We start from the raw sequence: 56,134 nt of genomic DNA, 5'->3' as shown, positions 1-56,134 counted from the left end.
GACCCTCCACCGCCCCGCCCACTTGCGCGGCTGACCCTCCACCGCCCCGCTTACCTGCGCGGCTGACGCTCCACCGCCCTGCCCACCTGCGCGGCTGATCCTCCGCACTCCTTCCTGGGCGCGGCTGTGGCCCCCGGCCCCTCCCCCTCTTTCGTAACGAAAACATAACAGGTCTAGCCCAAACGTGATAGGCAGTTCACCATCTGGATGCTGTGCGGTCTCTTCCGATTCCCCTCTTCCGAGGAGCGTTGCCGTGGTGAGAGTGATAGTCGTCGGAGCCGGAGTGGTGGGCACCCTGCATGCCTGGCACGCAGTGGAGCGCGGCCATGAGGTCGTGCAGATCGAGCGTGAGGCGGAGGCCCGCGGGGCCTCCCTGCGCAACTTCGGGCAGATCTGGGTCAGTGGCCGCGCGGGTGGGGAGGAGCTCGAAACCGCCTTGCGGGCACGGGAGTTGTGGGAGTCGATCGGGGCGCGCGTCCCGGGGATCGGCTTCCGGGCGAACGGGTCCCTGACCCCCCTGCGCGGCGAGCGCGAACTCGCCGTCGCCGAGGCGGCCGCGGCCCGCCCGGATGCCGCCGCCCGCGGCTACAAGCTGCTGACGGCGGGCGAGGCGCGCGCCGTGAACCCGGCGCTGCGCGGCGCGTACGACGCCGCGCTGTACTGCGAGCGTGACGCGGCCGTCGAGCCGCGCGTCGCCCAGTTCGCCCTCCGGGAGGAGCTGCGGAGGTCGCCGCGCTACACCTTCCTGCCGGGGCGTGAGGTCCGCGACGTGGTGGGTGAGCACGCGGTCCGTGACGACCACGGGGATGTCCACCGCGGTGACGCCGTGGTGCTGTGCACGGGGGCCTGGCTGGGCGGTCTCGTACGGGAGTTGGCCGGGCCTGAGCTGCCTGTACGGCGCGTGCGGTTGCAGATGATGCAGACCGAGCCGCTGGGCGAGCCGCTCACCACCTCGGTCGCCGACGCGGACAGCTTCCGCTACTACCCCGCCTACCGCGGCGAGGCGCTCGACCGGCTCAACTCCGGTCAGCCGCAGGCCGAGACCGCCGCCGCCCACCGTATGCAGCTGCTCATGGTGCAGCGCGCGGACGGCGGGCTGACCATCGGCGACACCCACGAGTACGAGCACCCCTTCGCCTTCGACACCGTCGAGGAGCCCTACGACCACCTGACCGGTGTGGTCGAGTCCTTCCTCGGACGGCCGTTGCCGAAGATCCGGCGGCGCTGGGCCGGGGTGTACGCGCAGTGCACCGACCCGAGCCGGGTGGTGCACCGGCAGCGGGTGCGGGACGGGGTGTGGCTGGTCACCGGGCCCGGCGGGCGTGGCATGACCTGCTCACCCGCGATCGCCGAGACGACCGCCAACGAACTGGGATGGTGAGGGAATTGACCCGGGACACAGCCATGGACATTCGACTCGTGGTGCTCGACATGGCCGGCACCACCGTCGCCGACGGCGGACTCGTCGAGCGGGCATTCGCCACGGCCGCGGGGGAGTTGGGCGTCGAGCCGGGTTCCGCCGACCACGCGGAGAAGCTCGCCTACGTCCGGGCCACCATGGGCGAGTCCAAGATCTCCGTCTTCCGGCACCTGTTCGGGGAGGAGACGCTCGCCCAGCAGGCCAACTCGGCCTTCGAGAAGGCGTACGGCGATCTCGTCGACGGCGGACTCATCGCACCGATCGGCGGTGCGCGCGAGGCGATCGAGGAGCTGGCGGACTCCGGGCGGACGGTCGTGCTGACCACCGGGTTCGCCAGGGTCACCCAGGACGCCATCCTCAACGCCCTGGGCTGGCGGGAGTTGGTGCCGCTCACGCTGTGCCCCGCCGACGCCGGGGGGCGCGGGCGGCCGTATCCCGACATGGTCCTTGAGGCGTTCCTGCGGACGCGGGCCGCGGAGAGCGTGCGACAGGTCGCGGTGCTGGGCGACACGTCGTACGACATGCTCAGCGGCGTACGCGCCGGGGCCGGGGTCGTCGCCGGAGTGCTCACCGGGGCGCACGGGGAGTCGGCGCTGCGGGCGGCAGGAGCCATGTTCGTCCTCGGGTCCGTCGCCGAACTGCCGTCCCTGCTCGGGGGATTCGGATCATGAGCGGCCGCATCCGGTTCGAGGACGTGTCCGTCGCGTACGGCGGGGCCACCGTCCTCGACTCGCTCGACCACCGTCGAGCCCGGCGAGGTTCACGGCGCTGCTCGGGCAACCAAGCTGATGGCCGACGTGGAGATCTTCGAACCGGGACTGGTCCCACAACGACAAAAACCTCACCTCCCACGACGAGGCCGAAGTCGGCGACCGGCGGCTGACCGGGATCGGCCAGTCGGCGTCCGGCAGCTGACCGAGGCTCGGAAGTCGGCGTCCGGCAGCTGATCGAGGGCGAGAGGTCCGCGTCCGGCGGCTGACCGGGATCGGCCAGTCGGCGTCCGGCAGCTGACCGAGGCTCGGAAGTCGGCGTCCGGCAGCTGATCGAGGGCGGGAGGTCCGTGACCGGCGGCTGACCGAGGGCGGGAGGTCCGCGTCCGGCGGCTGACCGAGGGCGGGAAGTCCGCGACCGCAGCTGATCGCAACGGCTCGCTAGGCTGGGGATACGCAGCACGGCACCGCGCAAGTCGCGCAGTACGGCGTACGTCAGGAGATCGGCACATGGCAGAGCGCAAGCCCACCGAATCGTGGCTCACCGACATGGACGGTGTGCTCATCCACGAGGGTGTGCCGATCCCCGGCGCCGACGCCTTCATCAAGAGGCTGCGGGAGTCCGGGAAGCCCTTTCTCGTCCTCACCAACAACTCGATCTACACCGCCCGTGACCTGCACGCCAGGCTCCAGCGCATGGGCCTGGACGTGCCGGTCGAGAACATCTGGACCTCCGCCCTCGCCACCGCCAAGTTCCTGGACGACCAGCGGCCCGGCGGCACCGCGTACGTCATCGGTGAGGCGGGCCTGACCACGGCGCTGCACGACATCGGGTACGTGCTCACCGACCACGAGCCCGATTACGTCGTTCTGGGCGAGACTCGTACGTACTCCTTCGAGGCCATGACCAAGGCGGTCCGGCTGATCAAGGGCGGCGCCCGTTTCATCGCCACCAATCCGGACGAGACCGGCCCGTCCACGGAGGGTCCGCTGCCCGCCACCGGCGCGGTCGCCGCGCTGATCACCAAGGCGACCGGCAAGAAGCCGTACTTCGCCGGGAAGCCGAATCCGCTGATGATGCGGACCGGCCTGAATGCCATCGGGGCGCACTCCGAGACCAGCGCGATGATCGGTGACCGGATGGACACCGACGTGCTGGCCGGTCTTGAGGCGGGCATGGAGACGTTCCTGGTGCTCACCGGGCTGACCACGCCCGCCGAGATCGAGCAGTACCCCTACCGCCCCTCGAAGATCGTGAACTCGATCGCGGACCTCATCGACCGCGTCTGAGGCGCTGCCCAGAGGATGAGCACACGGTGAGCACGTGGTGAGCGCACGGTGAGCACGCCGTGCTCTAAACCGGTCGGGACCCGGACAGGACCCGTACGGAGCAGTCGTACCCCTCTGAAGATGCGATCCCGCGCCCCTAGGAGGAGTCTCCAGGTATCTGGAGGTTCACGATGCGCTCACTGCGAATCACTCTCTGTGCCGGTGCGATGGTGGCGGCCGTGTTCACCCCCACCGCCCACGCGGCGGCCGACGCGGGCGTCCGGGTGACCCCCACCTCCCCGGCTCCCGGCAGCGACGTCCAGCTGCGGGCCACGGGCTGCGCGGGGCAGACGGGTACCGCGAAATCGGCCGCGTTCGTCGCGGATGCGCAGCTCACCGGCAAGGACGGGGCACTCGCCGGCGAGACCCGCGTGCCGACCTCGCTCCAGCCCGGCACCTATGACATCAAGGTGAGCTGCGACGGTCGCGACGACAAGATCAAGGGCTCGGTCACCGTCGCCGGCGGCAGCGCCGGTCCCTCCGCCCCCGCCTCGCCGGTCGCACCCGTGCACGCGGGCGGCGGCGGTGCCGCCACCCAGCTCGCCATGGTGGACGCCCGGCAGACCGGCCCCGGCACCTGGCACGCGGTGATCGGCCTCGTCCTGGCGAGCGTCGCCGCCGTGGCCGTGGCGGTACGCAGCGCCCGCCGGAGCCGGCACGGCGACGCCCGCGACTGACGTGTCCGGACAGGAACGCTCCTCCACCGCCGGGCGCCTGATGACGGGTGTCGCCTGGGCGGTACTGCTGCTCGGGCTGTGGCTGTGGGGGCGCGAGGTGACGGACGTACGGCCCGGGACATCGGCGCCGACCACGGGGGACATGGCGGCGGTCGGACGGCCGCCGGAGATACAACTCCCGCCCGCACGGCCGCCGTTGGGGGACGCGAAGCCGCAGCGGGTGGACATTCCCGCGATGGGGGTGCAGGCACCCGTCGTGGCCCGCGGGCTCGATCCGCAGGGCGCGATCGACCCGCCGCCCTTCGATCAGCCGGGAGTTGTCGGCTGGTACGGCGCCGGGGCGACACCGGGGGCGGCCGGGACCGCGCTGCTCGTGGGGCACGTCGACACCGAGACCAGGCCCGCGGTTTTCTACCAGCTCAGCACGGTACGGCCAGGCGAGATCGTCCGGGTGATCCGCGACGACGGGACCGTCGCCGAGTTCACCGTGGACGACGTACAGGTCCTCTCCCGTGACCACTTCGACGCCCAACAGGCCTACGGCACCCGGCAGTCGGGGCGGGCCGAGCTGCGGCTCATCACCTGCGGCGGCACCTTCGACGCGACGAGCCGCACCTATACGGCGAACGTGATCGTGTCGGCGTACCTCACGGGCAGTGGACTCTGACCGAGCAGGAGGCCTTCCCGCCCGAGCACGCGCCCGCCGCCGCTCCACCGGCTCACCTGGCCCGGTCGACGACCCGCTCCCCCCGGGGCCGTCGACCGGGCTGGTCCTCGACCGCGCGCGCTCGGGCTGCGGGAGAAACCCGGCGTCCTGCGCGGGAGGTAAAGGGACCAGTCCGCGGATGGCGCGGTCCGGCCGACCGGCCGGGGACCGGGGCCGTGTGAGGCAACTGTAGAGCGGATCAGCGTTCTGGCCTAGGGCCCTTTCTGCCGCCAAGTCGACCGCTCGTCACGCGTGTGGTTCGTGCAGGTGGAGCGCGCTTTACGGACTGGAGCCGGACCGGAGCCGGACCGGACCTGGACCGAAGCGGGCCCGTTCCCGGCCCGTTCCCGGCCCGTTCCCACAGTCTTACGACGGTTGATCGCCGGTCTTACGACGGTTGCCCGCCAGTCTTACGACGGTCGCCCGCCCGGCCCTCCGCCCAGTTCCTGCCGGTCCACCGAGCCGTCGATCACCCCCGTCGCGACCTCGTCGAGCGGCAACCGGTGCCGGCGTGCGTACTGCCGCAGCGTGAGGAACGCCTGATCGACCCCGGTGTTCCAGCGCTCGGCGAGCATGCCCTTCGCCTGCTCGATGCGCACGCGGCTGGACAGGGCACCCTGCAACTGCCCCGCCAGGCTGCGGTACTGCGCGTACACCCGGTGGTTCTGTAGCCCGACGGCCGCCGCGTCGGCCAGGGCCTGGGCCAGGTGCACGCTCCAGTGGTCCTCGGGCGGGGAGGCGTGCTCGGGCAGGGTGGGCACGAAGACGTTGAGCGCGCCGAGCAGCGTCTCGCGCCGGCGCAGCGGGACCGCGAAGGTCGCGGCGATGTCGTGGCGCAGCGCCCGTTCGGTGAAGTCGGGCCAGCGGGCGGCGGCATGGGCGACGCTGATCGAGACGGGCGCGACCGGGCGGCCGGTGCCGTAGCTGTCCAGGCAGGGTCCGCCGTGGTGCTGGACGGCCAGCAGATCGAGCGCGACCTCCTGCCGGTGGCTGCTCCCGGCAAGTGAAACCGCCTCGCCGCCGTCGATCAGCATGACCCCGGCGGCCCGCGCGCCCAGGATCTCCACGCAGTGGTCGGACAGGCGTTGCAGATAGCGCCCGGCGTCGAAACTGTCGGTCAGTGTGTCCGAGGCCTCCAACAGGGCTGATGCGAGCAGCGTCTCCCGGGTACTGAGGTGCATGTGACCTACCTCGATTCCGTTGTCCCCCGGCTCCCGGCTCAGCCCGCACCTACCCGGAGGCCCGGGGCTGTAACAGCTCTCCACCAAGGCTCGGGTGATCTCGTGGGTGAGGCGAGACGTATGTCAGGATTGACCTTTCGGACAGTGCACCCAAGGGGGAGTTGGATGTACGGCAGCATGCACGGGGTGCTTTTTCGCGCCGCCGGGGCGCTGAAGCCGGTGTCGAGAGCCCGATCGTGCTCAACCCTTCGGGCCTCCGCGCGTTCGGACTCTCGACACCGGCGCGCCCCTTTGGCGGTTGCACGGGCGTCCGTGGCGATGGCGGGGGCGGCACTGCTGCTCGCGGGGTGTTTCTCGTCGGGGGGCGACGGCGACGAGAACAACGGCTCCGGTGCCAGCGTCACACAACAGCCCAAGAACTCGGACCCGTTCTGGGTCAACCCGGACGGGAACGCGGCAGCGCAGGTCGCCGCGTACGTGAAGGCAGGCAAGGACGACGATGCCGAGCAGATCCGCAAGATCGCCCAGCAGCCGACGGGCGAGTGGATCGGCCCGGAGAACCCGGAGCAGGAGGCGCGCGGCTTCACCGAGGCCGCCGCGAAGGCCGACCGGGACGCGCTCCTGGTCCTCTACAACATCCCGCACCGCGACTGCGGCCAGTTTTCGCAGGGCGGCGCCGCCGACGGCAACGCCTACCGGGCCTGGATCGACGGGGTTGCCAAGGGCATCGCGGACCGGCCCGCCACGGTGATCCTGGAGCCGGACGCCGTCCTGCACCTGGTCAACCAGTGCACACCGGAGGAGTTCCACGAGGAGCGCTACGACCTCCTCAAGGGCGCCATCACCGCGCTCAAGGCCCTGAAGAACACGAAGGTGTACGTGGACGCGGGCAACGCGGGCTGGGGCCACCCCGACCAGATCTTCGAGCCCCTCCAATGGGCGGGCATCGAGGCGGCGGACGGCTTCTCGGTCAACGTCTCCAACTTCTACACGACCGCCGACTCCATCGCGTACGGCAAACAGCTCTCGGCGAAGGTCGGCGGCAAGCCCTTCGTCATCGACACCAGCCGCAACGGCAACGGTCCGTACACGGAGGGCGAGGCCGAGGAGAACTGGTGCAACCCGCCGGGCCGCGCACTGGGCGAGACACCGACGACCAAGACCGCCGATCCGCTCGTCGACGCGTATCTGTGGGTCAAGCGGCCGGGGGAGTCGGACGGCGAGTGCAAGGGCGGGCCCAAGGCCGGTGAGTGGTGGGTGGATTACGCACTGAAGCTCGCGAAGGCCTCGAGCTAGTCCGTACGTACTTGGGGGCGCCCTCCGCGATCAGCGGACGGCGCCCCCAAGTACGTACAAACTAAGGAACCTTCACCCACTGCGCCTTGCTGGGCGTCCCCTCGTCATCGGTGACGAACAGCATGTACCACCCGGATTCGACCAGGTTCCGGTTCTTGGGAACCGTCACCGTGATCCCGTCCGCCGTCTTCTTCAGATCCAGCGCGATGGAACGCTGGTCGGTGTCGGTGACATGGGTGGACGCGCTCGGCCGGATCAGCCGGGCCGTCTTGATGGACGAGGCGTGCTGCGTCTTGAAGGTGCCCGAGTCGCCGCGGGCGATCGTCTCCGGGCCGCCGGAGAGGGTGGGCTGCGAGCCGTGGAACAGGTACGGCGGCGTGTAGATCTCGATGCGCTGCTCGAACACGCCGGGCTTGGTGTCGGCCGCGTCGGCGTACAGCGAGTCGGAGCCGAAGAACATCACGCGGCCGTCGGGCAGCAGCAGCGAGCCCGAGTGGTAGTTGCGGCCCACCAGCGGGTCGGCGACCTGGTTCAGCGCGCCGGACTTCGCGTCGTAGATCCGCGCCTGGAGGATGTTGGAGTCGCCGCGCCCCCGGTAGTCCTCCGAGCCGCCCGAGATCAGCACGGTGTCGTCGGGAAGGATCGAGGACTGCGGGTAGCGGGTGCCCTTCTCCAGTGACGGCCCGTCCACGAACGCCGGGTCGTCGGCCAGCAGGTCGATGATCCGGGTCTTCTCGCTGGACTTGTCGGACTCGCCGACCCCGCCGCCGCCGATGACCATGTACTTCTCGTCCTGCGCTGGCGGCAGCAGCACCGTCCCGGAGGTCTCCAGCAGGTTCGGGTCGCTCATGCCGGGCAGCTTGGTGAACTTGTTGGTGTCCAGGTCCCAGATGCCGGGGTCGCGGCCGACGTCGTCGGGGCCGTAGCCCGCGTTCGAGCCGGAGTAGAAGAGCTCGCCGTCCTGCATCAGGGAGATCGCCGGGTAGGTCGGGAACTGACGGATGCCCTGGGTGTACGTCCACTTCTTGGTCTTCGGGTCGTAGACCTCGTTCTTGCCCGGGACCAGCTGGCCGATCTCGTCCAGACCGGAGAGGCTGAGGACCTTGCCGTCCGAGAGGGTGGTCAGCGTCGGGTACCAGCGGGCCTCGTTCATCGGGTCGACCTTGATGTACCGCTCGGCGACCGGATCGAACTCGTAGGCGTCCCTGATTCCCTGGAAGTCCTTCTTGTCCAGGGCGAGCTTCTCGGCGATGCCGTACGTGTTGCGGGCGTCGGTGCCGGTGAGGCCCTGGACGCGGTAGTTGTCCTGGGTGCCCGTCTCGTACTTGGTGCCGCTCTGCTGCGCCTCGACGTAGATACGGCCGAGGCCGGGGTCGTTGCGCAGGAACGCGCCGGTGTCCGGGTCGAAGACCTTCGTGGCGCGCGGGACGAGTACCGGGTCCTTCGACACGAAGGTCTTGCCGTTCTCCTTGCCGGTGAACTTGGTGCCCGCGGGCAGGGTGATCGGCTCGTCCGGGTTCTCGTTGTGCACCACCATCAGACCGCCGGCCTTGGTGACGTCACCCTTCATCTTCTCGTAGCGCTTGGTGCCGCCCGCGATCAGCAGATTGCCGTTGGCGAGCTGGGTGTGGCCCGTGCAGAAGAGGTCGGCCGGGGTGGGGACCTTCTTGATGGTGCCCTTGACCGGGTCCCAGATCCGGGTGTCGAACTTCTTCGCGTCGAAGTTGTCCTGGTCGTTGCCGGAGCCCGCGATCAGCAGGATCTTGCCGGTGTGCAGCAGGGCCGCGTGGATGGTGTTCTGGCGGAACTCCTCGGGGAAGTCGATGACGTCCCAGTGGCCGTTCTCCGCCTTGTACTCCGGCTTGTTGATCTTGTACTGGTGGTACTGCTCCGTCCCGAAGCGATAGAGCCACGGGCCGTTCATCCCGGCCAGCGCGAGGACCACCGCCGCGCCTATCGCAAGACGACGGGCACGGCGGCGGCTGGCACCGTCTTTCATTTCTGGTGTCCCCCAAGGGAAATCTGCATGGTCTGGTCGTTCCCACTCTTCGCGGCGGCCCACTGGGGCTTGTGCTGCGGTGCGTGCGGGGCGTGCTGTTCCTGCTGGGGCACCGAGGCCTGCGGTGGCAGCGGGGCCGCCTCGGCCTCTTCCGGCTTGGGCTTCTTCCTGTCCTGGCGCATCGTCCAGCGCCACGCGAAGATCGGCGAGGCGGTGATCAGCAGGGCGAAGGTGGCCCAGATGATCATCGCGGGGTGGGAGTGGCCGAGCAGGAAACCGGCGGTGATCGAGCCGGCGAAGACCAGAATGAAGAACAGGTGGATCCGGAAGGTCCCGAACAGCGTGTCGGGGCTCGCCGAATCGCCCTTGGGGGTCACCACGAACTTGCTCTTGCGGCGCAGCACGGCGTCCATGAGCGAGCGGGCGTAGATCGGTGCGGAGAGCGCCGACATCATCATGCCCGCCACCCCGCCGCTGCCCTCGGGCTCGTGCGGCGAGACGTTGTGGCGGCGGTTCCAGATGTAGAGCCCGATCTGTAGCGCCGACGCGTTGCCGTAGAGCATCAGCCAGACCGTCGGGTCGATGTTCACACCCGAGGCGCCCAGGCCCAGGAAGAGCGCGCAACTCAGGGCCGCGAGGATCCAGTTGAGGGCCGACATCGGGTAGAAGATGATCATCATCGTGTAGTTGAAGAGCCTGCTCGGCGGCAGCGAGTACCAGCCCTTCCAGTACTGCTTGAGGATCGTCTCGTACGTCCCCCGCGACCAGCGCAGCTGCTGGGTGAAGAAGTCCGTCCAGGCGTTGGGCCCTTCGCCGACCGCGAGCACGTCCGGCGTGTAGACCGAGCGCCACTTCCTGCCGGTGGCCGGGTTCTTGGCGCGGTGGATCTCGAAGCCGGTCGCCATGTCCTCGGTGATCGAGTCGTACAGACCGCCGATCTGCTTCAGCGTCTTGATGCGTACGGCGTTGGAGGTGCCCACGAACATCGGGGAGCCGTAGGCGTTCCCGGCGCGCTGGATCAGGGCGTGGAAGAGGAACTGCTGGGACTCGGCGGCCTTGGTGATGACGTTGTCGTAGTTGCCGTACACCTGCGGGCCGATGACGAAGCCGACGTCCGGGTCGCGGAAGAAGCCGAGCATCCGCTCCAGGTAGTTGGGCAGCGGCACGTGGTCGGTGTCGACCGAGGCGAAGTAGTCGTAGTCGCCGCCGTGCGCGTCCAGCCAGGCGTTGTAGTTGCCGTGCTTGGTCTTGGCGCGGTGCGGGCCCTTGGGCATGTTCCACTTCGCGATGCCCTTGCGGGAGAAGTGGTGCACGCCCAGGCGCGCGCAGACCTCCTTCACCTCCGGGTCGTCGCCCTCGTCCAGGAGCCAGATGTGCAGAAGACCCCGGTGGCGCAGCTTGACGGCTGCCTCCAGGGTCTTCGTCACCATGCCGAGGGGCTCCTTGCCGGGTACGAAGGAGGTGAGGAAGGCGACTCTGGTGCCGGTCTCGGGCACCACCGGGATCGGGTCGCGGGCGACCAGGGTGGCGTGCGCGTTCGACAGCACGTTCATGCAGCGGAAGAACTCGATGAGGCCGATCGAGACCAGCATCACGATGTCGAGGGTCGGCAGGAAGTCGTACGCGGGATAGTCGCGTTCGGTCCAGTGCGCGGGCTGGAGCAGCCAGACGAGCAGGACCACCGAGAGCAGTGGCGCGGCACCCAGCATGAGCGCCGCGCGTATGCGGTGCGGCTCCTGCGACAGGAGTGTGCGGTACTGCACCTTGTACGGTTTGGTCGGATCAGGTTGCGTGAGGGGTCCAGCGAGCCGGCTGTAGTGCTCGTAGTCGTATCTCGGCAGCGTCTTCTTGATTCTTCGGAAGCCGCCCGTCCGGTGCGATGGCACCCTGAGCTGTGTTGTCTCTGACGGGTCGAAGTCCTGTCGGGCGCCCGTCGGCGTCGACGTCATGAGTCATCCCCCCGCACGCGGATGTCCGCGTGTTCGTCGGTTCAGTCGTCCGTTCGGGTCCCCCTCGACCGTCCCGGACGCATCACTGGCAGGCCAGCGTCACCACATCATCTCCACCACAGAGACATGGAACGACGACCTTCCGGTTGCATGATGCCCCCCTCGGCATCGGTTTATGAACTGGGGCCCCCGTCCCCGTCACACGCGCAACCGGCCTTGCCCCCAACTGCCAGATATCGACAGTCCCTTGAAGCCCAGGGTTCTACGCCACGCATCATGATCGCAAGATGCGAAACGCGGTGTTAACCGGTCATACGCGCTAATTGAGACGCGTGTACGACGGAGGGGTTGGAGTGGCACATGACGGAAGACCCCCCGCCGCTGCGGGGGGTCTTCCGATCGGTGCGCCGCCAGGGACTCGAACCCCGGACCCGCTGATTAAGAGTCAGCTGCTCTAACCAACTGAGCTAGCGGCGCGTACTGACGCGCGAACTCTACCCGACCGGGCAGGGTGCCCTGCCCCGTGTCCGGGTGCGGGTGGCCCCGGTGTACGCCCTTGTACATCATTCGGACCGTCAACATGCGACACCGGATGACAGTTGAGAAACTGTCGCCTGTGCACAAGCGCGGAGATTTCGACCTGGAGTGTGAGGGGATTCGTATGAAGGCTCCGGTATTCGAGGAATTCGATGCCGCGAGTGACTGCGACTGCCCCGGATGCGCGCAGTGGCGACGCATCATGCCCTGTTCCTCGTCCCCTTCCTCTTTCCCTCCCTCTTCCTTTTCCTGTGTGTCCGGTGCCGTGGGCCGTCCGGCGGTCCGCAGGGCTCTCGTCCTGGCCGCGGCGGCGAGTACGGTCCTTGGCGCGGGCCCCTCGATGACGGCGGTCGCGGCCGCCCACGGACCCGCCCGGCCGGGCATCCCCGCAGGTGACGAGCCCGGCACCCCGCAAGGTGGCAAGGCCCCGCTGCACGGCTCGGCGGGAAAGCCGGCCACCGCCACCAAGCCCGGCACCGTCTCCAAGGCACCCGCGACCACCCGGGCCGAGATCATCAACCGGGCCAAGACCTGGATCGACGCGGAAGTGCCGTACAACATGAACGAGTACTGGTCGGACGGCTACCGGCAGGACTGCTCCGGATTTGTCTCGATGGCCTGGAACCTTCCGGGCAACGAATGGACGGGCAGTCTCGACACCGTCAGCGACCGTATTACCCGCGACCAGCTCCAGCCCGGCGACATTCTCCTCTTCCACAACCCGGCGAACCCCGAGAAGGGCTCACACGTCGTCATTTTCGGCGGCTGGACGGACTACACGCACACCTATTACACCGCTTACGAGTCGACGCCCCCGCACGCCCGGAAGCAGGCCACCCCGTACGCGTACTGGAAGAACTCGGACCGCTATCTGGCCTACCGCTACAAGGGCCTGGCGGAGAGCGCGAGCGGGGCGAGGCCGGCGGCGGAGAAGGGGCCCGGCCGCTTCCCGGGGGCCGCGTACTTCGGCTCCGGTGCGAACAACAAGTACGTCACCCAGCTGGGCCGGCTCCTCGTGGAGCGCGGCGCGGGCCGTTTCTACACCTCGGGTCCCGGCCCCCGCTGGTCGGCCGCGGACGGGCGGGCCACCCAGGCGTTCCAGCGGGCGCAGGGCTGGACGGGGGTGGACGCGGACGGCCTGCCGGGGCCGCTGACCTGGTCGTACCTCATCGGGAAGAAGGGCAAGGACATCCCACCGGCGGGCGCCACCGTGCCGAAGGAGCCGAACGAACCAGGGGTGGATGGTTCAGGGGGCGATGGTTCGGGCGGCAACGGTTCCGGGCCGGACGGTTCCGGTGTGAGCGGGGCGCACGGCCCGGGTGCCTCCTCGCACGGGGTGCCCGGCTATCCGGGGCGCGGGATGTTCCGTCCGGGCGCGACCAACACGTACGTCACCCGGCTCGGAAAGCAACTGGTCAAGAAGGGGTTCGGCAAGTACTACACGTCGGGCCCGGGGCCGCGCTGGGGCGAGGCGGACCGGCGCAACGTCGAGGCGTTCCAGCGGGCGCAGGGCTGGCGCGGTGGTGCGGCGGACGGCTACCCGGGACCGGAGACCTGGCGGCGGCTCTTCTCCTGAGCCTTTTCCGATCCCACTTCTCGTGAATCTTCCAGGCGCGGAGGCATGGAGGCAGATATGAGTACGACGACTTCACACACCCCGGAGTCCGGACACACCCCGGAGTCCGAAGGGCCGTCCTCCCGGGCGCCCGGGCCGGAATCGGCGCCGGAGGGCGGCGGCGTGCGCGAGGGCGGCACGCGCGCCACCCGGCTCATCCACAACGAGGTGACCACCGAGATCCCCGTCCACCTGCTGTTCAGGGACGATCCCGAGCCGGTGTCCGTCCCGCTCGGGCCCGCCGTCGTGGGACGGCGGCGCGGTACGGGGGAGCAGCCGCGCATCCGGCGCCCGGTGCCCGGCGCGGCCCCCCGCCCGATGCCGGAGATCGACCCCGAACTGGTGGAGCGCCCCGCACGGGTGCTGCCTGGAGCGGCGGGAGTGCTGGCCGGTGCCTGTGGGCTGGCCGGATGTGTACTCACCTCGTGGTGGGCGGGCGCCCTGCCTCCCTCGGTGGCTCGGGCGTTGGAGCTGCCGGGGCACGCGGGCGCCGGGCTCGGACCGGCGCAGTGGGCGGCGTACGCCGGGGCGGGCGCGCTCGGTCTGTTCGGCTTCGGCGGTCTGGCCCGGGGGCGGACCGGGCGGGCCTGGGTGCTCGGACTGTTCGGGCGCTACCGCGGCACGGTCCGGCGTACCGGACTCATGTGGGTCAACCCGCTGGTGCTGCGCCGCCGGGTCGACGTACGGCTGCGGCACTGGCGCAGTGAGCCGATGTCCGCGGTCGACGCGAACGGGGTCGCGCTGCGGGTGGTCGTGCTCGTCGTCTGGCGGGTCAGGGACACCGCGCGCGCCACGCTCGGGGTGGAGGACCACGAGACGTATCTGCGGGAGTGCGTGGAGGCGGCGCTCTCGCGGGTGCTCTCGCGGCTCCCGGCCGAACTGCCGCCCGCTGTGGTCAAGGACGCGACCCTGCGCAACACCGAGGCGGTCGGCGAGGCGCTGACCCGGCTGGTGGCCGCGGACACGGCGCCGGTCGGCCTGGAGGTGTTCTCGGCGCAGCCCACGAAGATCGACTACGCGCCCGAGGTCGCCGCCGTGATGCAGCGCCGCCGGATCGCCGCGCTGGACGCCCAGCACCGCGACACCGTGCTCACCTCCGTCGTCGACTCGGTCGAGGACACGGTGACCCGGCTGACCGTGCGGGGGCTCGTCGAACTCGACGACTATGAACGCAAGGCGCTGGTCAAGGACTTGACGGTGGCGTTCTACACGGGCCGCAGGGAGTCTTCTTCATGAGCGGTCGGGGTACGTCTTGATGAGTGACGGGTAAACGACTTGATGATTGGTATGGACATGTTCAACACCTGGCAATAATCTAAGACTTGGTCTAGACCTGCAAGGCAGCGCGCACAGCTCATGTGAACCTCCCCCACGTCCTCAGGAGCAGCAGGATGCGCATACGTGCGACGAGAAAAGCGAAGTGGTACGCGGGCATGGTCGGCCTCGCCACGACGGGAGCGCTCGTGCTCTCCAGCGGCGGTGCCAGTGGCCACGGCTACACGGACCTTCCCCTCAGCCGTCAGAAGCTGTGTCAGAACGGCGCGGTTGCCAACTGCGGCAACATCCAGTGGGAGCCGCAGAGCGTGGAGGGCCCCAAGGGCTTCCCCGCGGCGGGTCCGGCCGACGGTCAGATCTGCTCGGCCAACCACACCGAATTCGGTCAGCTCAACAGCCCGACGACCCCCTCGGGCGGCGCCTGGCCGACGACCAAGGTCACCGCCGGGGGCAGCTACACGTTCCGCTGGCAGTTCACGGCCTCGCACGCCACGACCGACTTCAAGTACTACCTCACCAAGCAGGGCTGGAACGCGGGCCACGCGCTGACCCGCGCGGACCTGAACACCACGCCCTTCCTCACCGTCCCCTACAACAACGCGCGCCCGCCGGCCACGATCTCGCACAGTGGCACGATCCCCACGGGCCGCACCGGGCACCAGGTCATCGTCGCGGTGTGGACGATCGCCGACACGGCGAACGCGTTCTACTCCTGCGCGGACGTCACGTTCTAGAGCTTTTCGGGCGTCACGTTCGAGAGTGTCCTGAAGGAGCCTTGTTTTCTGAGGCTCCCTTGAGCTGCATGCCCCTTCCTGGCGGGTAAGTTCCCCGCACGCCGACATGACCGTGTCGGCGTGCGCGGAACCGCACCGAACACCGGGGGCTCGTGATGGACGTGTTCTTCTATGTCATTCCAGGGTTGATCATCGCCAGCGTGGTCTTCGCGGCGGTCAGGATCATCCGCCGCTCGCTCGACCTGCGGCGCGCCTGGAACAGCGGGCTGACCGCCGAAGCGCGCTGTCTGCGCTCGTACACCAGGGCCAGCGGCGGTGGTGGCGACAGCTCCGTGACCACCACACTGCACCACGTCTATGAGTTCCGGACACGCGAGGGCCGAGTGGTCCGCTTCGACGAGAGCAGCGGTCCCTCGACGGTCGTCGAGGGCGACATCGTCACGGTCCACTACACGGCGGAGCGCCCCGAGCGGGCCACCGCCCACGCGCCGAGCCCGGTCAGGGCAGCCGCGGGCACGATCGGCGTCCTGGTGTTCTTCGGCGTGGTCGCCGCCTTCTGCGTCGGCTTCATGGTCACGTATCACCAGATGGACTCGGCGTCCGACCTGCCCTTCGGGGGGCCGAACGTGACCTACCAGGAGCCGGACCTACCCTACGAGCGGCCGTAGGTCCCGCGCGTCTCCCCATCTGACGGTCCGTCAATTATGGTGCGCCCTCATGGGATCCAAGAGGCGTACCGTCGCGGAGCTCGTACAGGAACGGTGGAACGACCACCGGCCGGGGCTGTGGTTCGAGGGGCAGGTCCTGACCCACCACCGGGTGGCGGCGGGCGCGGCGGCCCGGGCGGCGCTGCTCGCCGACCTGCTGCCGCCGAAGGCCGACCCGCCGCACCTCGGTGTGCTGCTCGACAACACCCCCGAGTACCCGATGTGGTTGAGCGCGGCAGCCCTCGCCGGGGCCGCCGTCGTCGGCATCAACCCGACCCGGCGCGGCCCCGAACTGGCCCGCGACATCCTGCACACCGAGTGCCGCGTCCTGATCACCGAACAGGCCCACCTGCCCCTGCTCGACAGCCTCCAACTCCCGGGCGTACGGCTCCTGGTGACCGACACGGAGGCGTACGCCGACCTCCTCACCCCGTACGAGGGCACGAAGCCGGACGGCTCCCCGGCCTCCCCGGACGACCGTCTGCTCCTCTACTTCACCTCCGGCTCGACCGGCGCCCCCAAGGCCGCGATCTGCACCCAGGGCAGGCTGGCCGCCGCGGGGCAGTCGCTCGTGGACCACTTCGGGGTGCGCCCGGAGGACAACCACTACATCTGCATGCCGATGTTCCACGGCAACGCGGTGATCGCCGACTGGGCACCCGCGCTGGCGGCGGGCGCGGCGGTGGCGCTGCGGCGGCGCTTCTCGGCCTCCGGGTTCCTCGCGGACGTACGGGCCTGCCGGGCCACGTACTTCACCTATGTGGGCCGCGCCGTCCAGTACATCCTGGCGACCCCGGCCCGCCCCGACGACCGCGACAACCCGCTGCGCATGGGCTTCGGGACCGAGGCCGGCGCCGTCGACGCGGCCGCCTTCGAACGGCGCTTCGGGGTGCGGCTGGTCGAGGGATACGGCTCCTCGGAGGGCGGCGCGGCCATCCAGCGGACGTCCGGGACACCGGCCGGGGCGATCGGACGCGCGGCGCCCGGCGACGACCTCGCCGTGGTCGACCCGGCGACACGGCGGGAGTGCCCGGCCGCCACCTTCACCGGGGACGGACGGCTGCTCAACGGGGCCGACGCGATAGGCGAGTTGGTGAATCGCGGCCCCAACCCCTTCGAGGGTTACTGGCGCAACCCGGACGCGGATGCCGCCCGGCGGCGCGACGGCTGGTACTGGACCGGCGATCTCTTCTACCGCGACGCCGACGGATTCCTGTACTTCGCGGGGCGCACCGACGACCGGCTGCGCGTCGACAGCGAGAACCTCGCCGCCGCCGTCATCGAGAACATCCTCGCCCGGTACGAGAACGCCGCCGCTGTGGCGGTGTACGCCGTGCCGGACGCGGTCGCGGGAGACCAGGTCATGGCGGCCGTGACCCTGCGGACCGGGGTCTCCTTCGATCCGCTCGCCTTCGGCGAATTCCTGCTGTCCCAGCCCGACCTGGGGACCAAGATGGCCCCGCGCTTCGTACGGATCGTGCGGCGGATGCCCGTCACGGCGACGAACAAGGTCCACCGGGTCGGACTGCGGCGCGAGGGCTTCAGATGCCCGGACCCGGTCTGGTGGCGGCCGCCGGGGGAGTGCGCCTACCGCAGGCTGACCGAGGAGGAGATCGGGGAACTGGTCGCCGACTACCGGGCGCGCGGGCGCGAGGAGTTGCTGACGAGGTAGGCCCTGCCCTACCGCCGATACACCCCCCGCCTCCATGGTCCGTGAGGTCATGCGCCGCCTACCGTGAGCCCGTGATCCGTTCGGTGCGGTACCTCATCAGCGGCGTGCTCGTCGGCGCCCCGCTGCTCGTCGGGATGCTGCTGCTCGGCATCGCCGGAGCCGCGCTGACCCCGGTACTCGTCGGGCTGCCGCTCCTTGCCCTGCTCGCCCTGACCGGCGTACCCGTCGGAGCGCTGGAGCGGCGGCGGCTGCGGCTCATCGACCCGGCGCCGGTGCCCACCCCCCACCGGACCCCGGAGGAGCCCGGCCCCGCCGCCTGGGCCAGGCTCCGGTTCACCGAGCAGGCGACCTGGCGCGAACTCGCGTACGCCGTGCTCCTCGCGGCCGTGCTGTGGCCGCTGGACACGGTGGTGCTGACCGTCGCCCTCGGGATCCCCGGCGCGATGATCGGAACGCCGGTGCAACTGGCCCTCACCGGCGGCGAGACCCGGGCCGTCAAGCTCTGGCTGATCGACACCTACGGGCAGGCGTTCCTGTGCGCCGCGGCCGGCGCCGTCCTCATCCTCGTACTCCTGCGGCCCCTCGTCCGCTACGCCCGTGCCCGCGCCGCCCTCACCCGGCTGCTGCTCGCACCGCGCCGGGCCGAGGGACGGCTCGCCGAGGTGACGAAGTCCCGGGCCCGCCTGGTAGCGGCCTTCGAGGCCGAGCGGCGGCGGATCGAGCGGGATCTGCACGACGGGGCGCAGCAGCGATTGGTGGCGCTGAGCATGAGGCTGGGCCTTGCCCGCCTCGACGCCCCGCCCGCGCTGGCGGGGCGCCTCGCGGAAGCCCACGCGGAGGCGGATCAAGTCCTCGTCGAGCTACGGGAGTTGATCAACGGCATCCATCCACAGGTGCTCGCCGACTACGGGCTCGGCGACGCGATCGCCGACGCCGCCGACCGGTCCGCCGTACCGGTGGAGGTGGACGTGGAGCTGCCGAGGTTCGCCGAACCCGTGGAGTCCGCCGCGTACTTCGCGGTGCGGGAGGCGCTCGCCAACGTGGGCAGGCACAGCGGGGCGGAGCGGGCTCGGGTCCAAGGGCACTACGGGGAAGGGTGGTTGAGGATCGAGGTGCGGGACGACGGAGGTGGGGGAGCCGACCCCCGAGCCGGCTCCGGGCTCACCGGGCTCGCCGACCGGCTGGCCGTTCTCGATGGGACCCTGACGGTCGACAGCCCGCCCGGCGGGCCGACCGTCCTGACGATGGAGATCCCGTGCTGAGAGTCGTGCTCGCCGAGGACAGCGTGCTGTTGCGCGAGGGGCTGGTGGGGCTGCTGAACCGCTTCGGGCACGAGGTCCTCGCGGCGGTCGGCGACGCGGACACCCTCCGCGACGCCGTCTCGGCGCACGCCCCCGACCTTGTCATCACCGACGTACGCATGCCTCCCGGCTTCCAGGACGAGGGCCTGCGCGCCGCGCTCGCCCTGCGCGAGGCGGACCCACGGCTGCCGGTGCTCGTCCTCAGCCAGTACGTCCAGCGCGCGTACGCCGCCGAACTCCTCGACACCGGGGACGGCACCGGCGTCGGCTACCTCCTCAAGGACCGCATCGGCCAGGTCGAGCAGTTCGCGGAGGCGGTGCGGCGGGTCGCCGAGGGGGGCACGGTCGTGGACTCCGAGGTCGTACGACAGTTGCTGCGCCGTCGGCGCGATCCGCTACAGGCGCTGACTCCGCGCGAGCGCGAAGTCCTCGGCCTGGTGGCCGAGGGGAAGTCCAACGGCGCGATCGCCCGCCAACTGGTCGTCACCGAGGCGGCCGTGGGCAAGCACATCGGCAACATCCTGGGAAAGCTGGATCTGCCCCCGGCGCAGGACACGCACCGGCGGGTGCTGGCCGTACTGGCCTATCTACGGGACTAGGGCTAGGGCATGCCCGACCCGCGCGGCGTCCGTGGATCAGTGGGTCCAAGACCGCGCGGCGTCCGTGGATCAGTGGGTCCAAGACCGCGCGGCGTCCGTGGATCCGCAACTCTGTGGACCCGCAACTCTGTGGATCAGCGGCTCTCTGGATCCGCCGCTGCGTGGATCAGCAGCTCTCCGGATCCGTGGATCCAAGCCCCGCAGATCCGTGAGTCCGGGAGGAATCCCCCGAGCTCGACGGGGGGAGGATGCACCCCGACAACCGCGTCGGCGCCGGGCCTCCCCTCATAGGTGGTTGTCATGTGCCTGCCTGCTATGACAACCCTCGACGTCACCTGAAAGGCACTCATGTCCCCCACGCATGACCCCGCACCCGACCCCGCACACGACCCCGCGTACGACCGTCGCCACAGCGACGACCTGCTCACCTTCGTCAGGACCAGCCCCTCGCCGTACCACGTGGTGGCGAGCGCCGCCCAGCGGCTGGAGAAGGCGGGCTTCGAGGGGCTGAGCGAGAGCGACGACTGGGCCGGCGCCGAGGGCGGCCGCTATGTCGTACGGGGTGGCGCGCTGATCGCCTGGTACGTCCCGCACGGCGCCCCGGCCCGCACGCCGTTCCGGATCATCGGCGCGCACACCGACTCGCCGAACCTGCGGATCAAGCCCTCGCCCGACACCAGCTCGGCGGGGTGGCGGCAGATCGCCGTGGAGATCTACGGCGGCGTACCCCTCAACACCTGGCTCGACCGCGACCTCGGCGTCTCGGGGCGGCTGACCCTGCGCGACGGGTCGACCCGGCTGGTCCGCGTCGACAAGCCGCTGCTACGCGTGCCGCAGCTCGCCATCCACCTGGACCGGACCGTGAACGAGGGCCTCGCCCTCGACCGGCAGCGGCACATGACCCCGCTGTGGGGGCTCGGCGGCAGCGAACCGGGCGCGCTGCTCGGCCGGATAGCCGAGGAGGCCGACGCCGGCTCCGCCGAGATCCTCGGCTGGGACCTGATGCTGCACGACATCCAGCCGCCCGGATACCTCGGCGCGGACGAGGAGTTCATCGTCTCCCCGCGTCTGGACAACCTGATCTCGGTGCACGCGGGAGTCACCGCGCTGGTCGCCGCGGCCACCTCCCGGCCGCCCGCGCACATCCCCGTACTCGCCGCCTTCGACCATGAGGAGGTCGGCAGCGGTTCGGAGTCCGGCGCCCAGGGCCCGCTCCTGGAACGGGTCCTCGGCCGTGGTGTCGCGGCGCGCGGCGGCAGCGGCGAGGACTGGAACCGGGCCCTCGCGGGTGCCTTCTGCGTCTCCTCCGACATGTCGCACGCCGTCCACCCCAACTACACCGAGCGCCACGACCCCGACCACCGGCCGCTCCCCAACGGCGGCCCCGTCATCAAGGTCAACGTCAACCAGCGGTACGCCACCGACGGCACCGGCATCGCCGCGTTCGCCGCCGCCTCGGAGCGGGCGGGCGTGCCGTGGCAGCCGTTCGTCTCCAACAACGCCATTCCGTGCGGTACCTCGATCGGACCGATCACCGCGGCCCGCCTCGGCGTCACCACCGTCGACGTGGGCGTACCGGGACTGTCGATGCACTCGGCGCGCGAACTGTGCGGGGCGCGCGACCCGGGGCTGCTCGCCCGGGTGCTCACGGAGTTCGTCACGGCGGACTGAAAACAGCGGACTGAGGACTGAGAACGGCGGACTGAGAACAGCGGACTGAGGACAGCTGATTGAGTCCGCACCCGGCAGATGCCGGACATGCGTGAAAGGCCCCCCACATCGTGGAGGGCCTTCATCAGTTGTGCGCCGCCAGGGACTCGAACCCCGGACCCGCTGATTAAGAGTCAGCTGCTCTAACCAACTGAGCTAGCGGCGCATGACTCTCGCCTCCCGCGCTCGGCGGGCGGCGACAAAAGAAATACTACCTGGTCCGCGCGGGTGCTCCGGACCACCCTCTGACCGGGGAACGCCGCGCTAGAGAGCCATGGAAAGGAGCACCGGGGCCGCCCCGCGGTTCAGCGAGTCCGCCGCCTGGCGGAGCCGGTGCGCGTGCTCGACGGGCAGCGACAGGGCGAGGCAGCCGACGGAGGAGCCCGCCGTGATGGGGACCGCCGCGCAGACCGTGCCGATCGCGTATTCCTGGAGGTCCAGGACCGGGACCGTGGGCGGCTGGGCGCCGAGCCGGGACAGCAGCTGCCGTTCGTTCGTGATGGTGCGCGAGGTGAGGCGGGCCATCCTGTGGCGGGAGAGATGGTCGCGGCGGCCGTCGTGGTCGAGCTGGCCGAGCAGGCTCTTGCCGATCGCGGTGGCGTGGGCGGAGGAACGGAAATCGACCCACTCGTTGACCGCGGGGGTCGCCGGGCCGTCGGCGTACTGGGTGATGTGGATCTCACCGTCGACGTACCGGCTGAGGTAGATCGCGGCGCCGACCGTGTCGCGCAGCCTGTCCATGGTCCGCTGGAGCTGCTCGCGCAGAGCCTGGTCGCGGCCGTGGGCGGAAGTGAGGCGGTCGAGGGCGGCACCGCTGACGTACGCGCCGTCGGTGAGCTGCTCGACGTATCCCTCCCGGCGCAGCATCAGAAGCAGTGCGGGCAGGCGGTCAGCGCTGAGTCCGGTCCGGCGGGCGATCTCGGCGTCGAGGACACCGGTGGAGTGCCGTGACACCGTCTCCAGAACGCGGAGGGCGTCCTGGGCCGAGTGGTACGGCGCGGTCGGCTCGTGCTTCAGCGCCACGGTTTCCCCCTGGCTTTCTGGGCCGTATTTCGGACAGCTGAGCTTCCACCACGATAGCCGTCAAAGCCCTTACTGTGAGCGTCCGTTGACGAGATTGGTGGCGCGCCCCCACCCGCTCAGCAGGAACGCGCCACGCTGGCATATGCCCACGTCATGACACCTGGGGCATGCCCCAGGACCTGGACCTCGCGGCTTCCCGTACGCGATCGTGCTCACTCCCCGCAATCAGAGGACCGCACCGAGGAATTCCCGGGTCCTTTCCTGGCCGGGATCGCTGAAGATCTTCTCCGGCGGACCTGACTCGATGACACGGCCGGAATCGAACATAAGGACCTGGTCCGAGATGTCCCGGGCGAAATTCATCTCGTGGGTCACGCAGAGCATCGTGATGTCCGTGGTGTGGGCGATGTCACGGAGGACATCGAGGACTCCTGCGACCAGTTCCGGGTCGAGCGCGGACGTCACCTCGTCCAGCAGCAGCACCTGCGGGCGCATCGCCAGCGCCCGCGCGATCGCGACGCGCTGCTGCTGGCCGCCGGACAGCTGACCCGGGTGCGCGTCCCACTTGTCGGCGAGACCGACCAGGTCGAGCAGTTCGCGGGCGCGCGCCTCGGCCTCGTCCTTGGACAGCCCGAGGACGGTGACGGGCGCCTCCGTGATGTTCCTGCCCACCGTCATGTTCGGGAACAGGTTGAACTGCTGGAAGACCATCCCGATCTTCTTGCGGACCTCGCGGATCTCCTTCTCCCCGGCCGGGAAGAGCCGCTCCCCGGCCACCGTGATCGTGCCCTCGTCCGGCTGGGTCAGCGTCATCAGCATCCGCAGGATCGTCGTCTTGCCGGAGCCGGAGGGCCCGATCAGCGTGACGTGCTTGCCGGAGGCCACGGAGAAGTCCAGCCCGTCGAGGACGGTGTTGTCCCCGAAGCGCTTGGTGACGTGGTCGAAACGGATCAGCTCGCTGCCGTCCACCGCCGGATTCGCCGCTTCCACGGAATGCGTTTCTTCCACGGGGTCGGTCTCTTTCATGGGATTCGTGTCAGCGGACAAGACGTCGCTCCAAAGCTCGCAGGAGGAGGGAGGCCGGATAGGAGATGAGGATGAAGGCCACACCGATGACCGTCAGAGGCTCGGTGAACTGGAAGTGCTGCTGCGAGAACAGCCGCGCCTCACCGAGCATGTCCAGCACCGTGATCGCCATCAGCAGCGGCGTGTCCTTGAGCATCGAGATGACGTAGTTGCCCAGGGCCGGGACCACCCGCCGGATGGCCTGCGGCAGGATCACCGCCGTCCAGGTGCGCGCCAGGGGCAGGCTGAGCGCCGTGGCCGCCTCCCACTGGCCGGCGGGCACGCCCTCGATACCGGCCCGGTAGACCTGCATCGTGTACGTCGAGTAGTGCAGCCCGATCGCGACGACACCCGTGGTCAGTGCGGAGAACGTGATGTCCCACTCGGGCAGCACGTAGAAGAGGAAGAACAGCTGCACCAGCAGCGGGGTGTTGCGGACGAACTCCGTGACGACCCCGACCGGCCAGCGCACCAGCCTGCTCGGCGTCCGCATCAGCAGCGCCCACACGAGCCCGAGCGCGAAGGAGATCACCGAGCCGAGGGCCAGCGCCTGGAGGGTGACCAGCAGCCCGTCCCAGAAGTGCGGCATGAAGTCGCCGACAGCGCTCCAGTCCCAGGTCATACGGCACCTCCGCCGACTCCGGTGGTCTCGGCCCGCCGCAGCTCACGCCGGGTCACGCCACGTGCCGGCGCCTTCCCGATCCCGGCCTTCAGCCGCTTCTCCAGCCCGCGCATGATCCGGGTGAGGAGGAAGGCGATCACGAAATAGATCAGCAGGATGTACGAGTAGATCTCCGCGCTCTCCTGCAGGGCCAGCCGCACCAGGTTGCCGCTGAACGCCAGATCGCCCATCCCCATGATCGAGACCAGGGCCGTGCCCTTGAGGAGCTCGATCAGCAGATTGCAGAAGGAGGGGATCATCTCGGGTATCGCCTGCGGCAGCAGGATCAGCCGCATCCGCTGCCAGGGCGTGAAGCTGAGCGCGACCCCGCCCTCGCGTTGCGCGGGATCGACCGCGTTCAGCGCGCCGCGCACGATCTCACTGCCGTACGCCCCGTACGTCAGCCCCAGCGCGAGCGTGCCCGCCCACATCGGCACGAGCTGCCAGCCGAAGGCCAGCGGCAGCACGAAGTACACCCAGAAGATCATGATCAGTGCGGAGGTACCGCGGAACACCTCGGTGTAGAAGCCCGCGAGGAAGCGGACGACCCACCGCCGGTGCGTGCGCGCGATGCCCACGACGAAGGAGACGGCACCGGCCAACAGGGCGCTGAAGAACAGCAGTTGGACGGTGACCCAGACTCCCTTGAGTACGAGTTCCCAGAGTCCCGAGGTCATCCGCGGCACAACTCCTTCGCGGTCATGTCGGTCATCTCGGCCTTGGTGAAACCGAAGGGCTGAAGGATGCGGAACAACTCACCGCTGGCCTTCAGCTTCTTCAGCTCCACGTTGAAGGCGTCCCGCAGCTTCGTCTCGGCCGGCCGGAACGCGAAGCCGCCGCCGTCCACGTGCGGCTTGCCGCCCACCAGCGGCGCGAAGGCCTTGGTGCTCTCGGCCTTGGAGGACTTCTTCACCGTTTCACGCGCGGCCAGCGCGGTCCCCGCGAAGACGTCGGCGCGGCCCGCCTCGACGGCGTTCAGCCCGGCGACCTGATCCGGCACGATCAGGATGTCGCTCTCCTTGTACCCGGCCTCGACGGCGAACTGGATGTCGGCGTAACCGGTCCCGGTCGCGAACTTGGCCCCGGCCTCGACGACGTCCTGGTAGTTGTGCAGGTTCTTCGGGTTGCCCTTGCGCACGATGAACGCGTCGAGCATCTGATAGTCCGGGTCGGAGAAGATGACCTGCGCACAGCGCTCGGGGTTGATGTACATCCCGGCGGACACGACATCGAAGGTCTGCGCCTGCAGCCCGGGGATCAGCGAGCCGAACTCGATCGGCACCGGCTGGACGCGATCCACCCCCAGCCGCTTGAAGATGACCTTCGCGAGCTCCGGCGCCTCACCGGTCAGCTCGCCGTTCGTGTCGATGTAGCCGAACGGGATCTCACCGGCGATACCAAGCCGTACGACACCCTGCGCCCTCAGCCGGTCGAGCAGCTCACCGCCGCCCGCGCCGGAGGCCGTGGCGACCCGGCTGCAGCCGGCCGCGCCCAGCGCCCCGACGGCACCGATCGCGGAAGCACCGGCGAGCAGAGCCCGCCGGCTCGGCCTTCGTCCCTGTCTGTCCTTCGCGTCTTTCCCAAGTGGTGGAGCCATGGCCGCGCGGCTACCCGAGTCGATACGACTTATGCGGATCGATTTCAGCCCCGTACGGCTCCCTGCGTCCCGGACGCCCCCTTGACCGCGGCGGGACCATGGAATGCATGACCGATCGCGATACCGCACGGCACATCGAAATCTCCCTGGTCAAGCGGGGAGTCCACTGCACGGCGAAACTGCTCGACGACCGCGCGCCGATCACCTGCGCCGCGGTGTGGGACGCCCTCCCGCTGAGCGGCGACGTCTACCACGCGAAGTACGCGCGCAACGAGATCTACGCCCTGTTCCCGCCCTTCGCACCTGCCGAACCACCCCTGGAGAACCCGACAGTCACCCCCATACCGGGTGATTTGTGCTATTTCGCCTTCGCGGGTACCGAGCTGGGCACGAAGGCGTACGGCTACGAAGCCGGCGTACGCCCCGGCACCACCGTCGTCGACCTCGCCCTCTTCTACGAGCGCAACAACCTGCTGCTCAACGGCGACGTCGGCTGGGTGCCGGGCATCGTCTGGGGCCAGGTGACCGAGGGCCTCGACGCGATGGCCGAGGCCTGCAACGACCTGTGGCGCTCCGGGGCGCTGGGGGAGACGCTCAGCTTCCGGCGGGCCGAGCGTTAGGCGAGTTCGGGAGCGGGGACTCCCGCAGCGCCCGCCGTGTACAGCGCGTGCGCCGTCCGCAGGACGAGGTCGTCGCGGTGGCGGGCGGCCACGATCTGGAGGCCCACCGGAAGTCCGTCGCCGTCCACGCCGACCGGGACCGTCGCCGCGGGCTGCTGGGTGAGGTTGAAGGGGTACGTGAAGGGGGTCCAGCCCGTCCAGCGGCGGTGGCCCGACCGGGCGGGGACCTCGACGCCCGCCTCGAAGGCGGTCAGCGGGAGCGTCGGCGTGACCAGGATGTCGTACGACTCGTGGAAGAGGCCCATCCGCCGGCCCAGGTCCATGCGGACGTCCACCGCGGCGAGGTACTCCAGCGCGTTGTGGCGGGCGCCGAGATCGCGGATCTCACGGAGGCCGGGATCGAGCAACTCCCGCTGGTGAGGCCCGAAATGCTGGGTCAGGCGGGCCGCGCCGGAGAACCAGAGCGTGTGGAAGGCGTCCACCGGATCGGTGAAGTCGGGGTCGGCCTCCGAGACATGGGCGCCGAGCCCCGCGAGCCGCTCCACCGCCCGCCGTACCGCCGCCGCGACGGCCGGCTGGACCGCGACCTGCCCGCCGAGCGAGGCCGAGTACGCGACCCGCAGCCCCCGCACCCCACCCTCCAGCGCGTCCACGAAGGAGCCGTTCACCGGCCCGAGCGCCGACCAGTCACGCGCGTCGGGCCCGCTGATCACATCCATCATCAGCGCGGCGTCGGCGGCGTCCCGGGTCAACGGCCCCACATGCGCCAGCGTCCCGAACGCGCTCGCCGGATACAGCGGCACCCTGCCGTACGTCGGTTTCAGCGCGAAGATCCCACAGAAGGCGGCCGGGATACGGACACTGCCGCCCCCGTCCGTGCCGAGGGACAGGGGGCCCGCGCCCAGCGCCACGGCCGCCGCGCTCCCGCCGCTTGAGCCGCCCGCGGTGCGTGAGACGTCGTACGGATTGCGTGTCACACCGGAGAGCGGCGAGTCCGTGACGCCCTTCCAGCCGAACTCGGGTGTCGTCGTCCTGCCGAGGAAGACGCCGCCGTGTTCGCGCAGTCGGGCGACGGACGGTGCGTCCTCGTCCCAACTGCCCTGCGGATCCGTGTTCCTGGAGCCACGCAGGGTCGGGCCACCGCGCAGCAGGAAGATGTCCTTGACCGTGACCGGGACGCCGTCGAGGAGGCCCGCGGGCTCACCACGCCGCCACCGCTGCGTCGACTCCCCTGCCTGTGCGAGCGCTTCGTCCGTGTCGAGCCGGACGAACGCGTTCACCGCGGCCTGGATTCGACCGGCCCGGTCCAGGGTCGCGCGGGTGACGTCCACGGGGCTGAATTCGCCCTTGCGATAGCCGTCGACGAGTTGCACGGCGGTCAGCTCGGTGAGTTCCGACATCGGCCCCTCCAAAGGGAGTACAGCAGGGTGGGTGGGGACGGGAGTTCAGTGACCGGGTACGTACCCGCGCTTCTTGTCGACGACGTTCGCCAAGGGCTTCCCCGCCTCCCAGCGCTCGAACAACTCCACGAACTGGGTGCCGAGTTCATCACGCCAGCCGATCGTGTCCCCGCTCATGTGGGGCGACACGATCAGCCCGGGCACCTCCCACAACGGGCTCTCCGGACCAAGCGGTTCGTGCTGGAAGACATCCAGTGCGGCCCCGGCGATCCACCGCTTCGACAGCGCCTCGACGAGTGCGTCCTCGACGACGAGTTGCCCGCGTCCGACGTTGATGAACCGGGCCGACGGCTGCATCATCCCGAAGCGCCGCGCGTCGAACATGCCGTGCGTGGCCTCGGTGAGCGGCGCCGCGGAGACCACCCAGTCGGCGCGCGCCATCAGCCGGTCCAGCTCATCGGGTCCGTGGATACCGGTGCGCGGGGTGCGCCCCACCAGAGCCGTGGTGATGCCAAGTGCCTTGAGGGACTTGACGATCGCCCGCCCGATCGGACCGGAACCCACCACGCACGCGCGGGTGCCCGCCACCCGCTGCGACTCCCGGTGCCGCCACTCCCGCCGCCGTTGCAGGTCCCAGGTACTCGGCAGGTCCTTGGCCATCGCGAGGACCAGTGCGGCGACGTACTCCGCGATCGGCTGGTCGAAGACTCCGCGCGCGTTGGTCACCACGGTGTCGGACGCGGCGAGTTCGGGGCACATCAGATGGTCGACCCCGGCGCTCGCGGTGTGCACCCAGCGCGGCCGTGGACCTGCACCGGGCCAGGCATGGCGCACGGCGTGCGAGCTGAAGTCCCAGACGAGCAGCACATCGGCCGCTGGCAGTCGGTCGGCCAGCGTGGACGCGTCGGCGTGCTCGATCCGCACCCGCCCGGTGAGCTTGCCGAGGCGGGGGAGCGGTTCGGCGTCGAGGACAAGCAGAGTCGTATCGGGCATCGTCGGGAAACCGTTTCGCAATACGGGTCCGCTTCTCTGAAGGGGTGCTCCTCCGCGGAGGAGCTTCTCCTGCTTCTCCGTGAAGGCGCTTTGCTGAGGAGTTGCTTTGCTGAGGAGTTGCCTCGCCAAGAGTGAAGGTGGGCCGTAGCCGTCTGAGATGCGCGGATTGACCACGCTCGCACCCGAACCTACCTTCGTCAACACGGACCCGCTCATGGTCCGTTGCTCACCCGTTTCCCTTTGTGAGGCCGGTGCCTGCCATGGACGTCTCCTTTCTCGGCGGACCCCTTCCGCAACGCGGCGTCGGCGTCGTAGCCCCCTTCGATTTCGCCCTCGACCGCGAGCTGTGGCGCTGGGTCCCGGACGATGTCTCGCTGCACCTGACCCGTACCCCGTTCGTGCCGGTCGAGGTCAGCCTCGACCTGGCCCGCCTGGTCTCCGAGCACGAGACGCTCGGCGACGCGGTGCGCGCGCTGAACGCGGTCGCGCCCGAGATCATCGCTTACGCGTGCACCTCGGGCAGTTTCGTCGGCGGTGTCGCGGGCGAGCGGGCGATGTGCGAGGCGATGACACGGGCCGGCGCGGTCCCCTCGCTCACCACCTCGGGCGCCCTGCTCGAAGCGCTGGACGAGCTGGGCGCCCGCCGTATCGCGCTCGTCACCCCCTACACCGTCTCGGTCACCCAGTCCCTGGAGGAGTACCTCGCGGAAGCGGGCATCATCGTCACCGGCCGCGCCTACATGGGCCTGACCAGCCATATCTGGAAGGTCCCGTACCGCGAGGTGGTCGACATGGCCCGCGCAAGCGTCCGGGACTCCGCCGACGCGCTCTTCATCAGCTGCACCAACCTTCCGACGTACGACGTCATCCCCCAGCTGGAGGCCGAACTGCGGATCCCGGTGATCTCGGCCAACCAGGTCACGATGTGGGCAGCCCTGCGGCATCTGGGTACCCGAGCCGTGGGCCCCTATCAGGCGCTGCTGGACGAATCAGCTCGTAGGGGGCCCGTACTGCCGGAACAGAACCCGCAGGAAGGTTGGGCATGACCACACTGGGATTCCTCTACCCGGGCCATTCGGCCGAGGACGACTACCCGCGCATGGAGCAGCTGCTCGGCAGCGACATCCGGCTCTCCCTCGTCCACACCGACATCGGCGAGGACGCGCACCGCGTGGACGCGCTCCTGGAAATGGGCTCGCAGGACCGGCTCGTGGCGGGCATCGAGGAGCTGCGCCTGTCGGGCGCCGAGGCGGTGGTGTGGGCCTGCACCAGCGGCAGCTTCGTGTACGGCTGGGAGGGCGCCCACGAGCAGGTCCGCGCCCTCGCGCGAGCGGCAGGGCTGCCTGCCTCCTCCACGTCGTTCGCCTTCGCGCACGCGGTGCCGGAGCTGGGGGTTCGGCGGGTCGCGATCGCGGCGACCTATCCCGACGACGTGACCGCGCTCTTCGCCGCGTTCCTGAAGGACGCCGGGGTCGATGTGGTCGCGGTGCGCGCCTCCGGGATCGTCACCGCCGCGGAGGTCGGCACCTGGGGCGAGGCCGAGACCCTCGCCCTCGCCCGCGCCGCCGACCACCCCGACGCGGACGCGATCCTCCTCCCCGACACGGCCCTCCACACCGCGTCCTTCCTCCCGGCCCTGGAGAAGGAACTCGGCAAACCCGTCCTCACCGCGAACCAGGTCACCGTCTGGGAGGCCCTACGCCTGACCGACCGCCGCGTGAACGCGCCCGAGCTGGGGGAACTGTTCACGAGGGAGCGGCGGGTGCAGGTGTGAGGGGTGGGTTTTTTCGCCCCCTTTGCCCCTTGTTCTCGCCCCCTCCGCCCCAGACCCCGCTCCACGGGGTTCAACCCGTCCGGCGTTTGAGGACGAGGCCGCTCAGGCCGACAGCGGGGGTCTGGGGGCGCAGCCCCCAGGTACGGGACGGGTAGGGGCGGAGGGGGGCGAAAACAGCTCCACCCCAGCACCCACCCGGGCCGCCCGGGAATAAACGGAGACACCCTCCTGTTCGTAAACCGCGGACGACGCAACGTACGAAAACAGGAGGCACCCCCGGTGAACGAGACGGACGAGATCCGCGGCATGGCACAGGGCACCGCCCCGGTCCCCCTCTCCGTACTGGACCTGGTCACAGTCGGCGCGGGCCACACAGCGACCGAAGCCCTCCAGACCAGCGTCAAGATCTCCCGCCTCGCGGAATCCCGCGGCTACCACCGCTACTGGGTGGCCGAACACCACTCCATGCCGGGCGTGGCATCCTCGTCCCCCGCCGTGATCCTCGCCCACCTGGCAGCCCACACGACCCGCATCCGCCTCGGCTCGGGCGGCGTCATGCTCCCCAACCACGCCCCCTTGGTCATCGCGGAACAGTTCGGCACCCTGGAGGCGATGGCCCCGGGCCGAGTGGACCTGGGCCTGGGCAGGGCCCCCGGCACGGACGGCGCGACCGCCGCGGCCCTCCGCCGCACCGAGCGCCTGCACGAAGGCGCCGACGACTTCCCCGAACAGCTCGCGGAGCTGATCCGCTTCCTGGACGACAGCTTCCCCTCCGGCCACCCCTACGCCCGCATCCACGCGGTCCCGGGCCCGATCCAGTCGACCTCCCCCGGCGGAGTCCAGTCCCCGCACCGCCCCGTGATCTGGCTCCTCGGCTCCTCCGGCTTCAGCGCCCGGCTGGCCGGAACCCTCGGCCTCCCCTTCGCCTTCGCGCACCACTTCTCGGCCCAGAACACGATCCCGGCGCTGGACCTCTACCGCGAGTCCTTCCGCCCGAGCGCCGTCCTGGACGCCCCGTACGCGCTCATCGGCGTCTCCGCCCTCGCCACGGACGACGAGCAGGAAGCCCGTCGGCAGGTGCTCGCCGCCGCACTGAACATGGTCCGCCTGCGCACCGGCCGCCCCGGCCTGGTCCCGACGCCTGAAGAGGCCGCGGCCTACGAATTCAGCCCCATGGAGCGGGATTTCATCGCCTCCTGGAACGCCAACGTCATCCACGGCACCGCCGACGAGGTCCGCGCCGGCCTCGACGACCTCCAGAAGCGCACGGGCGCGGACGAGTTGATGCTCACGTCCCACGCCCACACCGGTGACGTACGGCTGCGCTCGTACGAACTGATCGCGGACGCCTACGGGTTGCCGGGAGCCTGAACCCGCTGCTCAGACCTGACCGCAGGTCGCCGCCGCCTCCAGCAGCGCGGAGATACGATCCGGCGCCACCGGCCGTGAGTACAGCCACCCCTGCCCGGTGTCGCAGCCGATACCGCGCAGGCGGGAGGCCTGGGAGGCGGTTTCCACACATTCGGCGGTGACCGTCAGACCGAGCCGGTGGGCGAGTTGGATGAGGGCCTCGACGATGACCTCGTCGGCGGGGTTGGGGTGGGCGTCGGTGCCGTCGCGGCTCTCGTACTGGAAGCCCCGTACGAAGGCGCCGTCCAGCTTGAGCACCGACACCGGGAGCCGGCTGAGGTACGCCAGGTTCGAGTACCCGGTGCCGAAGTCGTCGATGGCGATGCGTACGCCCATGTCGCTGAGGGCCTGCAGGGCCTGGAGGGGACGGCCCGCCGAGCCCATCACCGCGGACTCGGTGAGCTCCAACTGGAGGAGTTGCGGCGGGAGTCCGGTCTCCGCCAGGATCTCCGCCACGTCCGCGACCAGGTCGGAGTCCCAGACCTGACGCACCGCCACATTCACACTGACGAAGATCGCTGCGGCGTCCGGGTGGTCCAACTGCCAACGGCGGGCCTGTCGGCAGGCGGTGGCGAGGACCCAGCGGCCGAGCTGCACGATCGAGCCGTCCTCCTCGGCCAGTCCGATGAACCGATTCGGCGTGAGCATTCCGAACTGGGGGTGGTTCCAGCGGACGAGCGCCTCGACTCCGCGCACGCTGCCGTCCTCCATGCCCACCAACGGCTGGTACTCCAGGGTGAATTCACCGCGCTCGACGGCGGCGCGGAGGGTGGAGGAGAGGGCCTGGCGAGTCATCCGGTGCGCGTTGCGTTCCGGGTCGAAGAGGGTCCAGCGGCCCTTGCCGTCCGCCTTCGCCCAGTACAGCGTGGTGTCCGCGGCCTGCATCAGCCCGGTCGCCGAGGTCCCGGCGGCCCGGCGTTCGACGACACCGATGGACGCGGAGACGGAGAGCCGCTGGCCGGAGAGGTCGAAGGGCGCCTGCAGTGACTTGAGGACGGATTCGGCGAGGTCGGCCAACTGCTCCGTTCCCGTGGAGTCCTCGACGAGCAGCGCGAACTCGTCACCTCCCAGTCTCGCCACCAGGGGAGTGGTCGCCCGTGCGTGGCCCGCCTCCTCCGCGCAGCGCGTGAGGCGTTCCGCGACGGCGGCGAGGAGCCGGTCCCCGACCCGGTGGCCGAGGGTGTCGTTGACCGCCTTGAACCCGTCCAGATCCAGATAGCAGAGCCCGATCCGGCCGGTGCCGCCCTCCTCGTACGCCTCCGCCTCAAGCGCGGCCGTCAGGCGCTCGAAGAACAGGGTGCGGTTGGGCAGCCGGGTCACCGCGTCGTGCATCTGCAAGTGCCGTAGCCGGGCCTGGAGTTCACGCCGGGCGCTGATGTCGGAGACGGAGAGCAGCACCGCCCGCTCCTGGGCGGGCAGCGGCGAGACCGTCACCTGGACCCAGAGCGAGTGCCCGTCGGGGTGCTTGAGCCGACGCGTGCAGCGCAGCCTGGCCTGCCGGCCGCGCAGCACCTCGCGGTACGCGTGCCAGGTGCGGGCGTCGGACGCCAGATCCACCAGGTCGGAGGCGATCTGTCCGGCGAGGGCGTCGGAGTCGCTGCCGAGCAGCGTGCCCAGCGACTCGTTCGCCGTGACGACCAGGCCGTCGCGGCCGACGACCGCCATCGCGAGGGGCGCGGTGGCGAACGCGGCCTGGAAGGCACGGGATGACGCCGCGTCAGGAGGCGTCTCGGAGGGGTCGGATGCGACGGCAGGCGTCTCGGAGGGGGCAGGTGTGCCAGGAGACGTTTCGGTGGGGACGGATGCGACGGGAGGTGTCCCGGGTGATGCGGAGGGGCCGGGAGGTGGCCCGGCGGGCGTACGGGGAGAATGGTTGATGTGACGCTCTGTGACGGCCGACCGGACGAAGTCTGCCGCGGGCGCCTGCCCTTCGGACGTTCCGCTCACCGCTCGCTCCCGCAGTGCACTCGTTCTTCGTATGGGTCTCTAGGGTGGTCGGCCGGTGATGGGCGGCCGCACAAGCCGTGTCCGTGCAGGAAAGTGTGCCGATCATAGAGGCTGGCCCCGGGGAGTCGCAGCCACTGTCCAGTGTCCCGGAACAACCACCCGTTCTGACAGATCGTTTCTGCCTGCATCTGGACGGGTTCCTTCCTCCTCCGATCGCATGTGACGTTCCGTGAGTGTTCGGGGTGTCGCCCTCTCCTGCCCTCTCACCCTTCTGGTGTAGACAAACAGGGCAAAGTGTGACGAACCATCACAGGCTGGGTGCGGTGTTCCGAAATCCGCATCCGGAGGTCGATGTGCCGCGTCCGCTCCCACTGAAGGAGCTCACCCGTGAGGTTCTGCGGGTCTTCACCCGTGACGGGGCGCCCCGTTGGCGCAGCACCGCGGCCGTGTTCACCTCGATGTCGGCGCTGGCCGCGACCTCACTGCTACCGGGTCCCGCGCTCGCCGAACCCCGCTCGGACCTGTGCGCCCTGAAGCGGACCGCGGCGCACCACTCGGAGGGCCTCGACACCTGGAACGCCGCCTACACCCGCCCGACCCGCGCCCTCGACGCGGTGATGGTCTTCCTGTCCTTCCCCGACTCGGAGCCGCAGACCACGCCCGCCGAACTGACCGCCGACTACTTCCCGGCCACCAGCCACTTCTTCGAGCGCGCCTCGTACGGCAAGTTCACGGTGCGCCCGCACTCGCAGCGCGACTGGATCCGGATGCCGCACCCCTCCACGGCGTACGCCATACAGCGCGACTGGAACTCCGCACACCGCGCCGCCTATCTGCGCGACGCGATCGCCGTGGCCGACCGGCAGGTCGACTTCTCGCGCTACGGCATCGTCTACTTCGTGGCCGACCCGGATGCGCCGGGTGTCGACTCGGACGCGACGAAGGTCGTCAACCTCGACACCCCCCTGCGCGCCGACGGCAAGGACATCCGCCGGGTCGTCACCGTCTTCGAGAAGCACCCGCCGGACCGTCTCGTCCTCGCCCACGAGACGGGCCATGTCTTCGACCTCCCCGACCTCTACCACCGCCCCGTCGACGGCAAGGGCGACTGGGACACCTATGTCGGTGACTGGGATCTCATGGGCAGCCAGTTCGGCCTCGCCCCCGACCTGTTCGGCTGGCACAAGTGGAAGCTGGGCTGGCTGGAACCGCGCCAGGTCGCGTGCGTGCGTGGCCGGGGGAGTACGCGGCTGACGCTGGAGCCGTTGGGGGCGGGGCCGGCGAAGGTCGGCGCGGCGGGAGCTCTCGGCGACTCTGCCGGCTCCAGCACCTCCGGCGCGCGGGCCTTCGGTTCCGGTCGGGGCACCAAACTGGCCGTGGTTCGTACGGGGCCCGGCAGTGTGCTCGCCTTCGAGGCGCGCGGCTCGGCGGGCAACGACGGGTCGACGTGCACGCAGGGCGTCCTCGTCTACCGCGTCCGCAGTGAGGCCCAGTCCGGCCGCGGCCCCATCGAGGTCCTCGACGCGCACCCCCGCTCCGAGTCCTGCTGGGCGGACTCGGTCTACCCGCCGCTCGCGGACGCCCCGGTGGGACTCGGGGAGACTTTCACGGTGCCCGGCGAGAACGTACGGATCGAGGTGGAGGACCGGACGGCTTCGGGGGCGTGGACGGTCAAGATCACGACCGGGTGAGCTTTCGAGCGGGCGGTCACCGTGGCCGACCTCGGCGGAGGTGCGGGTGGCGAAGCCCCCACAACGCGCGGCGAAGCCGCGCAGAAACAACGATGGCGAGACCGTTCGCGTATTCCGCGAACCATCTCGCCATCGCTAGCGTGCGCCGCCAGGGACTCGAACCCCGGACCCGCTGATTAAGAGTCAGCTGCTCTAACCAACTGAGCTAGCGGCGCCTGCTGACGTCGTAGACCTTAGCATCCAAGTCCTGGGGAGGAAAAATCGATATCCGCACTGCCGCGCGGGCTGCCCGTACGGTTGCCCACAGCAGGATCTCGGGGCCCGGGAGCCAGGGATGCCGGGTGTCGGGGGCGACGAGCCAGCGGGATTCCAGGCGGCAGGAGGGGCTCGGATCGCCGGAGTCGTGGGTACTCGGCGCGGGGACCGTGACCGCGTCGCCGATGCCGTGGCAGAGCAGGGGTGGAATCCCCTCGCTCCGGGAGCCCGACTCCTCCCATTCGAGAAGCGAGGGCAGTCGCTGTGCCGTACCGGGCGCGGCGAACAGCAGCATCCGCCCCCGGTAGGCGGCCACCGGGCCCGAGCCCGGCCCCTCGTCCCACAGCCGGTCGAGCATCCACCGCCCGAAGACCGCCGGGACGTTCACGACGTCGAAGGTGCTCCCGCAGGGCAGCACGACCGGGGCGCTCGGTCGTTCCTCCCAGAGCGCGAGCGTGCTGCGTGGGTACGTTCCTGCTGAGGCGAGCCAGGCGACTCCCTCGGACGTGACACCCGAGACGTCGAACTCGCCCACCGGATTCTGTGTGCTCATGGCAACAACATCTACCGGCGGTGAGCATGCGGTCTCCGAGAGTTGCCGGAAACCGGGACAGGAGAGGGTCGGATGCGGTATTTCAGCCCATCCGGCGTTTGAGGACGAGCGCGTCAGCGCGACAGCGGGGGCCTGAGGGCGACAGCCCCAGGACCCAAGGGACGGGGACGGGTAGGGGCGGAGGGGGCGAAAAACCCCACCCCACCCCAGGCGCCCCCGGCATCACGCGTGGTCCCCCACCCCGTGCCCAAGCCCATGCGCCCGCCCGCTGCCCTCCACCCCCCGAAGCAGATCGCGGCCGAACTCGATCATCTTCTTCGCGTAGTCCTCGGTCCACTCGGCCCGCTCCGCGACCGCGGCCGCCGTGAGCCGGTCGAAGCGCCGCGGATCGGCCAACTGCGCGGCGGCGACCGCCTGGAACTCGACGGCCCGGTCAGCCGCGGCGCGAAACGCCTGAGTCAGCTCCGTCGCCCGCGCCAGCAGCGCCTGCGGATCGTCTATCGACTCCAGGTCGAAGAAATGCTCCGGATCGCCGGCGGCCTCCGCCGGCTCGAAGAGCAGGGGCGCGGGGCGTAGCCGCGGTTCGTTCTGACGCGGCGTGGGCTCCGCCATGTCTTCTCCTCCTCGTACGGTTCTCAGGCACGCCTTGCGAGCGGGCCACCGTCTATTGTCCCCCGGCGGCGCAAGAGGGCCCGGGGAACCAGCGAACCGGGGTTGCCCACCGGGCGGGAGCTGCGGGCGCCCACCGGGCGCGAACCGGGCGGTTGCGGGCGCCCACCGGGCGGGAGCTGCCGCTCCCCACCAAGCGTGAGCTACGGCCGCCAAGCCACCCGATGCTCGCCCAGATGGGACAGCACCGAATGGTTCGCCTCCCAACCATCGGGAAACTTGACCGTGACGCCCAGCTGAACCGGTTCCGTGGACGGATGGTCGTCCAGCAGGTCCGTCACCCCCGCCCGGCACACCACGATGCACGCGTGCCGGTGCCGGGACGCGAGCACGCACAACCGGCCCGTCTCCAGATGGAACGCCGTCGCGTCCGGCCGCCCGGAGAGCGGATGCAGGACCACCGTCACATCGAACTCCCGCCCCTGAAGCCGGTTCGCCGTGTCGACGGTGACGTCCGCGACGCCGAGCTCGGCCAGCGCGGCCCGCACCGCGGCGGCCTGGTCCCGGTGGGCCGTGCCGACGGCGATCCGCTCTGCGGTCAGCGGCACCGGCTCGGCGGACCGCTCCGACGTGGCCGCCCCACCCCGGTCCAGGAGTCGGCGTACGACCTGGGCCACGGCCCGTACCGCTTCGGGATCCGTACGAGGTGTGTGCCGGGCCGGCAGCTCCAGGAGCCCCCAACCCGCCTCCGCCGCCTCGTCGATGACCCGGTCAGGACCCGAACCGTCCGACGGGACTCCGAAGTCGAGCCGCCGGTCGTCGTGGCCCGTACCGCTGCGGAACGGCGTGTACGGGTAGAACGCGTCCGAGACGAGCGGCGCCGCCGACGCGGGCAGCCGCCAGGACACCGGCAGCCGGTGCTGGGGCAGTTCGGGATTGTGGGCGAGCAGCGTCGTCACGGCGGACGCCGACGGGTCGTACGACAGGCCCGCCCACTGCTCGGATCCCACGGTCGCGAACGGGTCCAACTGCCCCGGGTCGCCCACGAACAGCGCCCGCTCGAAGAGCCCCGCGACGGCCAGCAGCGCGTCCGAACGCATCTGGTAGGCCTCGTCGACGATCGCGTGCCGCCACGGCTCGACGCCCTTGACATGCGCCCACTTGGCGGCGGTCGAGATGACGACGTCGAGGCCCGCCAGATCGGCCGCCTTGGCGGACTTGCGTACGTTCGCCAGGCCGTCGAGCGCCTTGTCGTACGGGTCGGGGTCGCTGTTGTGCAGCCGCCCGACGGGCAGCTCGGGATCCTTTTCGGCGAGCCGCAGCACCAGGTCGTCGACCTGGGCGTTGGTCTGCGCGATGACCATCAACGGGCGCCCCGCGGAGGCCAGTTCGAGCGCGGCCCGGACGACCAGGGTGGACTTGCCCGCGCCGGGCGGGGAGTCGACCACGACTCCGCGATGTGTGCCGTGCAGCGTGTCGTGGAGGATCGCGTCGGTTGCCCGGGTGGCGGCGGCGCCCGGATCGAAGTCGGTGCTCGTCGGGGATGTCACAGGACGTCCTCCTCCGTCACCGGGTCGGGACGGGGTGCGGCGTCGGCCTCACCCGGCGGCCCGCCGTGCGTCCAGGGTGTCTCCTCCGGGTCGGGCAGCTTCGCCCCGCCGCGCTGCTCGTGCTCGAAGAGCGTGAAGCAGACAAGGTCCCCCTTCTCCGGCACGGACCCGGCCTCGGGCTCCTTGCCGCGCCCCATCTTGTCGACCACGCGCAGGACGATCAGGGCGCCGTCCTCCTCGGCCGCGACGAACTCCGCCGCCTGCGGTTTCCCGCCCAACGAGCGGTACACCTTCGCCCGTTGCCCCAGATGCGGCCGGTCGTCCGTCCGGACCGTGACCAGTGGGCGCGGGCTCGGCCGCTTGCCCTCGCTGTACGCCATGACGACATCGATGACCTGGCCCGCGAAGGCCTCGCCGTCGAGCCGCCGTCCGGCCATGACGAGGGTGTCGTCCAGGGCCTCCTGGGCTTCCAGGCGGGCCTGTTCACGCTCGCGTGTGGCGAGTTTGTTGGCCGCGGTGACCGCGTCGTCGCGACGCGGCTGCGGGGGTTCGCCCGCGGTGATCCGGTCGCGGTGACCGGTGAACGACCAGCGGTCGCGGGTCCACCGGTCGGCCGCGTGGCTGCCCTCGGGCAGCTCCCGCAGCAGGTCCAGGCCACGCCACACGGCGTCCCAGGTGGGCCGCGTGACGCTCTCGACGAGGGAGTGGATCTCCCGCTCGGCGGTGACGAGGTCACCGAGCCGGTCGTCCGCCTCGATGCCGTCCTCGGCGGCGGCGAGTGCGGTGCGTGCCCGGCTGTAGCGCTCGATGGCGGGGGCCAGCAGCCTGTTGTCGAAGGCCGGGTCGGTGGCGGGTCCTGCGGGCGGACAGACGAGCTGCCCCCGGGAGTCCCGCAGCAACTCCGCCCGCAGCGCCGCCTCCGCGCCAGACGTGCCGTCCGCCGGGTCGATCCAGGCGAGCAGCGCTCCCAGGTGCTGGTCCTCAAGACTGCTCTGCCCGGTGGCCCAGTGCCGCGACAGGACGTCGGTGAGGGCGAGCAGCAGCGCGGATCCGGGCACCCGGGCCCGCTCCCCGTAGTGCGTCATCCACCGCCCGAGCAACGGCACCCGGGGCGGCGCCGGATGGGGCGCCTCCGGCTCCTCCTCGGCGGTGCGCCTGAAACGCATGGAGCGCCCCAGGAGTCGTACGAACTCCACACCCGACCGGCTCGGCACGATCAACTGCGGTGCGTCCGCGCACAGTTCGACCTCGACCTTGACGCGCTTGCCAGTCTCCGGATCGGTCTCGTTGCGCTCGGCGGCCTCCACCACGTCCGCGTACGAGTCGATGTACGGCAGTACGACGTCCGCGAGCTCGGCGAGGAACGCGAACCGCAGGTCGCGGTCCCGTGGCTGCGGTACGACGAGCAGCCGTGGCGCGTCCCGCTCGGTCCCGACGAGCGCCCCGAGCGGCGCCCCGGCCTCACCGGCGGTGATCAGCGGCACGAACACGAGGGGCCGCTCGGTGAGATGGCGGTGCCGCACGGTGGCGGTGGGCTGGGCCCGGCCGCTGTCGACGGCTTCGAGACGGGCGAGCGTGGCGATCAGCGACATACGGCGCCCTCCTGGACTCCCGAGGGCCCAAGCTCCAACGGCTGTACTCCAAGGACCTCGGCCCGCAGCTCCGCCGCTCTGCGCAGCGCCGCGACCGCCGGATCGGCCGGATCCCCGGCTTCCCCATGGGCCGCGGCCAGCACGTCACCCACCGTCGTCAGCCCGCCCAACTCGGCCCGCAGTGAGCGCCCCAAGGACGTCACCGCGCCCTTCGCGCGGGAGCGGCCGCGGCAGTGGAAGGCCAGCTCACAGGCGGCCAGGCACTCCGGGGCGTACGTCGCAGGGACGGACTCGACCGCGGCCGTGAGGGCGTCGGCGGAGAGGTCGGGGGAGAAGCAGGTGCCTTCGGGGAGGGCGTCGGCGATGTCCTCGACCCGGGTGAGGCGGGCGAGCTGGCGGCGGGTGACCGCGCGCTGCTTGCGGACGTCGACGGCGGACGCGGTCGGAAGGTTGGAGAAGTCCTTGGGGCAGACCAGAAGGATGCGGTGGCGGACCTCGGGAGCGGGGTCCAGCTGGGCGGCCACCTCCTCCAACGCCAGTACGTACACAGCGGACTGGCGCGCGGCCGCGCCCACCTTCGCCGGATCCGCCGAACCGTCCAGCATGGGGAAGGACTTGATCTCGACGACGGTCCAGCCGCCGTCGGGGTGCACGACCACCGCGTCGGGCTCCAGGAAGGCCGGGGAGCCGGCGACGTCGAGGGCGATCATGGGATGGTCGAGCAGGGTCCAGGCGCCGACATCGGTGGCCTCGCGCAGGGCGAGGGCCGTACGGGCCGCGCGCCCCTGGGGGCCGACCGCCGAGAGGTCGGGCACGCGCCCCGACGCGGGCGGCTCGGCACCGGGGTCCAGCTTCTCGTGCACGAGGCGGAGCAGCTCCGCGCCTCCGTCGGCCTTGACCCGGGCCTCGAACGCGTTGCCCCGCATGAAGGCGAACTGTGACTGCCCGAAGGCGGACGGCGAGCCCAGGCCTTCCGCCAGCTTCGCCTTGTCGACCCCCGCGCCGTCCAGGAGAGCCCGCCGGTCGCACCCGGGGTTGGCGGCGAGCGCCGCGAGGGCGCGCGCGTCCAGCGCCTTGGGGGGTACTGCCGGGCCGCGCAGGTCAGCGAGCCACTGCCGCAGCGCCGTCCCCCGCGTCCGTGGGGGCGGCACCCGGCTCGGCTCCGGGCCCGGTACGGGACTCGCGCTGTCGGGGAAATCGTTCACCCGCGGAAGTCTGGCACCCCGCACTGACAATTGAGGAACCTGCGCCGCGCGAGGTGCCCGAGGCCCGTGCGATCAGGGCGCCGGGGACCTTGGTGAAAGGCACGCCCACGACCTGTGCGAAACGCGCGCCCAGTGTCGTCCTCGCGCGGTCGGCGACCCGCAGCATGAAGGGGGTCAACAGCAGCCCCGCCCCCATCACCGCGGCGCCCGCGACCGCGTCGAGGAAGTAGTGGTTCGCGGTGCCCATCACGACGATCGTGGTGATCAGCGGATACGCGACGGCCGCGGCCTTGGCCACCGGCGTGCGGCCGTACTTCCACAACATCACTCCGCACCACAGCGCCCAGCCCACGTGCAGGCTCGGCATCGCCGCGTACTGGTTCGTCATGCCGCCCAGGCCGCGCGGGGCGCTCGCGTCGCCGGCCCACCAGCCGTAGTCGCTGTACTGCGCCATCGTGTCGACGAAGCCATGGCTCGCGTCGAGCAGCCGGGGCGGGCAGGTGGGCAGCAGCGTGAAGCCGATCAGGCCGATGAACGTGGAGGTCATGAGCCAGGTGCGGGCCGCGCGGTAACGCACGGCGCGGGACCGGAAGAGCCAGATCAGGATCGCGGGCGTGACCAGGTAGTGCAGGGACGCGTACCAGAAGTCGGCGGGTATGCCGAGCCAGGCCTCGCGGGTGAACAGGCGGTTCAGCGGGTGCTCGGCGTTCAGCCGGAGCGCCTTCTCGATGCGCAGGATCTCCAGGCCGTGGTCGACCGCGCCCGCCTCATTGCCCCGGGCGAGCAGCCGGCCCGCCGAGTAACACGCGTACACCATCAGGATCAGCGGGAGCTCGGTCCACCAGCGGAGCCGGGCCTGCGATCCCCCGGAGGTACGCAGCTCCGTCCACCGGCGAAGCCGGGCGCGTGGTACCGCCTCGGCGCGCGGTGCATCGGTCTGCGGCATCCAATCGCCCTCCCCCATCTGCTTGCGGTGACCCGACAGTCTGCACGGTCCGCCGACAGCGAGGTCTGCACAGTCTGCACACGAAGATCCGTGGCCACATTCGATTTTACGGTGTATGTGAACTCCCCGAACGGGGGCCCTCGGTCGTCAAAGACGCAGAGATCTCCCCGCGGGTTGCCCGGCGAGGGGGTGCGCGATGATGGGAATGACCGATCCCGCACACCTTGACGACCCACCCAGCACACCTGAAAGACCCTCTCCCCACACCCGAACAACTCTCTCCCTACACCCGAACAATCCCTCCCCACACCCATCGGAAAGGCATCTCTCCATGGCATCGCGCATCCTGCTGGCCCGGCATGGACAGACGGCATGGTCGCTGTCCGGCAAGCACACCGGCAGGACCGACGTCCCGCTCCTGGAAGAGGGCAGGCGCGGCGCCAAGCTGCTCGGCGAGCGGCTGCACCGGGCGCCCTTCGACGGGCTGGACGGGGTGGAGGTGCGCACCAGTCCGCTGGCACGCGCGCGTGAGACGTGCGAACTCGCCGGGTTCGGGGACCGCGCGACCACCTGGGACACGCTCATGGAGTGGGACTACGGCGCGTACGAGGGCATGACCCCGGCCGAGATCCAGGCGGTCCGGCCGGGCTGGCTCATCTGGCGTGACGGCGTCCCCGAGGGCGAGACCCGGGAACAGGTCTCCGCGCGCGCGGACGAGGTCGTCGCCTGGGCCCGCGCCGCCGACCGCGACGTGCTGATCTTCGCCCACGGCCACATCCTGCGCTCCATAGGAGCCCGCTGGCTGGGCCTCCCGATCGACTTCGCGGCCCGCGTCCGCCTCAATCCGACCTCGCTGTCGATGCTCGGGTGGGCCTATGGCGAGCCGGCGATCGAGTCGTGGAACGACTGCGGCCATCTGACCGCGTAATCACAGCGGCTCATTCTCGGCGCCGGCGACCGTCCTCACGCCGATCGCGGCAGCGACGCGTGCCGGTCCAGGAACGCCCCGACGCCCGACGCCCTCCGGTGCGGCAGGAGCACCCGCGCCGTTCCCGCCAGCATGGTCTGGATGCGCGAGGACTGGACCTCGTTCAGAAGGTCCAGGACACGCAGTCCCGCGACGGCGGCCTCGTCGGGGCGGCCACCGCGGGCGAGGTCGTCGGCGAGTTCGGCGGTGTACAGGGCCAGGTTGCGGGCGAAATGCGGGTCCTGAAGGGCCGCGGCCCGGTGTGCGTGCCGGGCAGCGCGGGGCCAGTCGCCCAGTGTCGACCAGCACTGCGCCTCCAGACCCTCCAGTTCGGCCTCTCCGTAGAAGGTCATCCACTCGGGATCCGTATCCGAAGGACCCCGCTCGTAGAGGGCCTGCGCACGCGCCAGCGCCTGCTCGCACCCCGCCCGGTCGGTGAGCCCCGCCCAGCCGCCCGCCTCACGCAGCGCGAGCAGCGACAGCAGCCGCGGGGAGCCCAGCGGGCGCGCTGCCCGCTGCGCCGCCTGCGCCGCCCGCACGGCCTCGCGCGGGCGCCCCGCGTCGCGCGCGAGGAACGCCGTGTTGCAGAAGGCGTGCGCCTCCAGAGCAGGGTCGCCGGACATCCGCGAGGTCGCGAGCGCCTCCGCGTAGTGCGAGCGCGCGTCGTCGAAGCGCCCGGAGTCGTGCGCCAGCCACCCCACCGAGATGGCCAGTTCACCCGCGCCCGCGTACAGCCGGTCGGCGGTCGCCTGCCGGGTGGTGCCGGCGTCGAGCAACTCGTACGCCGTCCGCAGCGGCGCCGCGGCCCGCCGGTAAAGACCGTCGGCCCCGTGCCGGTCGTCGAGCAGCCGGATCTTGCGTACGGCCTCTTCGAGGGCGCCGGCCTCGGACGTGCCCGCCCGGTGGACACGCCGGTCCGCGGCCGCGGCGGGGGAGCCGAACGCGACCCCGAAGGGCATCAGTGAGGCAGCCGCCACGGTGGCGGTGCCTCCCGTCATGAATGCGCGACGCTGCACGTCGCTCTCCTCGTGGTTCTGTTCGTGGTTCTCGTACGGATCGTGCGGGTCGTACGAGTGGCACCGATCGTGCGGGTCATGCGGGTCGTATCGAAGGTCTTGCGCTTCATACGGCCGGTCTTGCGCTTCGTACGTCTCATACGTCTCGCGCGCCCCCTCCGTCTCAGCTGAGGCGTGCGAAGGGCGTGCAGGGTGCGGAGGGGGCGCATCGTCGGTGTCGCGCGCTCCGCGTCCGCGTACCGATGAGCGGGGCGCGAAGCCCAGGTCGGTGAGCGTGCGGCCGGGGAACATGTGCAGGAACACCCGCTCGTACGCGTAGTTGGGACACCGGATCTCGCCCGCCTCGACGCGCCCGATATAGCGCGCGTCGCAGCTGACCCGCTCGCCGATCTCACGCGCGGCCCGCCGAACCGCCGCGGCGAACTCGCCGGGCGAGCGCTGTGCGCGCAGCCGCCGGAAGGCGAGGTTCGGCCGCGATGGCCTGGGGGGCTGGGACGAGGTCACCGTTGACGACGCCATGGTCGGGCCCTCTCTTGCGAACCGTCGAACCGTCGAACCGTGCCGGATTCAAGGCGAGTTACCTGGGTTGTGCCCTTTGGGCGCCCTGCGTCCGGCGGAGCAAGAACGTACCTGCTGTGACGGTCCCCCTACGCTGGGTTTGGCTACAAACCGGATATCTCATCCACGATCTGCCATGAACTGCCATCCTTTGCGGCGGTGTTACGCCGTAGCCGTTGACGTTCTGGCGCGTTGAACTCTGTGGACCGGGAGCCCCACCCGAACTCCCGACCCACTCGTCAGGAGGAGGGGTTCCGTGTTGGAGGCCGGGATGGAGACCAGGCAGACCACCGAGTTCCGAACGCCGCTGTCGACCGCGCAGCACCGGCCGTCGCCGGAGTCCAGCGCTCCACCGGAACCGGTCGCCGACTGCGACCTGGTGACGGTGCCCACGCGGCAGGGCCTGGAGGCGGTCGACATCCTGCGCCGTGGCTCGGGCGACGCCGTCGGACCCGTACTGCACGACGACGGCTGCGACACCCTCGGCTTCCTGGTGCCGCCCGGCACCGCGGACGCCTGGGACATGCCGGGCAGCACCTGTACGCACACCAACGGCCGCGGCCTGAGACTAGCCCCCGAGCCCCCGGTCGAGGGCTCGGACTGGCTCCTTCCGCCGGGCGACGCGGACCTCGCGACCGACCCGGCGGTACTGCGAGCGGCGCTCGGAGAGGCGGCGCGGCTGATCGAGGCGGCGGACAACTGCCGCTGAGGCGCCCAAAGGGCCGCCACTGAATCCGTCGCTGACCCGCCACCGAATCTGCCGCTGAACCCGCCACCGAATCCGCCGCTGAACCCGCCACCGAATCCGCCGCTGAGCCGACCCGCCCTTGCGCCCCGATAATGGCGGGATGGCAAGGGCGAGGAACAAGCGGTCCGACGACGGGCGCGACGCGGGTCGGGACGCGGGTCGTGACGCCGTGCGCGGCTCGCGGCGCGGGCAGGCGGCCGCGGCCGAAGCCGTCGTCGAGGCGGTCGACGGCGGGCTCGCCGAGCTGATGCCCGACCGGGACCGGGCGCGCGCCTGGACCCTGCTGATCGACGGCGCCCCGCAGTCGCACGTCGACCTCGACGACCCCAGGTATCTGAACTTCGAGTACCAGCGCCGCCTCGGCCACGTCATCGACCTGGTCGCCCCGCCCGGCAAGCCCGTGCACGCCGTGCACCTCGGCGGCGGCGCCCTCACCCTCGCCCGCTACACCGCCGCGACCCGCCCCCGCTCCACCCAGCAGGTCATCGAACGCGACGCCACTCTCGTCCAACTGGTCCGCCGCGAGCTGCCGTTGGATCCCGGCGCCCGCATCCGGGTGCGCTCCCTGGACGCCCGTGACGGACTCGCGAAGGTGCCGGACGGCTGGGCAGACCTGGTGATCGCGGACGTGTTCAGCGGGGCACGCACGCCGGCCCACCTCACCTCGGTCGAATTCCTCACCGACGTCCGCAGGGCCGTCAAACCCGGGGGCCTGTACGCCGCCAACCTCGCCGACGGCCCGCCGCTCGCGCATCTGCGCGGCCAGATCGCCACCGCCGCGGCGGTCTTCCCCGAACTGGCGCTGATCGCCGACCCGACGGTGCTGCGCGGCAAACGCTTCGGCAACGCCGTCCTCGTCGGCTCCGCCCGGCCGCTCCCGCTGGCCGAACTGACCCGTCGGGCGGCCTCGGACCCGCACCCCGGACGAGTCGAACACGGCAAGGATCTCGCCGACTTCACCGGGGGAGCGATACCGGTCACGGACGCGGCGGCGGTGGCCTCACCCGCGCCACCGCCATCGGTCTTCCGCTGAGCCGCCCCGTCGACGCTCAGTACACCTGTACCTGCGGCGCGCTGTCATGCCACGTGCAGAACACCGTCAGCCGGTCCACCCCCGAGCTGAACTCCACCCGGATCCACGTCTCCGTCTTCCACACCTGCATCGACCAGCCCGAACCCGGGGTAGCCGAGACGAGCGTCGCGGACGCCTTGCCGAGCGCGAAGACCGCCCGGCCGCCTTCGGTGTCGTAACTCTTGACCTGGGCGGACGAGGTACCGGACGAGGACGCCGAGGGGCTTGCGCCCAGAGTCCTCGAGGAGGTCGGAGTCGGCTCAGGGCTCTGCGGCGCCTTGCTCGACGGGCTGTTCGACGGCTCGGCCCCTTCCGCCGAGGTGGCGAGCGGCTTCGCCTCCGGCGGCGTCGCGTCACCCGCCGTGATGGGCAGGGCGCGCGGCGGGTCGTACACCGTCCCCGTCATCACCGAGTGGACACCCCACCACGACAGTGCGACCGCCGCGCCCGTGGCGAGCGACCAAGCGAGTACGTGTACGAGTCCTCTGCGCATCGCGGCCATACTGCCTCACGACCGCCTCACACGTCCCAGGGGTCTCTCAGACTTCGGGCGCCGCTGGGCCCTGGTCGCCTTGTCCACAACCGGCTCGTGCGGACTCGTACCGAGTTATCCACAGGCACCGGAGCGGCTCGCCCCGATGGCGTACGGTCCTGCCCATGGCAAGTGTGCTCGTGGTCGAGGACGACCAGTTCGTACGCTCAGCCCTCATCCGGCATCTGACCGATGCCGCGCACACCGTGCGCAGCGTCGGCACCGCCCTTGAGGCGCTGCGCGAGGTCGCCCATTTCTCCTTCGACGTCGTGATCCTCGACCTCGGTCTGCCCGATCTGGACGGGGCCGAGGCGCTGAAGATGCTGCGCGGAATCACCGACGTCCCGGTGATCATCGCCACCGCACGGGACGACGAGGCGGAGATCGTCCGGCTGTTGAACGACGGCGCCGACGACTATCTGACCAAGCCGTTCTCGGTCGAGCACCTGTCGGCGCGGATGGCGGCCGTCCTGCGCCGCACCCGGGTGCCCGCGGGGGACGTGCCCCCGTCGTCGGTCATCCGGGTCGGCGGACTCGCCATCGACCCGCTGCGCCGCCAGGCCGAACTGGACGGCGTACGGCTGGATCTCACCCGGCGTGAGTTCGACCTGCTCGCCTTCCTGGCCGGGCGGCCCGGCGTCGTCGTGGCACGCAGGGAACTGCTCGCCGAGGTGTGGCAGCAGACGTACGGGGACGATCAGACCATTGACGTCCATCTGTCCTGGCTGCGAAGGAAGTTGGGCGAGACGGCGGCCAGACCGCGCTATCTGCACACCCTGCGGGGTGTCGGCGTGAAGCTGGAGCCGCCGCTATGAGCCGGATCTCGGTCGGGGGGTGGGCGTCATGAGGTGGGCGCTGGTCAAGGTGTGCGTGGCGGTGACCACGATGGTCGTGGTGGCCTTCGCGGTGCCTTTCGGCCTTGTCATCAAGGAGATGGCCAGGGACCGGGCGTTCTCGAACGCCGAGCGGGAGGCCGCGGCGATCGCGCCCGCGCTCTCCATCACCACCGACCGGGACCAGTTGGAGCGGGTCGTCGCCTCCGCGGGTTCGAACCAGGGCATCGCCGTGCACATACCTGCCGCCGACGGCGCGGCCGCGGTCGAGATCGGCAGGCAGCGCGCCGCCGACGAGGACATCACCACGACCCGGAAGCTGGGCCGCGCCTCCACCACCGAGGTCCCCGGCGGCTCCACCCTGCTCCAGCCCGTCGCGCTGAGCTCCGGCAAGATCGCCGTCGTCGAGGTCTACGTCCCCGAGTCCGAGGTCGGCAACGGCATCGGCCCGGCCTGGGCGGTACTCGCCGCGGTCGGCGTCGCGCTCATCGTCGGCTCGGTCGCGGTGGCCGACCGTCTTGGCGTGCGGATGGTGCAGCCCGCGCAGCGACTGGCCAAGGGCGCGCACGAGTTGGGCGAGGGCAAACTGGGGGCGCGGGTGCCCGAGGAGGGGCCCACCGAACTGCGCCTCGCGGCGGTCGCGTTCAACTCGATGGCCGATCAGGTCGTACAACTGCTCGCCAACGAAAGGGAGTTGGCGGCCGACCTCTCGCACCGGCTACGCACCCCGCTGACCGTGCTGCGGCTCAACACGGCCTCGCTGGGCGACGGACCGGCCGCCGAGCAGACCCGGGCGGCCGTCGCACAGTTGGAGCGCGAGGTCGACACGATCATCCGGACGGCCCGGGAGGCCAAGCCGCAGACCGCCGCGATAGGCGTCGTCGCCGGGTGCGACGCGTCCGAGGTCGTGCGCGAGCGGATGGACTTCTGGTCGGCGCTCGCGGAGGACGAGGGCCGCAAGGTGCGGGTCGCGGGCGTGGACCGTCCGGTACGCATACCCGTCGCCCGCGCCGAGCTCGTGGCCTGCCTCGACGCGCTGCTCGGCAACGTCTTCCGGCACACCCCGGAGGGCACCGCCTTCGCGGTCGACGTACACAACAGCGAGGACGCCGTGATCGTGCTGGTGTCGGATGCGGGTCTCGGGATCAGGGACCCGGAGGCGGCGATGGCACGCGGGCGCGGGTCCGGGAGCGACGGCTCGACGGGGCTCGGCCTCGACATCGTGCGCCGGCTCGCGGAGTCGACGGGCGGGGATGTGCGGATCGGTTCGTCCGTGCTCGGGGGGACGGAGGTGCGGATCTGGATCCAGCTGGACGGGCGCGCGCCGGTCCGGCGCGGGCATGGGGGGTCCGTACGGCGTCGGCGGCGCGGGGTGGGTGTGGGCTGACGGTTGTTCGGGCCGACCGAGGGGACCGGGTCGACCGAGGCGGCCGCGCGGGTCAGTCTGCCTGTGCCTGTGCCTGGGCTCCGGTGTGGGCTGGAGGCTTGTGCCTGGACTTGGGTTCCGGTCTGGGTCTGGAGGCTTGTGCCTGGGCTTGGGCCTTCGGCTGCGGCTGGAACTCCGCCTCCGCCTGCGCTTCGGCCTGGGCTTGGGCCTGGACTTTCGCCTAGGCCCCGCTGGGGGCTCACGCCGGGCCGTGCACCTGGGCTCCCGCCTGGCCTTACATCTGGGCTTCCGCCTAGGCCTGGTAGCCGGCGAAGAGGTCGAGCAGGCCCTGAGGGGCGTCGTCGCGGAAGCAGATGATCAGGTTCTCGGCGGACTCGGCCGCGGAGGTCTCGCTGCGGGGGAACAGCGCCTGCTCGTAGGCGGCGAGGGCGGCTTCGGTGTCGCCGGGGTGTGCGGCGAGGGCGGCGCCGAGTTCGGCTCCGTCCAGCATGGCGAGGTTGGCGCCCTCGCCGGCGAAGGGTGACATGACGTGGGCGGCGTCGCCGAGCAGGGTGACGCCGGGGACGCGGTCCCAGCGGTGGCCGACGGGCAGGGCGTGGATCCGGCGGGGGACCAGCGCACCGTCGGCGTCGGCGACCAGCGCCCGCAGGCTCTCGTCCCAGCCGGCGAATTGATCGAGGACGGCAGCCTTGGCCAGGCCGGTGTCGGTGAAGTCGATGCCGTCGATCCACTCCTCGGGCACCTTGAGCGCGGTGTAGATGTGCAGGCTGCCGTCGGGCTCGCGGTGGGCCAGGAAGCCCTTGCCCGCGCCGAGGGCCATGAACATACCGCCGCCGACGACGCCGGCACTGTCGGGGTGACGGGTGTCGGCGTCGAGCAGGTCCGCCTCGACGAAGGACAGGCCGGAGTAGACAGGGGTGGCGTCGGAGACCAGCGGACGGATCCGGGACCAGGCTCCGTCGGCGCCGATCAGCAGGTCGGTGGTGAAGACGGAACCGTCGGCGAGGGTCACCTCGTGGCGGCCTCCGCCGAGCGGGCGCGCCCCGGTGACCTTCGCGTCCCAGCGGATCGTGCCTTCGGGCAGCGAGCCGAGCAGGAGGTCACGCAACTTGCCGCGCTCGACCTCGGGGCGGTCGCCGTCGCCCTCGTCGTCCTGCTTCATACGGACGACGGAGTGCTGGTCGAGGACGCGCATGGCCTCGCCGCCGGGGTGGACGAGGGCGCGGAAATCGTCGTGGAGGCCGGCGGCGCGCAGTGCGGCCTGACCGGATTCCTGGTGGATGTCGAGCATGCCGCCCTGCGCGCGGGCGGTCGGTGAGGCGTCCAGGTCGAAGAGGGCGGCCTCGATGCCGTGGACGTGCAGGACGCGGGCGAGGGTGAGGCCGCCGAGCCCGGCGCCGATCACGGCTACGGGGTGGTGAGGAGGCGTGGCTGTGGTCGTGGTCATGGTCGTGCTCCTTAGGTCGAGGTGGGCGTGGGGGTGTGCAGGATGCCGTTGATCAACATCTGGAAGCCCCAGGTCATACGTGCTTTCGGGGTGCCTGCCAGGAGCTCGTCGGCGAGCGAGGCGATGCGCGGGTGGGTGTCGCCGGAAGCGTTCTGAAGGGCGTGGGCGAGGGCGTCCCAGTCGTCCTGGGCTCCGGCGGCCCGGTCCTGGACGGCATGCTCGGCCGCGGTCGCGGTCGCGACCTGTAGCAGCAGGTCCACGCCCCAGGCCGCCTGTCCGGGCGGCACGCCGCCCTCGTCCAGCAGGGTCAGCAGCCTCTCGACGAGGTTCAGGTAGTGCTCTCCGCTGGGGCGGGCCACCAGAGCGGACTGGGCGAGGCCCCGGTACTCGAACAGCACCCCGGTGTAGGAGGTGAGGACCTTCTCCAGACGCTCGCGCCAGTCGCCCTGGTCGGCCGGGGGTGACTCGACGGTTCCCAGGAGCGCGTCCAGTACGGCGGCATGCAGCTCCGCGGTGTTGCGGACGTACACGTACAGCGAGGCCGGGCCGGTGTCCAGCTCCTGCGCCAGCCGCCGCATGGTGACCTTCTGCAGGCCCTCGGCGCGCGTGATCTCGACGGCGGCGGCGACGATGCCGTCCCGTGTCAGGGCCGGTTTGGCCGGGCGCTCGCGGCGACTGCGGCCGCGACTGCTCGGTGTATCGGGGTGGTGAGCTGCCATGTCCTCCAGGGTAACGAACATGTTCGCTACGAACAAGTTCTGGACGAACATGTTCGTTCGCGGCTCCATCGGCAGCTCCGCGCGGGGTTCAGTTCGCGGCTCCGCGCGGGCGGAAATTGGTCTCGACCTTTAACCGTCCCCGATGCCTTCCTTAAGCGCACCCTAAGATCGCCAACCTCCGTCCGGATGAAGCGGTTTGCCCGAATCCGGATCGCTAGCGTGCTGCCGCACCCACTCCCCGTGAAACCGTTAAACCGCGAAGGCAGGCACACGCGATGAGCAGTACGCAGCACCGGCGCAAGGTCAGTGGCAGGAACAAGGCGATAGGCGGCGTGGTCGCCGCGGCCGTGGTCGGCGGTGGCGCCCTCCTGTTCTCCGGGACCGCGCAGGCGGCCGACGTCGGAGCCGCGTACACCAAGACCAGTGACTGGTCGACCGGCTACACCGGGCAGTACGTCATCACGAACGGCACCGGCCAGGTGAAGGGGGACTGGACGCTGGAGTTCGACCTGCCGTCCGGCGCCACGCTGAGCTCGCTGTGGAACGCCGAGTCCGCGGTGAGCGGGCAGCACGTCACGGTGAAGCCGCCGGCCTGGGACAAGGACGGCCTGGTGGCCGGTGAGTCCGTCACCGTGGGGTTCGTCGTGAACGGCACCGCGAACCCGACGGGCTGTCTCATCGACGGCGCCAAGTGTTCGGTGGACGACGGCGCGACACCGGAACCGAGCGGCCGCCCGACGGAATCGGCGACGCCGAGCTCCAGCCCCTCGCCGACCGCTACCCCGACGCCGCCCTCGACCCCGACGGCGACCGCCACTCCCACCCCCTCCGAGACCTCCAGCGGCGGCACCACCGCGAGCGCCGGTTTCGCTCCCTACGTCGACACCTCCCTCTACCCCGCCTTCGACCTGGTCGCCGGCGCCACAGCCACCGGTGTGAAGCAGTACAACCTCGCCTTCATCACGGACGGCGGCGGCTGCACGCCCAAGTGGGGCGGTGTGACGGACCTGGCGAGTGACGCGGTCGCGGCGCAGATCGGCGCCCTGCGGGCGAAGGGCGGCGACGTCCGCGTCTCGTTCGGCGGCGCCTCCGGCTCGGAACTGGCCACGGCCTGCTCCTCGGCCGACGCGCTGGTGACGGCGTACAACAAGGTCGTGGACGCCTACGACCTCACGAAGGTCGACTTCGACGTGGAGGGCGGCGCGCTGCCGAACACGGCGGCGAACACGATCCGCGCGAAGGCCATCGCGAAGCTCCAGCAGCAACACCCGTCGCTGGACGTGTCGTTCACGCTGCCGGTGATGCCCGAGGGCCTCACCCAGGACGGCGTGAACCTGCTGTCCAACGCCAAGGCGAACGGCGTCTCCATCGACACCGTCAACATCATGGCGATGGACTACGGGCCCGCGTACAGCGGCGACATGGGTACGTACGCCGAGCAGGCCGCGACCGCGACGCAGGCCCAGGTCAAGAGCGTCCTCGGGCTCTCCGACAGCGCGGCCTGGAAGGCGGTCGCGATCACCCCGATGCTCGGCGTCAACGACGTGGCGACGGAGATCTTCAAGGTCGAGGACGCCACCCAACTGGTCGCCTTCGCCAAGTCCAAGGGCATCGGCTGGCTCTCCATGTGGTCCGTCACCCGCGACAAGCAGTGCCCCGGCGGCGCGAAGAACTCCGCCGACGCGACCTGTAGCTCGATCGTCCAGGACGCGAACGCGTTCGCGAAGGCCATCAGCGCCTTCAACTAGCCCCCTCTGTACGGGGTACGCGCCCCCTCCAGCCCCCTCTGCACGGGGGTACGCGTCCCGGCCGGCACTTCCCCCATCCGGCCGGGACGCGTGGGACCACAGCGTGTCCGTGGGGACGTGGGGACGTAGGGACGTGGGGACGTGCGGACGTGCGGACGTGGGTGTGCACGGCGGTGGGTGGGTGCCGTCGAGTTACTCGCGGAACGGAGCGTTCGCTGGGGGATGCGCGTCAGCGATGTCCGCGATGTCCGCACCCAGGCCCGCGAGCAGGCGCAGCCCGTCCTCGGCGGGGCTGCCGGGGGCCGCGGACAGGACCAGCAGCTCCATGTCCGACTCGTCCGGTAGCGTGAAGTTCTCCTGGTGCAGTTCCAGCAGGCCGACCAGCGGGTGCCGGTACGCCTTGCGTCCGTGGGTGCGGGCGCGCACGTCCGCACGGGCCCACAGCCGGCGGAAGCGCTCGCTGCCCATCGCCAACTCGCCGATGAGCGAGGCCAGCCGGGGATCCTCGGGGTACTTGCCGGCGGCCAGACGCAGGTGTCCGACCACGTCGAGGGTGCAGTTCTCCCAGTCCGCGTAGAGGCCGCGCTCGGCCTCCTCGAGGAAGATGTGCCGGGCGGTGTTCAGGCCCGGTATCGGCCGGCCGTAGAGGAGCCAGGCGAGACGGTTCCCGGCGAGCACGTTCAGGCGGTGGTCCATGATCAGCGCGGGTGCGTCGGTGACCAGGTCGAGGACGCGCAGCAGCTCCGGCCGGACCCGCCCGGTCGGCGCCTTCGCGGGGCGGCGGCGCTGCTGGGTGAGCCGGCAGAGGTGGTCGCGTTCGGTCTCGTCGAGGCCGAGGACGCGGGCGAGCGCGTCGAGGACCTGCTCGGAGGGCTGGGTCGCGCGGCCCTGCTCCAGACGTACGTAGTAGTCGACGCTGACTCCGGACAGGTGCGCGACCTCTTCGCGGCGCAGCCCTTCGACCCGGCGCCGGCTGTCGGTGGGGATGCCGACGGCCGCCGGGTCGACCCGGGAACGCCGGGTCCGCAGGAAGCCCGCGAGATCGTCCATGTCCTCAGTATGGCCGCGGTGGTGCCCGTGAAGGTGGTCCTGCCATTACCAGGAAGTCCGATACCAGGAAGTCCGGTCCTACGGAAGAAGCGCCCCTGAACGCCGGGCGCCGCGGCGCCCAGTATCGAAGGCACCCGATCCGAAGGAGTTCCCATGAAGACGCTGATCGTCTACGCCCACCCGGAGCCGACGTCGCTCAACGGCTCGCTGAAGGACCTCGCGGTGTCGACGTTGCAGACCGCCGGGCACGAGGTACGGGTGAGCGATCTGTACGCGATGAACTGGAAGGCGGTCGTGGACGCCGCGGACTACGGCCCCGACGCCTCAAGTCCGCTGAAGGTCGCTCCGGACTCGGGCCGGGCCTTCGACGCCGGGACGCTCACCGCGGACGTCCGCGCCGAGCAGGAGAAGCTGCTGTGGGCCGACACGATCATCTTCCAGTTCCCGTTGTGGTGGTACACGATGCCCGCGATCCTCAAAGGCTGGGTGGACCGGGTGTTCACCTACCACTTCGCCTACGGCGTCGGCGAGCACAGCGACACCAAGTACGGCGAGCGCTTCGGCGAAGGCACCCTCGCGGGCAGGAAGGCTCTGCTGTCGGTGACCACCGGCGGCCCGGAGTCGCACTACGCCGCTCGCGGGATCAACGGCCCCATCGACGATCTGCTGTTCCCGATCCACCACGGCATCTTCTACTTCCCGGGCATGGAGGTGCTGCCGCCGTTCGTGCTGTACGGCGCCGACCGGCTTACCGGCGAGGACTACCCGGACGTCGCCAAGGCCTGGGAACAGCGCCTGCTCACCCTGGAGTCGACCGAGCCGATCGCGTTCCGGCGACAGAACTTCGGTGACTACGAGATCCCCTCGCTGCACCTCAAGGAGGGACTGGAGCCCGCGGGTCGCACGGGTTTCGGGCTGCACGTGCGCGGCTGACCTCCGGCGACGGACACGATGAGGGGGCAAGTGGGGGTCGTGCAAGGAGAATGCAGGGGCCGGCTCCGGTCATCCCTGGCCGGCCTCACCTCGAAGGGAATTCGCCATGAGCATGGCGTACCTCGCACAGCCCGATCAGCAACAGAAGCTCGAATGGCTCGACGGCGGCGTCTTAGCCGTACTCCTGGACGGCGCGGCCACCGACGGGCAGTTGACCGTCGGACGGTTCACCGTCGGCAAGGGCGAAGCGCCGCCGTACCACATGCACACCCGTGAGGACGAGGTCTTCATGATGCTCAAAGGCAGCGCGCTGGTGTGGTGCGACGGCCAGGAGATGGAACTGTCCGAAGGAGGCATCGTCTTCCTGCCCAAGAACGTCCCGCACGGCTACCGGATCACCTCCGACACCGCCGATCTGCTGATGATCTGCACCCCCGCCGGCATCGAGGGCATGTTCCGGCACGCGGGACGCGACCTGGCGACACCCCGGCCCGACGGTTTCCGGGTCTCCCCCGACCTCCTGGCGGAAGCGGCCGACGCGTACGGCCACGTCATCGTGGGCCCACCGCGCTGACCCCTCGACGCGCACTCAAAAGCCACAGGGCGCGGCACTCCCCTCACCGTGCCGCGCCCCGTCCCCCCGGCTCTCTCCAGGCGGTGGCCTACTCGACGGCCACCCCCGGCAGCACTCCCGTCCGCGCCGCCTCCCCGTACCACCGGGCACTCGACTTCGGCGTGCGCGTCAGCGTCGCGTAGTCCACGTACACCGCCCCGAAGCGCTTCCCGTAGCCGTACGCCCACTCGAAGTTGTCCAGC

General features: G+C 70.6%; 51 protein-coding genes and 3 tRNA genes (2 of these 54 cut by a window edge). 28 read left to right on the top strand and 26 right to left on the bottom strand.

Annotation, left to right across the window (positions count from 1 at the left end; genetic code table 11):
• The 6 genes from ACIPC1_RS31725 to ACIPC1_RS31700 form a co-directional block, all read left to right on the top strand.
• Positions 1-2: a 2-nt sliver of a GntR family transcriptional regulator gene (locus ACIPC1_RS31725; RefSeq protein ID WP_384375785.1), read on the top strand. Its footprint begins 757 nt before the window's first position; just 2 of its 759 coding nucleotides fall inside the window; the start codon falls outside the window, past its left edge; only part of the stop codon is in view: it crosses the left edge, with 2 bases visible at positions 1-2.
• Positions 3-256: 254 nt separating this feature from the next.
• The gene (locus ACIPC1_RS31720; protein ID WP_402523535.1) at positions 257-1,381 is read left to right on the top strand and encodes a TIGR03364 family FAD-dependent oxidoreductase; all 1,125 of its coding nucleotides are present in this window, start codon (positions 257-259) and stop codon (positions 1,379-1,381) included.
• 23 nt (positions 1,382-1,404) lie between these two features.
• On the top strand, positions 1,405-2,091 hold the full coding sequence (locus ACIPC1_RS31715) for an HAD family hydrolase (protein ID WP_402523182.1): 687 nt from the start codon (positions 1,405-1,407) through the stop codon (positions 2,089-2,091).
• 549 nt (positions 2,092-2,640) lie between these two features.
• Positions 2,641-3,420: an HAD-IIA family hydrolase gene (locus ACIPC1_RS31710; protein WP_402523180.1), complete on the top strand. Its 780-nt coding sequence runs from the start codon at positions 2,641-2,643 to the stop codon at positions 3,418-3,420.
• A gap of 170 nt (positions 3,421-3,590) precedes the next feature.
• Positions 3,591-4,136 carry a hypothetical protein gene (locus ACIPC1_RS31705; RefSeq protein WP_402523177.1) on the top strand — a complete coding sequence of 182 codons (546 nt, stop codon included), beginning with the start codon at positions 3,591-3,593 and terminating at the stop codon, positions 4,134-4,136.
• A 40-nt stretch (positions 4,137-4,176) separates the two neighbouring features.
• Positions 4,177-4,803, top strand: coding sequence for a class F sortase (locus ACIPC1_RS31700; protein ID WP_384376113.1), 627 nt, complete (start codon positions 4,177-4,179; stop codon positions 4,801-4,803).
• A 449-nt stretch (positions 4,804-5,252) separates the two neighbouring features.
• Here the strand turns inward: ACIPC1_RS31700 and ACIPC1_RS31695 are convergent, their stop codons facing one another.
• Entirely contained in the window at positions 5,253-6,023 is a 771-nt protein-coding gene (locus tag ACIPC1_RS31695) for an ANTAR domain-containing protein (protein WP_402523175.1), read from the bottom strand.
• A 318-nt stretch (positions 6,024-6,341) separates the two neighbouring features.
• Between ACIPC1_RS31695 and ACIPC1_RS31690 the strand changes: the two genes are divergently transcribed.
• Positions 6,342-7,319, top strand: a complete 978-nt coding sequence (locus ACIPC1_RS31690) for a glycoside hydrolase family 6 protein (protein ID WP_402523532.1) — start codon at positions 6,342-6,344, stop codon at positions 7,317-7,319.
• A gap of 61 nt (positions 7,320-7,380) precedes the next feature.
• Here the strand turns inward: ACIPC1_RS31690 and ACIPC1_RS31685 are convergent, their stop codons facing one another.
• The 3 genes from ACIPC1_RS31685 to ACIPC1_RS31675 form a co-directional block, all read right to left on the bottom strand.
• Positions 7,381-9,318 carry a galactose oxidase-like domain-containing protein gene (locus tag ACIPC1_RS31685; RefSeq protein ID WP_402523173.1) on the bottom strand — a complete coding sequence of 646 codons (1,938 nt, stop codon included), beginning with the start codon at positions 9,316-9,318 and terminating at the stop codon, positions 7,381-7,383.
• Complete coding sequence (locus tag ACIPC1_RS31680) at positions 9,315-11,267, bottom strand: glycosyltransferase family 2 protein (RefSeq protein WP_402523171.1); 1,953 nt, start codon at positions 11,265-11,267, stop codon at positions 9,315-9,317. The genes ACIPC1_RS31685 and ACIPC1_RS31680 overlap by 4 nt, the downstream gene beginning before the upstream one ends.
• Before the next feature lie 403 nt (positions 11,268-11,670).
• Positions 11,671-11,744, bottom strand: a tRNA-Lys gene (locus ACIPC1_RS31675).
• A 184-nt stretch (positions 11,745-11,928) separates the two neighbouring features.
• Between ACIPC1_RS31675 and ACIPC1_RS31670 the strand changes: the two genes are divergently transcribed.
• The 8 genes from ACIPC1_RS31670 to ACIPC1_RS31635 all read left to right on the top strand — a co-directional run bounded on the left by ACIPC1_RS31670 (position 11,929) and on the right by ACIPC1_RS31635 (position 21,378).
• On the top strand, positions 11,929-13,380 hold the full coding sequence (locus ACIPC1_RS31670; protein WP_402523168.1) for a peptidoglycan-binding protein: 1,452 nt from the start codon (positions 11,929-11,931) through the stop codon (positions 13,378-13,380).
• Between the two features lie 57 nt (positions 13,381-13,437).
• A complete protein-coding gene (locus ACIPC1_RS31665) occupies positions 13,438-14,655 on the top strand; it encodes an SPFH domain-containing protein (RefSeq protein ID WP_402523165.1) in 1,218 nt (405 codons plus the stop codon).
• Between the two features lie 155 nt (positions 14,656-14,810).
• Positions 14,811-15,428 (top strand): lytic polysaccharide monooxygenase, encoded by a 618-nt coding sequence (locus ACIPC1_RS31660; RefSeq protein ID WP_402523163.1) that lies wholly within the window; start codon positions 14,811-14,813, stop codon positions 15,426-15,428.
• Between the two features lie 155 nt (positions 15,429-15,583).
• Complete coding sequence (locus ACIPC1_RS31655) at positions 15,584-16,096, top strand: DUF3592 domain-containing protein (protein ID WP_402523160.1); 513 nt, start codon at positions 15,584-15,586, stop codon at positions 16,094-16,096.
• Positions 16,097-16,145: 49 nt separating this feature from the next.
• The gene (locus ACIPC1_RS31650) at positions 16,146-17,807 is read left to right on the top strand and encodes an AMP-binding protein (protein WP_402523158.1); all 1,662 of its coding nucleotides are present in this window, start codon (positions 16,146-16,148) and stop codon (positions 17,805-17,807) included.
• Positions 17,808-17,878: 71 nt separating this feature from the next.
• Positions 17,879-19,069: a sensor histidine kinase gene (locus ACIPC1_RS31645; protein WP_402523155.1), complete on the top strand. Its 1,191-nt coding sequence runs from the start codon at positions 17,879-17,881 to the stop codon at positions 19,067-19,069.
• 5 nt (positions 19,070-19,074) lie between these two features.
• Complete coding sequence (locus ACIPC1_RS31640; protein ID WP_384376119.1) at positions 19,075-19,707, top strand: response regulator; 633 nt, start codon at positions 19,075-19,077, stop codon at positions 19,705-19,707.
• Between the two features lie 348 nt (positions 19,708-20,055).
• On the top strand, positions 20,056-21,378 hold the full coding sequence (locus tag ACIPC1_RS31635; RefSeq protein WP_402523152.1) for a M18 family aminopeptidase: 1,323 nt from the start codon (positions 20,056-20,058) through the stop codon (positions 21,376-21,378).
• Positions 21,379-21,509: 131 nt separating this feature from the next.
• Here the strand turns inward: ACIPC1_RS31635 and ACIPC1_RS31630 are convergent.
• From ACIPC1_RS31630 to ehuB, 6 genes are all read right to left on the bottom strand, one after another.
• Positions 21,510-21,583 (bottom strand) — tRNA-Lys (locus ACIPC1_RS31630).
• Between the two features lie 98 nt (positions 21,584-21,681).
• On the bottom strand, positions 21,682-22,440 hold the full coding sequence (locus ACIPC1_RS31625; RefSeq protein ID WP_402523150.1) for an IclR family transcriptional regulator: 759 nt from the start codon (positions 22,438-22,440) through the stop codon (positions 21,682-21,684).
• A gap of 225 nt (positions 22,441-22,665) precedes the next feature.
• Positions 22,666-23,487 carry an ectoine/hydroxyectoine ABC transporter ATP-binding protein EhuA gene (gene ehuA / locus ACIPC1_RS31620; RefSeq protein ID WP_402523148.1) on the bottom strand — a complete coding sequence of 274 codons (822 nt, stop codon included), beginning with the start codon at positions 23,485-23,487 and terminating at the stop codon, positions 22,666-22,668.
• Positions 23,477-24,127, bottom strand: a complete 651-nt coding sequence (gene ehuD / locus ACIPC1_RS31615; RefSeq protein ID WP_402523145.1) for an ectoine/hydroxyectoine ABC transporter permease subunit EhuD — start codon at positions 24,125-24,127, stop codon at positions 23,477-23,479. Before ehuD ends, ehuA begins: the two co-directional genes overlap by 11 nt.
• On the bottom strand, positions 24,124-24,843 hold the full coding sequence (ehuC, locus tag ACIPC1_RS31610; protein ID WP_402523143.1) for an ectoine/hydroxyectoine ABC transporter permease subunit EhuC: 720 nt from the start codon (positions 24,841-24,843) through the stop codon (positions 24,124-24,126). Before ehuC ends, ehuD begins: the two co-directional genes overlap by 4 nt.
• A complete protein-coding gene (ehuB, locus tag ACIPC1_RS31605) occupies positions 24,840-25,763 on the bottom strand; it encodes an ectoine/hydroxyectoine ABC transporter substrate-binding protein EhuB (protein WP_402523140.1) in 924 nt (307 codons plus the stop codon). The genes ehuC and ehuB overlap by 4 nt, the downstream gene beginning before the upstream one ends.
• A 107-nt stretch (positions 25,764-25,870) precedes the next feature.
• Here ehuB and ACIPC1_RS31600 point away from each other — a divergent pair, with 107 nt between their 5' ends.
• Positions 25,871-26,383 (top strand): DUF3830 family protein, encoded by a 513-nt coding sequence (locus tag ACIPC1_RS31600; protein WP_384375841.1) that lies wholly within the window; start codon positions 25,871-25,873, stop codon positions 26,381-26,383.
• Here ACIPC1_RS31600 and ACIPC1_RS31595 read toward each other — a convergent pair.
• Positions 26,380-27,783, bottom strand: a complete 1,404-nt coding sequence (locus ACIPC1_RS31595) for an amidase (RefSeq protein WP_402523136.1) — start codon at positions 27,781-27,783, stop codon at positions 26,380-26,382. The two genes, ACIPC1_RS31600 and ACIPC1_RS31595, sit on opposite strands and share 4 nt — an antisense overlap.
• A gap of 45 nt (positions 27,784-27,828) precedes the next feature.
• A complete protein-coding gene (locus ACIPC1_RS31590; protein ID WP_402523134.1) occupies positions 27,829-28,776 on the bottom strand; it encodes a D-2-hydroxyacid dehydrogenase in 948 nt (315 codons plus the stop codon).
• A 260-nt stretch (positions 28,777-29,036) separates the two neighbouring features.
• Here ACIPC1_RS31590 and ACIPC1_RS31585 point away from each other — a divergent pair, with 260 nt between their 5' ends.
• The 3 genes from ACIPC1_RS31585 (at position 29,037) to ACIPC1_RS31575 (ending at position 31,921) form a co-directional block, all read left to right on the top strand.
• A complete protein-coding gene (locus ACIPC1_RS31585; RefSeq protein WP_402523132.1) occupies positions 29,037-29,822 on the top strand; it encodes an aspartate/glutamate racemase family protein in 786 nt (261 codons plus the stop codon).
• Positions 29,819-30,550, top strand: coding sequence for an aspartate/glutamate racemase family protein (locus ACIPC1_RS31580; protein ID WP_402523130.1), 732 nt, complete (start codon positions 29,819-29,821; stop codon positions 30,548-30,550). The genes ACIPC1_RS31585 and ACIPC1_RS31580 overlap by 4 nt, the downstream gene beginning before the upstream one ends.
• A gap of 306 nt (positions 30,551-30,856) precedes the next feature.
• Positions 30,857-31,921 (top strand): LLM class flavin-dependent oxidoreductase, encoded by a 1,065-nt coding sequence (locus tag ACIPC1_RS31575; protein WP_402523529.1) that lies wholly within the window; start codon positions 30,857-30,859, stop codon positions 31,919-31,921.
• A gap of 9 nt (positions 31,922-31,930) precedes the next feature.
• On the opposite strand, the gene ACIPC1_RS31570 is transcribed toward ACIPC1_RS31575, so the two are convergent.
• Complete coding sequence (locus ACIPC1_RS31570) at positions 31,931-33,907, bottom strand: putative bifunctional diguanylate cyclase/phosphodiesterase (protein ID WP_402523128.1); 1,977 nt, start codon at positions 33,905-33,907, stop codon at positions 31,931-31,933.
• Between the two features lie 353 nt (positions 33,908-34,260).
• Between ACIPC1_RS31570 and ACIPC1_RS31565 the strand changes: the two genes are divergently transcribed.
• Positions 34,261-35,598: a M6 family metalloprotease domain-containing protein gene (locus ACIPC1_RS31565; RefSeq protein ID WP_402523126.1), complete on the top strand. Its 1,338-nt coding sequence runs from the start codon at positions 34,261-34,263 to the stop codon at positions 35,596-35,598.
• A gap of 141 nt (positions 35,599-35,739) precedes the next feature.
• On the opposite strand, the gene ACIPC1_RS31560 is transcribed toward ACIPC1_RS31565, so the two are convergent.
• From ACIPC1_RS31560 to ACIPC1_RS31530, 7 genes are all read right to left on the bottom strand, one after another.
• Positions 35,740-35,813 (bottom strand) — tRNA-Lys (locus ACIPC1_RS31560).
• A complete protein-coding gene (locus ACIPC1_RS31555; protein WP_402523124.1) occupies positions 35,804-36,406 on the bottom strand; it encodes a bifunctional DNA primase/polymerase in 603 nt (200 codons plus the stop codon). Before ACIPC1_RS31555 ends, ACIPC1_RS31560 begins: the two co-directional genes overlap by 10 nt.
• 222 nt (positions 36,407-36,628) lie before the next feature.
• On the bottom strand, positions 36,629-37,018 hold the full coding sequence (locus tag ACIPC1_RS31550) for a hypothetical protein (RefSeq protein ID WP_402523121.1): 390 nt from the start codon (positions 37,016-37,018) through the stop codon (positions 36,629-36,631).
• 200 nt (positions 37,019-37,218) lie between these two features.
• Positions 37,219-38,565, bottom strand: a complete 1,347-nt coding sequence (locus ACIPC1_RS31545) for an AAA domain-containing protein (protein WP_402523119.1) — start codon at positions 38,563-38,565, stop codon at positions 37,219-37,221.
• Positions 38,562-40,157, bottom strand: coding sequence for a hypothetical protein (locus tag ACIPC1_RS31540; RefSeq protein ID WP_402523116.1), 1,596 nt, complete (start codon positions 40,155-40,157; stop codon positions 38,562-38,564). The genes ACIPC1_RS31545 and ACIPC1_RS31540 overlap by 4 nt, the downstream gene beginning before the upstream one ends.
• Entirely contained in the window at positions 40,148-41,308 is a 1,161-nt protein-coding gene (locus tag ACIPC1_RS31535) for a hypothetical protein (protein WP_402523527.1), read from the bottom strand. The genes ACIPC1_RS31540 and ACIPC1_RS31535 overlap by 10 nt, the downstream gene beginning before the upstream one ends.
• Positions 41,259-42,308, bottom strand: a complete 1,050-nt coding sequence (locus ACIPC1_RS31530) for a phosphatase PAP2 family protein (RefSeq protein ID WP_402523114.1) — start codon at positions 42,306-42,308, stop codon at positions 41,259-41,261. Before ACIPC1_RS31530 ends, ACIPC1_RS31535 begins: the two co-directional genes overlap by 50 nt.
• A 331-nt stretch (positions 42,309-42,639) precedes the next feature.
• Here ACIPC1_RS31530 and ACIPC1_RS31525 point away from each other — a divergent pair, with 331 nt between their 5' ends.
• Entirely contained in the window at positions 42,640-43,236 is a 597-nt protein-coding gene (locus tag ACIPC1_RS31525) for a histidine phosphatase family protein (RefSeq protein WP_384375878.1), read from the top strand.
• Between the two features lie 35 nt (positions 43,237-43,271).
• On the opposite strand, the gene ACIPC1_RS31520 is transcribed toward ACIPC1_RS31525, so the two are convergent.
• Positions 43,272-44,810 carry a hypothetical protein gene (locus ACIPC1_RS31520; RefSeq protein ID WP_402523111.1) on the bottom strand — a complete coding sequence of 513 codons (1,539 nt, stop codon included), beginning with the start codon at positions 44,808-44,810 and terminating at the stop codon, positions 43,272-43,274.
• Between the two features lie 310 nt (positions 44,811-45,120).
• Between ACIPC1_RS31520 and ACIPC1_RS31515 the strand changes: the two genes are divergently transcribed.
• Positions 45,121-45,558 (top strand): hypothetical protein, encoded by a 438-nt coding sequence (locus ACIPC1_RS31515; RefSeq protein ID WP_384376125.1) that lies wholly within the window; start codon positions 45,121-45,123, stop codon positions 45,556-45,558.
• Positions 45,559-45,844: 286 nt separating this feature from the next.
• Positions 45,845-46,630: a spermidine synthase gene (locus tag ACIPC1_RS31510; protein ID WP_402523525.1), complete on the top strand. Its 786-nt coding sequence runs from the start codon at positions 45,845-45,847 to the stop codon at positions 46,628-46,630.
• A gap of 16 nt (positions 46,631-46,646) precedes the next feature.
• Here the strand turns inward: ACIPC1_RS31510 and ACIPC1_RS31505 are convergent, their stop codons facing one another.
• On the bottom strand, positions 46,647-47,162 hold the full coding sequence (locus ACIPC1_RS31505) for a hypothetical protein (RefSeq protein ID WP_402523108.1): 516 nt from the start codon (positions 47,160-47,162) through the stop codon (positions 46,647-46,649).
• A gap of 164 nt (positions 47,163-47,326) precedes the next feature.
• Here ACIPC1_RS31505 and ACIPC1_RS31500 point away from each other — a divergent pair, with 164 nt between their 5' ends.
• Positions 47,327-48,016, top strand: a complete 690-nt coding sequence (locus ACIPC1_RS31500) for a response regulator transcription factor (protein ID WP_402523105.1) — start codon at positions 47,327-47,329, stop codon at positions 48,014-48,016.
• A 28-nt stretch (positions 48,017-48,044) separates the two neighbouring features.
• The gene (locus ACIPC1_RS31495; protein ID WP_402523103.1) at positions 48,045-49,421 is read left to right on the top strand and encodes a sensor histidine kinase; all 1,377 of its coding nucleotides are present in this window, start codon (positions 48,045-48,047) and stop codon (positions 49,419-49,421) included.
• 292 nt (positions 49,422-49,713) lie between these two features.
• On the opposite strand, the gene ACIPC1_RS31490 is transcribed toward ACIPC1_RS31495, so the two are convergent.
• Together ACIPC1_RS31490 and ACIPC1_RS31485 are read right to left on the bottom strand one after the other, a co-directional pair.
• Positions 49,714-50,868, bottom strand: coding sequence for an FAD-dependent oxidoreductase (locus ACIPC1_RS31490; RefSeq protein WP_402523101.1), 1,155 nt, complete (start codon positions 50,866-50,868; stop codon positions 49,714-49,716).
• Positions 50,869-50,879: 11 nt separating this feature from the next.
• A complete protein-coding gene (locus tag ACIPC1_RS31485; protein ID WP_402523098.1) occupies positions 50,880-51,587 on the bottom strand; it encodes a TetR/AcrR family transcriptional regulator in 708 nt (235 codons plus the stop codon).
• A gap of 275 nt (positions 51,588-51,862) precedes the next feature.
• Between ACIPC1_RS31485 and ACIPC1_RS31480 the strand changes: the two genes are divergently transcribed.
• Positions 51,863-53,335 (top strand): cellulose binding domain-containing protein, encoded by a 1,473-nt coding sequence (locus tag ACIPC1_RS31480; protein ID WP_402523095.1) that lies wholly within the window; start codon positions 51,863-51,865, stop codon positions 53,333-53,335.
• Positions 53,336-53,527: 192 nt separating this feature from the next.
• Here the strand turns inward: ACIPC1_RS31480 and ACIPC1_RS31475 are convergent, their stop codons facing one another.
• A complete protein-coding gene (locus ACIPC1_RS31475; RefSeq protein ID WP_402523093.1) occupies positions 53,528-54,385 on the bottom strand; it encodes a helix-turn-helix transcriptional regulator in 858 nt (285 codons plus the stop codon).
• A 153-nt stretch (positions 54,386-54,538) separates the two neighbouring features.
• Here ACIPC1_RS31475 and ACIPC1_RS31470 point away from each other — a divergent pair, with 153 nt between their 5' ends.
• Both ACIPC1_RS31470 and ACIPC1_RS31465 read left to right on the top strand, forming a co-directional pair.
• Entirely contained in the window at positions 54,539-55,318 is a 780-nt protein-coding gene (locus tag ACIPC1_RS31470; protein WP_402523090.1) for an NAD(P)H-dependent oxidoreductase, read from the top strand.
• A 106-nt stretch (positions 55,319-55,424) separates the two neighbouring features.
• Positions 55,425-55,892, top strand: coding sequence for a cupin domain-containing protein (locus ACIPC1_RS31465; protein WP_402523088.1), 468 nt, complete (start codon positions 55,425-55,427; stop codon positions 55,890-55,892).
• 88 nt (positions 55,893-55,980) lie between these two features.
• Here ACIPC1_RS31465 and ACIPC1_RS31460 read toward each other — a convergent pair whose 3' ends face one another.
• Positions 55,981-56,134, bottom strand: the final stretch of a protein-coding gene (locus tag ACIPC1_RS31460) for a GH1 family beta-glucosidase (protein WP_402523086.1). Its footprint extends 1,274 nt past the window's final position; only the last 154 of its 1,428 coding nucleotides appear in the window; the start codon falls outside the window, past its right edge — the gene reads right to left on this strand; it ends in the stop codon at positions 55,981-55,983.

It is taken from the genome of Streptomyces sp. NPDC087263 (assembly GCF_044744645.1).
Lineage (GTDB): Bacteria > Actinomycetota > Actinomycetes > Streptomycetales > Streptomycetaceae > Streptomyces.
The sequence above is the reverse complement of the archived record's forward strand: the minus strand, read 5'-3'. Positions and strand labels throughout refer to the sequence as shown.

Excerpts from the sequence above, each read along its gene's own strand:
- ACIPC1_RS31635 (WP_402523152.1), top strand. The coding sequence starts at position 20,056 with ATGTCCCCCACGCATGACCCCGCACCCGACCCCGCACACGACCCCGCG.
- ACIPC1_RS31655 (WP_402523160.1), top strand. The coding sequence starts at position 15,584 with ATGGACGTGTTCTTCTATGTCATTCCAGGGTTGATCATCGCCAGCGTG.
- ACIPC1_RS31555 (WP_402523124.1), bottom strand. The coding sequence starts at position 36,406 with ATGAGCACACAGAATCCGGTGGGCGAGTTCGACGTCTCGGGTGTCACG.
- ACIPC1_RS31575 (WP_402523529.1), top strand. The coding sequence starts at position 30,857 with ATGGCACAGGGCACCGCCCCGGTCCCCCTCTCCGTACTGGACCTGGTC.
- ACIPC1_RS31475 (WP_402523093.1), bottom strand. The coding sequence starts at position 54,385 with ATGGACGATCTCGCGGGCTTCCTGCGGACCCGGCGTTCCCGGGTCGAC.
- ACIPC1_RS31525 (WP_384375878.1), top strand. The coding sequence starts at position 42,640 with ATGGCATCGCGCATCCTGCTGGCCCGGCATGGACAGACGGCATGGTCG.
- ACIPC1_RS31710 (WP_402523180.1), top strand. The coding sequence starts at position 2,641 with ATGGCAGAGCGCAAGCCCACCGAATCGTGGCTCACCGACATGGACGGT.
- ACIPC1_RS31470 (WP_402523090.1), top strand. The coding sequence starts at position 54,539 with ATGAAGACGCTGATCGTCTACGCCCACCCGGAGCCGACGTCGCTCAAC.
- ehuB (WP_402523140.1), bottom strand. The coding sequence starts at position 25,763 with ATGGCTCCACCACTTGGGAAAGACGCGAAGGACAGACAGGGACGAAGG.
- ACIPC1_RS31705 (WP_402523177.1), top strand. The coding sequence starts at position 3,591 with ATGCGCTCACTGCGAATCACTCTCTGTGCCGGTGCGATGGTGGCGGCC.
- ACIPC1_RS31540 (WP_402523116.1), bottom strand. The coding sequence starts at position 40,157 with ATGTCGCTGATCGCCACGCTCGCCCGTCTCGAAGCCGTCGACAGCGGC.
- ACIPC1_RS31595 (WP_402523136.1), bottom strand. The coding sequence starts at position 27,783 with ATGTCGGAACTCACCGAGCTGACCGCCGTGCAACTCGTCGACGGCTAT.
- ACIPC1_RS31590 (WP_402523134.1), bottom strand. The coding sequence starts at position 28,776 with ATGCCCGATACGACTCTGCTTGTCCTCGACGCCGAACCGCTCCCCCGC.
- ACIPC1_RS31715 (WP_402523182.1), top strand. The coding sequence starts at position 1,405 with ATGGACATTCGACTCGTGGTGCTCGACATGGCCGGCACCACCGTCGCC.
- ehuC (WP_402523143.1), bottom strand. The coding sequence starts at position 24,843 with ATGACCTCGGGACTCTGGGAACTCGTACTCAAGGGAGTCTGGGTCACC.
- ACIPC1_RS31515 (WP_384376125.1), top strand. The coding sequence starts at position 45,121 with ATGGAGACCAGGCAGACCACCGAGTTCCGAACGCCGCTGTCGACCGCG.
- ACIPC1_RS31505 (WP_402523108.1), bottom strand. The coding sequence starts at position 47,162 with ATGCGCAGAGGACTCGTACACGTACTCGCTTGGTCGCTCGCCACGGGC.
- ACIPC1_RS31600 (WP_384375841.1), top strand. The coding sequence starts at position 25,871 with ATGACCGATCGCGATACCGCACGGCACATCGAAATCTCCCTGGTCAAG.
- ACIPC1_RS31670 (WP_402523168.1), top strand. The coding sequence starts at position 11,929 with ATGAAGGCTCCGGTATTCGAGGAATTCGATGCCGCGAGTGACTGCGAC.
- ACIPC1_RS31695 (WP_402523175.1), bottom strand. The coding sequence starts at position 6,023 with ATGCACCTCAGTACCCGGGAGACGCTGCTCGCATCAGCCCTGTTGGAG.
- ACIPC1_RS31585 (WP_402523132.1), top strand. The coding sequence starts at position 29,037 with ATGGACGTCTCCTTTCTCGGCGGACCCCTTCCGCAACGCGGCGTCGGC.
- ACIPC1_RS31650 (WP_402523158.1), top strand. The coding sequence starts at position 16,146 with ATGGGATCCAAGAGGCGTACCGTCGCGGAGCTCGTACAGGAACGGTGG.
- ACIPC1_RS31580 (WP_402523130.1), top strand. The coding sequence starts at position 29,819 with ATGACCACACTGGGATTCCTCTACCCGGGCCATTCGGCCGAGGACGAC.
- ACIPC1_RS31550 (WP_402523121.1), bottom strand. The coding sequence starts at position 37,018 with ATGGCGGAGCCCACGCCGCGTCAGAACGAACCGCGGCTACGCCCCGCG.
- ACIPC1_RS31520 (WP_402523111.1), bottom strand. The coding sequence starts at position 44,810 with ATGGCGTCGTCAACGGTGACCTCGTCCCAGCCCCCCAGGCCATCGCGG.
- ACIPC1_RS31510 (WP_402523525.1), top strand. The coding sequence starts at position 45,845 with ATGCCCGACCGGGACCGGGCGCGCGCCTGGACCCTGCTGATCGACGGC.
- ACIPC1_RS31495 (WP_402523103.1), top strand. The coding sequence starts at position 48,045 with ATGAGGTGGGCGCTGGTCAAGGTGTGCGTGGCGGTGACCACGATGGTC.
- ACIPC1_RS31680 (WP_402523171.1), bottom strand. The coding sequence starts at position 11,267 with ATGACGTCGACGCCGACGGGCGCCCGACAGGACTTCGACCCGTCAGAG.
- ehuD (WP_402523145.1), bottom strand. The coding sequence starts at position 24,127 with ATGACCTGGGACTGGAGCGCTGTCGGCGACTTCATGCCGCACTTCTGG.
- ACIPC1_RS31485 (WP_402523098.1), bottom strand. The coding sequence starts at position 51,587 with ATGGCAGCTCACCACCCCGATACACCGAGCAGTCGCGGCCGCAGTCGC.
- ACIPC1_RS31660 (WP_402523163.1), top strand. The coding sequence starts at position 14,811 with ATGCGCATACGTGCGACGAGAAAAGCGAAGTGGTACGCGGGCATGGTC.
- ACIPC1_RS31530 (WP_402523114.1), bottom strand. The coding sequence starts at position 42,308 with ATGCCGCAGACCGATGCACCGCGCGCCGAGGCGGTACCACGCGCCCGG.
- ACIPC1_RS31480 (WP_402523095.1), top strand. The coding sequence starts at position 51,863 with ATGAGCAGTACGCAGCACCGGCGCAAGGTCAGTGGCAGGAACAAGGCG.
- ACIPC1_RS31700 (WP_384376113.1), top strand. The coding sequence starts at position 4,177 with ATGACGGGTGTCGCCTGGGCGGTACTGCTGCTCGGGCTGTGGCTGTGG.
- ACIPC1_RS31685 (WP_402523173.1), bottom strand. The coding sequence starts at position 9,318 with ATGAAAGACGGTGCCAGCCGCCGCCGTGCCCGTCGTCTTGCGATAGGC.
- ACIPC1_RS31500 (WP_402523105.1), top strand. The coding sequence starts at position 47,327 with ATGGCAAGTGTGCTCGTGGTCGAGGACGACCAGTTCGTACGCTCAGCC.
- ACIPC1_RS31665 (WP_402523165.1), top strand. The coding sequence starts at position 13,438 with ATGAGTACGACGACTTCACACACCCCGGAGTCCGGACACACCCCGGAG.
- ACIPC1_RS31465 (WP_402523088.1), top strand. The coding sequence starts at position 55,425 with ATGAGCATGGCGTACCTCGCACAGCCCGATCAGCAACAGAAGCTCGAA.
- ACIPC1_RS31690 (WP_402523532.1), top strand. The coding sequence starts at position 6,342 with ATGGCGGGGGCGGCACTGCTGCTCGCGGGGTGTTTCTCGTCGGGGGGC.
- ACIPC1_RS31490 (WP_402523101.1), bottom strand. The coding sequence starts at position 50,868 with ATGACCACGACCACAGCCACGCCTCCTCACCACCCCGTAGCCGTGATC.